Below are 57671 nucleotides of genomic sequence, written 5' to 3' on the forward strand. Positions count from 1 at the left end.
TCACTGTAGAGTTCGACCCTTATTATAAAGGTCCTAAGAAATAAGATTTTTCCGAGAAGCGAGGCAGGTTGCGTATGGCAGTTCAGCTTGTTTTCCTGCCTTGAATTAAAAGAAACGGTTTCTTTCATTGTTGTTTAAGTCGGGTGTTAAACGGCACGAAAGCTACCGATTGAGCATATAGGGGCGTGATTCACCACTTTCCTGACACCGAAGAAAAAGTAGGTTGGATATAAGGAACGTGGTGAATTGCGCCCTTACGTATAGGCAGTGGTTTTAGCTAAAAACAGCCGTTATTTTGTAAAGATAATTTTATTGAAAATCGGTAATTTCGGTTTGGCATTGCGAAAGCGGCTGTTTTGCGATGCAAAACCTACGCTTTTACCGTGCAAAACAGCCGCTTTTGGAACGCAAAACAATAGGTTTTGCAACACGTTGATAGCGAGGTGATTATGCAATAGTTTCGCTTGTGAAAAATATTTACATACATATTACCTTCTTTGCCTATATATAATGAGGTGTAATTTTACCTCAGAGTTGAAGCAACATACACCCAAAGTAGCTGGCAAACGGCACCGTAACGGTGCTTTCTGCATATTGGCAGCGAGATTATAACTCTTCTCGTACAGTTTCATATCTGCTCATTCCTAATAGCATAGAGTTCGTTTCAAACTCACGTTATTGTTAACTTTTCACCATTTTTATCTGCAATTAGATATAAATTAAGTATATTTGCAGTACAAACAAAGTAGAAAAGCATGGCTATTAACTACAATAATAGCAGGAAATTGAACGAGGCAATAAGATGGCTGTACGTCTTGCTGCTGACACTTATCACCTTAAATAGTTGCCAAAAACAAACCACCACATGGTCGTTATCGGAGAAAGAATATCATTATAATGAACGCCTGTCGGCACTATCTTCCGACAAGGAAGGCTATTGGGTGGGCAGCGAGACGGGTGTGGTGTGGTATGTAAATGGCGAGAAACGCCAACGCTTCGATACAGGATTAGACCGCATCTACGACCTTGAACGCGATTCCCAACACCCAAATATGCTCTGGATTGCCTCGCGAAATGCAGGATTGCAACTCTGGGAGATAGTTTCCGATACGCTGATTCATCGCTCCACCTACGATATTCCATGCAAAGGAAACCGCTATTCGCCTTACAATGTTGATATTGCGGATAGTATTGTCTTTGTTGCTACATCGCAAGGACTCTATGCCATGCCCACTGATACTGCGCAGGCACGGCTCACATTGCTCTTTCCGTCGGCACGGTCATGCACGGCAAACACGGGAGAACCGTTTCTCGTCAATAGTCTGTGCCATACGCAGCAATGGCTCTTTGCCGCTACACAGAACGGTATCGTGGCTCTCAATCTGCCTTCGCGCCGTATCAGTATGCGGCATCAAGGACAATATTTCCGCCAAGTGGCTGTCTATGACGGTAAGCTCTACAGTCTTAGCGACAGACAACTGACCGTCGAAGAGCCTGATGGCAAAGAGAGCAGAACCATCAACCTGCCTCAGCCTGTGCTGGCTTTCTACAAGGTAGGTGCCACATATTACTTCGTAAACACTTCGGGTATCCTCCTTTCGGAAGATTTACATCGCTTCGTAAACGTTCCGCTGTACCATAAAATACCGTCGAACTCGCATAAAATCGTTATTCCCGATGACGGAACAGACTTCTCTGTGCTGCTCACGGAGAATGCCGTATGGCACATTCCGCACCATTTAGGTGTTCTCAACGGCAATGTGTCGATTATTGCTGCCTGCTGCGATAACGGTACTTTCTTCTATGTGAACAGTCGGCACGAACTCTTTCGGCAACAGAATAGAGAGAAGGAGGCAAGGAAAATCTATGATTTTGAGAAGAACGACCTCCCCATTGAGATGTGCGCCATGGGGAATGACATCTTTTATTATAATGCAAACAACCAGCTCTGCAGGCTGACAATAGGAAAGAATTATCTCATTAACCAGCTCTTTGCTCGTTCAAAGGTGCTCTATCAGCCCAAGACAGGCATCACGACGATGGTCTTGCAAGCTGCACGGAAGCGTATTCTGTTGGGTGTGCAGGATAAGTTCCTGTCGATAAGCACACAGAATGGGCGCATCGACACGATAACCTGCATGAACGATAAGTATATCACTTCTTTCTTTCAACCACAGGGAAGCGACGAGTTCCTACTCTCCACGCTGAACCACGGTGTATTCGTTGGCAGCGGTAATAATATGAAACTGATTCCTGAAACGCAGAAAAAGGTCTTCATCAACAGCGTGGTGGCTGGCAGTGGAAGTATGCAAAGCCTTATCTTGCTTACCAATCACCAACTACAGATAATGGGTGGCGATTCTCTGCGGGTTGATGGCTGCAGCAGAATCTTTGCCGTTAATGACAGCATTATCTACACGTTACCCGAAACAGGTATCCATAAATACATTGTACGAGGCAAACGACTGACCGATGGCGGCACTTTCTTTGCTGACATACGGTTCAATTCTAAGGCTTCTTTTGTACAGAACGGTAGTTTCTATGTAGGGTCCGACCTCGGCGTGTTGCGCCTTCAGTCAGGCACGGAAGAGAAAGCATCGTGGATTGTTTTCAATGGCGATGTGCCCAATTTGCGCTTGTTGGGTCTTATCATCATCGGTATCATTTGTATCATTATAACTGCCTTGGCAGGATATATTCGCCAACGCCGTTTGCAACATCAACAGTTACAGGCAAGAAAAGATGACCTACACCATCGTTTGGAAACGCTCTCTGCAATGCACGCACGGCTGAACGATACGAAACGCAACGCCATAGACGCTATAAAACAAGAGATTGACGACATCAACACCACCTCGCAGGGTATCCATACTGCCAATAAACAGATTGCAAAGCTATCTGCACGCATCGCCAGACTGAATCGTGATACCGCACTGAAGATGGTTCATTATCTCAATGAACAGATAGAACGCATCAATCAACTTGATGTTTATGACTGCCCTGCAATGATTGAAGCCTCCGAACAGGCACGTAATTCCGAAGAGATAGAGGAGATTCAACAGCAATGTAGCAGAAACGAGGTATGGATTAACCACATAGAAGAACTCGAGGAACGACTGGAGAAGTTCCGCCGTTCCACAGAAGGAGCACTCATTCTTCCTGGTTTGAACGATGGAATGGAACATCAAGTCCAACGTATCATGGACGATTTGCGATGCCAACCCTTAGCGGAGATATACAAGAACTTTATATACGTGAAGAAGCAATACGAGAATATCTTCACCGAAAAAGGATTTGCGGTCATTCAACGCTTTGTTACTGCAAGCCGTTCACAGCTGCAAGGCATGCAACACATCACCAGTTATACCCACATGGCGAATGCTTTACTGACAGAGATAAGTGAGATAGAACGCAATATGGACAGCAGAGACCGCATACTGTTGCTACGTTCGTTGGAGATTATCGACGAACGCATGAAGCAAATGCAAATCTTACAGAAGTTGCAAACGCTGATGCAAATGTTTATGGAGGTGCACGAACGTGTGATAAAAGAGAATGAGGAACGACGCATAAAGAAGTTCGACCTCAAACTCTTCGCCGATATTAGCAGTGCAACGCGCGACATCACTGACCAGATAGCGGAACTTACCAACGACTTCTTCATATCTTTCAGCACTGCCGACAACGAGGTGAGCGACGGATTGTTCCGCTTCACAGCTGCCAACAGCCAACAAGTGCGTGTATTGACTCTCCTGCTTGCGATGCCAAAAGTAAAACGTACCCTGCTGCCGGGTATGTTAGGAATGTATGGAAACCTCAATCCTGTTGTCAGTCGGCTCTATCACAGCAAGATTGGAGACAATCGAGAGGCTCTTGAAACCTATTGCACACGTTGTCCTGCAAGTATTGTTCATTATATTTTAAAACTTTCTGAATAGTCATAGTGTTGGCTTTCAGTATGTTATGATAGTTGCATTTGGTTGTTTCAACGGAAATAATCAAATGCAACTTTTTATATCACTCTTTTCTCTTAACTTTGCAGCAGAGTTCTTAAAAGAATATTTTTTAAACTTTTAAATTAAAAACCAATGACAAAAAAGACTTTACTTGTCGGTTTACTGGCTATGTTCTCAGTAACGACTTTTGCACAGAATGCAGCAAAGAAAATCAAAGACGCACGTACCAATCCAGACCTTTACTATCTTCAAGATGGCCAACAGACAAGTTCATTAGAACTTCTTCCAACTCCTCCACAGCCAGGTAGTATTCAATTCCTCTATGATGAAGCACAGTATCAGTGGGGAAAGATGCAGCGCAACACACCACGTGGCGACCAGGCTGTTGCCGATGCGCGCGTTGGTGGAGACGGTGTGCCTAACGCTTTCTCTGAAGCTTTTGGTATCAAAATCAGCAAGGAAACAACACCAGAGATTTATAAGCTTGTGCTGAATATGCGCGAAGACGCTGGCGATTTAGCAACACGCAGTGCTAAAGACCATTATATGCGTGTACGTCCATTCGCTTTCTATAATGAGATGACCTGTAATCCAGAGCAGCAACAGGAACTGTCAACCAATGGTTCTTATCCTTCAGGACACACTGCTATTGGTTGGGCAACGGCATTGGTACTTTCCGAGATTAACATTGACCGTCAGAATGAAATCCTTGAGCGTGGCTACCAGATGGGACAAAGCCGTGTTATCTGTGGTTACCACTGGCAAAGCGACGTTGATGCAGCACGTGTAGTGAGTGCTGCTGTCGTGGCTCGCCTGCATGCAGACCCAGCTTTCCAAGCTCAGCTGGAGAAAGCTAAGAAGGAGTTTGCCAAGTTGCAGAAAGAAGGCAAGGTTGCCAAGAGCACTTTCAAGGCAGCAAACTAAGTCATAAGGAGTTACAGAAGGCTTTACTTCCGTAACTCCTATATCAAGGCATTTCAGCTTAATACCAAAACAAAAAGTAAACTAATATAAAAGATAGACCAATGAAAAGAATCATACTTTTCGCCACTTGCAGCTTAATGGTGTGCGCAGGTGCCTTCGCTCAACAGAAAGAAGAGCCGAAGTTAGTTGTTAAGCCATCAGGACGTATTCTCATGGACGCAGGTGCAATGCACTCAACCGACAAGACCGTTGATGCTCTGCTCAACGATGGTGCTGCTATTCCTGATGCTCGTATCGGCTTCAGTGCCACATACGATAAGTGGAAAGTAAAGGTTGATGTGGGCTTTGCACGCCAGAGCTTGTCGCTGAAAGACGTCAATCTCGACTACAAAATAAACAATGACGAATTGCTTCGCTTGGGCTACTTTGTTCATCAGTTCGGTTTACAGAGTGCAACATCTTCAAGCTTCAAGATTTCTATGGAAGAGCCTTTGGCTAACCAAGCTTTCTTCAACAATCGTCTGATAGGTGCGATGTATGTGCACACTGCCGACAAGTTCCACGCTACAGCATCTCTCTTTGCTGAGAACGATGCGATGAAGATGACCACCGACAAACTCGGCAATGAGGCGTGGGGAGCGATGACACGTTTGGTATGGCACCCACAGATAGAGCGTGGAAAGATTTTCCACTTTGGTGTCAGCGGTGCTTACGAGTCGCCACGTTATAACAAGAATGCGGCCAACAGCCACAGTTCATACACGCTGAGAGCTCCGTTCCCAACACGTATTGCAAATGTCAGTGCGCAAGAAGCAACCATCACCGATGCCAAATCGCTGTGGAAATTCTCTCCTGAACTGACTGCCGCTTTTGGTAATCTCGGCATAGAGTCGCAATACTACTATGTTGCCATCAAGCGTGATAACGCCCTGCCTAATTACAAGGCGTGGGGTGCTTATGGCAATGTCCGCTATTTGCTCAAAGGACAAGGTTACACCTATACCAAGAACGACGCAGGTATAGCTACACCAGACCCAGGTGCAATGGAGCTTGTTGCTGCTTACAACTACTCAACATTGACCGATAAGAACGCAAACATCTTTGGTGGTAAGGTAAATGACTGGTCGCTGACCTTCAACTACTACATCAACAAGTATATGATTTGGCGTGTACGTGCTTCTATCACTCGTGCAACAGAGAATATGGCATTCGCTGACAACACCGTATCAATGCTTGAGACACGTTTGCAGATTAAGTTCTAAACTACTTGACGAATCAGAGCAACAAAACCAATACATTGCTTGAACTCGATATAAGAAAGTAGTTTGAAAAGTTATAGAAGTGAGATGTTTATTTGTAACTATTCGATTTATCAATATGAAGTTACGAAAAAACATCTCACTTTTATGATGATTATAATCTAACAGCCTTAGCTAAAAACACCCATTGTTTTGTAAAGATAATTTCTTTGAAAAACGGTAATTTCGATTTGGCATTGCGAAAGCGGCTCTTTTGCGATGCAAAACCTACGCTTTTACCGTGCAAAACAGCCGCTTTTACAATGCAAAACAATAGGTTTTGCAACACGTTGATAATGAATGGGTTGAGCAATAGGAACTCTTATGAAATATATTTACACTGCAACAACTCTTTTTTCACCCTTTAAAGTAACGCCATTCCTATAAACTTTACCGAAAGAAATAAAAATTAAGAGTTGATTTTCATAACGAAAACCAACTCTTAATTTTTATCAGTGAAATATCAAATAGCCCAATCAAGTCCAACCTTTGGGTCGTATTAGCCATTTAAAAAGGTAAAAAACTCATTTCTCCTACCGACTATAATACGAGCTTCGCCTCTCTTTCTGCTCTACAACAGATTTTCTTGAATAGCTTTGCTACTATCCTTTCATATTAGAGAGAATACGTTTAAAGCCTGAATCATCACGAAGTCCGTCCCATCTTTTATCTTTCTCCACCATTTCGACAGAAACTTCACTTCTTGAAAGAGAACGCTCCAAACACTTCAATGCTTCTTTTTTCTTGTTTCTTACGGCATAAAGACAAGCCAAATTGTAGAACTTACCTCCATTCTTAATAGCCTGTTGATACTTTTCAAAGGCTTCGTTATATAGTTTTTCAGCTTCATTGCCAGATTTTAACTGAGCCAGCCCACTTAAAGCTATCCCCCAATTGTCATATGCATTATGGTAGTCTGGCTTAATCTGTGTTGCCTGATGATACTTCTCAAAGGCAGCGTTGTATAGTGCTTCAGCTTCGACACCAGACTTGGTCTGTGCAAGATTGAATAAAGCAGCTCCCCAATTGTTATATGCTTTATGGTCGTCAGGCTTAACCTGTGTCGCCTGATGATACTTCTCAACGGAATCCTTGTATAGTGCTTCAGCTTCGATACCAGACTTGGCCTTTGCAAGATTGAATAAAGCATTTCCCCAATTATAATATGCCTCATAGCCATCAGGTTTAAGCTGTGTCGCATAATGATACTTCTCAAAGGAATCCTTGTATAGTGCTTCAGCTTCGACACCAGACTTGATCTGTGCAAGATCGCTTAAAGCAACTCCCCAATTGTTATATGCTTCATGGTCATCAGGTTTAAGCTGTGCCGCATGACGATACTTCTCAAAGGCAGCGTTGTATAGTGCTTCAGCTTCGACACCAGACTTGATCTGTGCAAGATCGCTTAAAGCATTTCCCCAATTGTTATATGCTTCATAGTAATTAGGTTTAAGCTGTGTCGCATAATCATACTTCTCAAAGGAATCCTTGTATAGTGCTTCAGCTTCGACACCAGATTTTAACTGCGCCAGCCCACTTAAAGCTATCCCCCAATTATCATATGCATCATGGTAGTCTGGCTTAATCTGTGTTGTCTGATGATACTTCTCAAAGGCAGCGTTGTATAGTGCTTCAGCTTCGACACCAGACTTGGTCTGTGCAAGATTGAATAAAGCAGCTCCCCAATTGTTATATGCCTTATGGTCGTCAGGCTTAAGCTGTGTCGCATGATGATACTTCTCAAAGGAATCCTTGTATAGTGCTTCAGCTTCGATACCAGACTTGGCCTGTGCAAGATTGAATAAAGCATTTCCCCAATTATAATATGCCTCATAGCCATCAGGTTTAAGCTGTGTCGCATGATGATACTTCTCAAAGGAATCCTTGTATAGTGCTTCAGCTTCGACACCAGACTTGATCTGTGCAAGATCGCTTAAAGCAACTCCCCAATTGTTATATGCTTCATGGTCATCAGGTTTAAGCTGTGCCGCATGACGATACTTCTCAAAGGCAGCGTTGTATAGTGCTTCAGCTTCGACACCAGACTTGATCTGTGCAAGATCGCTTAAAGCATTTCCCCAATTGTTATATGCTTCATAGTAATCAGGTTTAAGCTGTGTCGCATAATCATACTTCTCAAAGGAATCTTTGTATAGTGCTTCAGCTTCGACACCAGACTTGGTCTGTGCAAGATGGGCTAAAGCATTTCCCCAATTGTTATATGCTTCAGGGAATTTAAGCTTTAATTCAGTTGCAGCCTTATATTCTTTTAAAGCATCTAAGTTTTCTCCAGCTAAATTATGCTTTAACCCTATGTTGAAGTGATTGTTTGCCTCTCTCTCTAAAAGGAGTAGTTGTCTTTCATTCTGATTCTGTACTTTCGAAAGTTTCTTTGTAAGAGAATCAATTTCTTTTTCAGACTCTTTAAGTTGTTCTGAAAGCATCTTCTCTTGAGGACTTTTCTCTGCTTCTGCAACCTGCTTAATCTCTAAAAGTTGGTCTATAACCTCTGGAATTTCTGTATAAGAAGCAACCTTAATAGAAGTTAGGAAATTAAGAGAATCCTCTAACGGCTTATCGGTTATGATATAGTGTTTTTGGTCGTAGATACCTTGAATCCTGTTGATTTCCTTAAAAATACCATTAATTTGAGGGTCGCCTAAACCTGTTCCAATAAAAAGGAAGGTTTTATTGGATATGAGAATTCTCAAAGTATGTAAAGCATGTTCTGCCTCTCGCCCTTTGTCATCATAAAGACCATCATAATCTGATGGAAATAAGACCATAGAGTCTATGCCATCTATGCAACCATGCAATTTGAACAAAAAGACGGAATCTTTCTTCACTCTGTTTAGCTCGTAATCTTTACCCTTATATGCTTTTATTTCTTGGAGTTCAGGAATGGCTTTTTCAAAAGCTTTATCATAATTGGTAGTAATAATCTTTGTTGATAGGCTGAACAACTTTTTATGAAAAGAAAAATCATTCCCCCCTCTCAATGTGAAATAGTGCTTAACAAACCCACCAATTTCTCTTTTACTTATTCCTTTTTTTTCTAATATCTTAAGAGTTTCTATCGGCTCTAATGCATCGCAAATTTGTTTCAGTTCATCTGTGATGTCTCCTTCCGTAATCAGATGAGAAGTTATAGATTTAACCATTTTACCCCATCCTTCAAGAGATTCGTTGTCCGTGTTTTTTAAGTCCCAAGATAAACCAGCACCAATGAATAGTACTAAATCATCTGCTTCGATTGCTTTTTTTAATTCAGAAGGTATATTTACCATAGTTTTATTATTTATTTTATACTGTGTAACTACTATTATAAAGGTAAATTCGTGTGGTATAAGGTCTGAAGAGCCATTCGGAAGTTAGGCTAACAGATTTTCATACAGATGCAAAGATAATAAAAAATATTAATATCGAGAAAGGGTTTCACGAATTAATGCGAGCTTGGTAGAAAAAAGTGATTTTGAAAGATTGTAGAGATTATAAGGTGTTCAGCTAAGGTTCCACCCTTCAGCAACACAGCCTGCGCTGAAAGCGCAGGCTGTGTTGTTATGTCTGTTTATGCAGGCAAGTTTGCCTAATATATATTGTATGGTGCTTATTGCTTGTTTACGTCCTTGATAATCGTTACCGACAGTGCGCCAGCAACAAGGGCAACGCCTGCCACAATCATCATATTGCTTTGCACAGAACCTACAAGATGCAAGATGACACCGCCAAGGGCAGCTGCGATAATCTGTGGTATGCAGATGGTTCCGTTGAACAAACCAAGGTAAGCACCCATGTGTCCGTAGCCTTCGAGCGCATTGGTAACGAAGGTGAAAGGCATGGCAAGGATTGCTGCCCAAGCACAACCGATGAGTAGGAACGGAACGAACATAACGTATTGGTCGTGAACGAAAGAAGCCATTACAAAACCTATACCACCCAAAACGAGCGAAAGACTATAAGCCAACTTGCGGTTTTTGAACATTGGCAGCACCATTGCCCAAACCACCGAGCCTATGGCTTGCACGGCAAAGAGTATGCCCACCCAGTTGCCAGCTTCCTGATAGCTTAAAGTTGCAGTAGCATTGCTGGCTGTCATATCTACGCCCCAGCAGTTGGCAGCTATCGTTCCGTTGGTATAAGTCCACATATACATAAAGGCAAACCAAGAGAAGAACTGTACCAATCCAACCTTCCAGAAAGTGGCAGGTGCATTTTTCAAGAGGTGTATCCAGTTGGATTTCGACTCGTTGTCGGTTTCTTTCAGGTTGTGATACTCCGCATATTCCTTCGGTGGCATCTCCTTTACCTTTGCTGTAGTGTAGAGTACACACAGAATAAGAATGGCTGCACCAATGTAGAACGAATAGATTACCGAGTCGGGAACCACGCCTTTCGGTGCTTCGTTGGCAATACCAATGGCAGTAAAGAGGAAGGGGAACACATAGCCCGCTAACGAACCTGCATTGCAAAGAAAACTCTGGATAGAGTAAGCCAAAGCCTTCTGCTTTTCGTTTACTTCGTCGCCCACGAGCATTTTGAAAGGTTGCATCGCCATATTGATGCTCGTATCGAGAAACATCAAAGAGATTAAGCCGAACACCATCGCCGTGGAAACAGCCATACCGAACGAGCCTGCATTCGGCAAAAGGCACATAACGAGGACGGCAACAGTAGCTCCGACGAACAGATAAGGTATGCGGCGACCGAAGCGTGTCCACGTCTTGTCAGACAATGTTCCTACAATCGGTTGCACAATAATGCCCATCAACGGTGGCAAAATCCAGAAATAGCTCAGGCTGTGTGGGTCGGCACCCAATGTTCCGAATATGCGTGAGATGTTTGCGCTTTGCAATGCGTAAGCTATTTGTACGCCAAAGAACCCAAAGCTAAGGTTCCATAGTTGCCAGAAACTTTTGTCGGGGCGGGTTTTTAATTCTTTATTCATAGTTGAAAGTATGTGAGTTGCGGTTTATTTGTTGTTGATTTATGTCTTGTCGTTATCGTGTTGTGCCTCGAACAATGAGCCTTGTGCGCACTACACGCTTCTCGATAGAGTCGATGGGGAGTACGCCCTCCACCTTATTTATAAGTATGCTTGCAGCTTCTTCGCCCACACGTACACCACGTTGCTCAACCGTGGTCAGCATCGGGTCGCACGCTACGGCACGCTCGCAGTTGGTGAAACCACAGATGGAGACATCTTCGGGAACACGTAGCCCCATTCGCTTGCACGAATAGAGAATACCAATGGCTGTGTCGTCGTTCACGGCGAAGAAACCATCGGGAGGGTTTGGAATGCTCATAAGGTCGGGCGTGATAGACTCTGCATCGCTGCGGTTGTCGCACATACGAATGAGTTGTTCGTCGGGCTGTATGCCGTGTTTCAGCAAAGTATCGCGATAACCGTTGTAACGGTTCTTTCCGATTTCCAAATTCAACGACAAGCCGTAGTAGGCTATGCGCCTGCACCCTGTATTAATAAGGTGGTTCACGGCAGAGAGCGCACCTATGTAGTCGTCAATGACCACACGGCTGGCATTCACGCCTGTACTCATACGGTCGTAGAAGACAAGCGGAACATTCTGGTCGATAAGGAACTGGAAGTGGTCGTACTTGGCTGTGTCTTTCGCTTGCGATACGATTACACCGCAAACTTTATTCTCATAGAACGACTTGCATATCTCTACTTCCCGCTCATAGCGTTCGTCGCTCTGGGCAACCATTAGCTGATAGCCACGTGCCGAAGCCTCTTCTTCGATTCCTGCCAATATGGAAGAAAAATAAAAATGCGTAAACTGTGGCACGATTACACCAATAACTTTCAGCGATTGCACTTTGCTTTTGCGCAATGCTTCGGCTATGATATTCGGAGTGAAGTTGTGCTCACGGGCATAACGCTTTATTTCGTCCCTCTTCTCAGCAGAAATGCGTGGACTATCCTTCAGTGCACGCGAAACAGTGGCAACGGAAACGCCAAGTTCCCGTGCAATATCTTTCATCGTAACACTTCCATTTTTGACCATAATTCCGTGAGTTTGATTTCTGTTTTTTGTTATTGCTATGGCAAAAATACACATTTTTACAAAAACGTTGATACAAGTCAAGAATTTATTATTGCATTATTAATGCAAACGTTTGCACATTTTAATTAACGTTTTTAATGGATAAAAAGTGCTAATACGGAATTATCAAACTATCTTTGCACTGACAAGCCTTATATTAAGGTGAGGCGAACATCACATAAATCTATAAAAGAGATAACAATTTACTCAATATTAATAACTTTAGCAATAAAAAGATGAAGCAGGTAAAAAGCAAATTCCCTGTCAGGATAATGACGCTTATATTAGGTCTGTTCCTGTCTATCAGTGCCTTTGCACAATCGACCATCAAAGGTCTTGTAAAAGATGCTTCTGGCGAACCAGTTATTAGCGCATCGGTTCTTGTTACAGGAACCTCTAACGGCGTGCAGACTGACTTTGACGGAAACTTTGAAATCAATGTGGCACCAGGCACTCAACTAACAATTTCCTACATCGGATACGTTAAGCAGCAAGTTGCTGCAAAGAATGGTATGGTAGTTGTGCTCCAGCCAGACGGTGCGCAACAAATGCAGGAAGTAGTGGTTATCGGTTACGGTGCAGTGAAGAAAGGCGACCTTACAGGGTCGGTTCTCGCAATGAAACCAGACACAAAGAACAAAGGTCTTGTAGTAAACGCGCAGGATATGATGCAAGGCAAGATGGCTGGTGTGAACGTAACAAGCGATGGCGGTACCCCTGGTGGTGGCGCACAGATTCGTATTCGTGGTGGTTCTTCATTGAACGCATCTAACGCTCCGCTTATCGTTATTGATGGTGTGGCATTGGATAACACAGGTGTGAAGGGTATGTCGAACCCACTTTCTATGGTAAACCCACAAGACATCGAAAGTTTCAACGTATTGAAAGACGCTTCTGCAACAGCTATCTACGGTTCTCGTGGTTCTAACGGTGTCATCATCATCACCACAAAGAAAGGTCGTGCTAACCAACCTGTCGCTGTTTCATACGCTGGTAGCGTAACTGCAAGTGTTAAGAAAAAGACCATTGACGTAATGAATGGCGACGAATATCGTAAATTTATTACCGATATGTTTGGGGCTGGCAGCAAGCAAGTGGCTGCACTTGGCAAGGCTAACACCGATTGGCAGAACGAAATCTATCGTACAGCGTGGGCACAAGACCACAACGTTACTGTAACTGGTTCAGTAGGCAACGGTACTAATTCATTGCCTTTCCGTGTTTCTGCTGGTTACACAAACAACCAAGGTATCTTGAAGACCTCAAGCTTTGAGCGTTACACAGCTGCTGTTAACTTAAATCCATCGCTCATGAACAACCACTTGAATATGAATTTCAATGTGAAGGGTATGTTCGCAAAGAACCGTTTTGCAGATGGTGCAGCTATCGGTGCAGCCGTTTCTTACGACCCAACTCAAAGCATTTACGACTACGATTCACCTGATGCAGCGAACTTTGGCAACTATCACGCTTGGCGTGGTGTCGGTCTTGCTGCAAGCGAAGACCCAACATGGCCAACTACTTTGAACACTTTGGCAACAAAGAACCCTATGGCTATATTGAATTTGAAGAACGACCGCTCTCGCAGCCGCGACGTAATAGCAAATGCAGAGTTCGACTATAAGGTTCACGGATTTGAAGACTTGCGCTTGCACGTTACTGCTGGTGCCGACATTGCACAAGGACAGCAGGATACAGACATCGCACCAACTTCTCCATTGGCTTCTTACTATGGTTACAATGGTTGGAGCAAACAGTTGAAGCGCAACCTCACTTTCAACGCATACGCACAGTACTATCACGACTTTAAGGACGCTGCAAAGAACCATTTCGACATTATGGCGGGTTACGAGTGGCAACATTTCTGGAGAAAAGACAAGAGTCGTGCAATACAATATTATCCTTCAACCAACTCAAAGGCTGGCCAAATCTACTACGATAGTGGTAAAGACTACAACAAAGACGGTATTTTGAAAGATTATGTATACTCTACTGAGAATTTCCTCGTATCATTCTTCGGTCGTGCTAACTGGAGTTTGATGGACCGTTACTACATTACAGCAACCTTCCGTGCCGATGGTGCATCACGTTTCCAAAACCATTGGGCTAATTTCCCTTCATTCGCATTTGCTTGGAAAGTAAAGGACGAAAACAAATTCCGCGACATTAAGTGGTTGAGCGACTTGAAACTCCGCTTAGGTTGGGGTATGACGGGTCAGCAGGAAGGTATTGGCGACTACAACTACTTCGATATTTATCAAACAGGTAGCGGTACAAATAACGAATATCCAGTAACAGACGACGGAACTGTTGTTCGCCCACAAGCTGTAAACAAGGCTTTAACTTGGGAAACAACTACAACTTACAACGTCGGTCTCGACTGGGGTATATTCAACCAACGCCTCACTGGTAGCATTGATTGGTACTATCGTAAGACCACAGACCTTTTGAACAACAGTGTTACAGTTTCTGCTGGTTCTAATTTCCGCAACCAAGTTCCTTCTAACATCGGTTCGTTAAAGAACACTGGTGTTGAAGCAGCTTTGCGTTGGAGAGCTATCGAATCAAAAGATTGGTATTGGACTATCGATTATAACTTCACATACAACAAGAACGAAATTACCGACCTTACAGGCGGTAAGGACCCTAACCTTGTTGTTGCAACGGGTGGTATCTCAGCAGGTACTGGCAGTAATGCACAAGCACACGCTGTAGGACACTCTGCCTCTTCATTCTACGTTTATCAGCAAGTTTATGACAAGAATGGCAAACCAATCGAAGGAGCAGTTGTAGACAGAAACGGTGATGGACAAATTACCCCTGCCGACAAGTACTTCTACAAGAGTCCGATGGCTCCTGTTACAATGGGACTTGCTTCTCGTTTAGAGTATAAGAACTGGGACTTCGGTTTCTCTCTCCGTGCAAATATCGGCAACTACGTGTTCAACGATTTGATGGCTGGACAAGCTAATGTTTCTCCTGCTGGTGTATGGGCATCATCTGAATTCTTGTCAAACCGTCCAATAGAATCAATTAAAGACAATTGGCAAACAGGTAATGCTGAAACTGTTCTTTCAGACCGTTGGGTACAGAATGCCTCATTCTTGAAACTCGATAACATTACATTGGGTTATAGCTTTGCCGACCTATTCAAGACTGGTGGCTGGCATGGTTTGAGCGGACGTGTTTATGGTACTGCTTCCAACCTGCTTACACTTACAAAATATGAAGGTATAGACCCTGAAGTGTTTGGCGGTATTGATAATAATCTCTATCCTCGCCCAATGTCATTCATTGTAGGTCTGAACTTAAATTTCTAATTCTATCCTAAAAGTCAATAACAATGAAACAATATATTAAGAAATTAGCTCCTGTAGCAGCATTGTTGCTTACATTGAGCATCACTTCTTGTGTAAAGGACTTGGACGTTACACCAATCGACCCAAACCTTCAAACAGAGATTAATCCCAACCATTTGTTCAACAAATGCTATGCAAACTTTGCATTGGCAGGCAACAGTGGTCCTAATGGCGATTGCGACATTGATGGTCTTGACGGAGGTACAACAGGTTTCATCAGACAGTTGTTCAATTCTAACGACCTCACAACTGACGAAGCCATCTGCAACTGGACACAAGACGAAGGTGTTACGGATTTCAACTCTAATAGCTATGGTAGCTCTAACCCTATGCTTAAAGGTTTTTACTATCGCCTCTACTTCGGTGTAACCATCTGCAACCAATACATCAACAACTTCGGCGATGTAGACAAGCAGAAGACAGCAGAGGTGCGCTTTATCCGTGCACTCGACTATTATTTATTGATGGACGCGTTTGGCAATATTCCTTTCACTGAAAAAGTATCGGCTGAATCTGCTAAGCAATACTCACGCAAGCAGATGTACGATTACATTGAAAAAGAACTATTGGCTATCGAGAACGACCTGATGGAACCAAAGGCAAAGAAGTCTACCGATGCTAACTATGGCCGCGTGGACAAGGCTGCCGTTTGGATGCTACTCTCTCGTCTTTACTTGAACGCTGAAGTTTATACTGGTACAGCAGAATGGCAGAAAGCTGCCGACTATGCTAAGAAGGTAATCAATTCACCTTATCAGCTATATACAGGCGCAACAGTAAACGGCTGGACTGCTTATCAGCAACTCTTTATGGGTGATAATGGCGAAAACGGTGCATCAGTTGAAGCTATCTTCCCTATCCTTCAGGACGGTAAGCGCACTGCTGCTTATGGTGGTACAGTATTCTTGATTAACGCTTGCTACGACAAGGCTGCAACAGTAAACAGCAACGGCGTAGCTGGTGGCAACCTTTACGACAATGCAAACTGGGCGGGTGTTCGTGCTCGTAAGGACCTTATCGACAAGTTCTTCCCTAACAACAATGCGCCTTCAGTTACTGGAGCTGTCATGCCTAAGGAAGCAGGCGACGACCGTGCATTGTTCGACGGTGTAGACAGAACGATTACACAAGAGACCTCGAAAGACCTTTCAACATTTACAAAGGGCTTTGCAGTAGTTAAATACAACAACTTCTACTCAACAGGTGCAACTGCAAAAGACCTCCGTTATGCCGACACAGATTTCTTCTTCTTCCGTGTTGCAGAGGCTTATCTCACCTATGCAGAAGCTACTGCCCGTTTGAATGGCGGTCAGACTACTACTGAAGGTACAGACCTTATCAACAAACTCCACGTTCGTGCTCACGCTAAACCCAGAACTTCAGGTGCTTACACACTTAACGACATTCTCAATGAGTGGTGTAAAGAGTTCTACTTCGAGGGACGTCGCCGTGTAGACTTGGTTCGTTTCAATAAGTTTGGTGGTAATGTAAACTACAACTGGGCTTGGAAAGGTGGCGAACTCAACGGACGCAACTTTGCTGCAACACGCAACATCTTTGCAATTCCAAACAGCGACATGATTGTGAATACGAACTTGAAACAGAACCCCGGTTATTAAGATTATTCAAGTTGAGGAGGCAACTCCTCAACTATCACAACCTAAAAGATAAGAATTATGACAAAGATATTAAAGTCAGCATTGCTGCTTCTTTGCACTGTTTGTTTTTTTACAGCGTGCAGCGATGACAACGATGAAAACCCAACAGTAAAGACGCCAACTACCTTCCACCTGAATACGCCCGCACTTGCGGCTAATGGTGTTTACGATTTGGCTAATTCTAAAACCATCGAGCTTACCTGCTCACAGCCAGACTATGGTTATCCTGCCGTAACAAAATATACGGTAGAGGTTGCAACCAGCGCAGACATGTCTGACGCAAGGACTATGGCAACAACCTTTACAACAGCCAAGATGGAAGTAGACGCTGCCGAACTGGCAAGTCTGCTTACCGACTTACACGTTGCAAAGGGTATGAAAGAAGAACAATTCCCTATCACAGCTCCTGTTTACATTCGTGCAAAGGCAGTCCAGACTACTGCCTACGGACAGGAAATCGAAGGTACGTCAATTACATCTAACGTTATTACTTTAAACAAGGTGTACTTGCTCTTCTCGCTTCCTCCTGTGAAGACACCAGAGAAGCTCTTCCTTGTTGGTAACTTCAACAAATGGTCGTGGGACAATGCGTTGGAGATGACACCTGTTAACGGCTCACCTAACATCTTCTGGCATCTTGTTTACATTGATGGACAGGGCAACAGTGCAGGTGTGAAGTTCAACAGCGACAAGGCATGGAACGGCAAAGAGGCAGGTTTCGAAAAGATTACGATTAACCCAGCAAGCGATAATGCTGCCGATATTATCAATGCCAATGGCAACATTGGCTCTTCTAAGGCTGGCTGGTACTTGATGATTGTAGAGTGCACCGTAGTGGGTCGCGACATCAAGTACAACGTAACTTTCAACAAGCCTAACGTTTACTTGCAAGGTGCATGTACCGCATCAGGTGGCTGGGACCTTATCCCGGACAACCTGTTCTCTGTTCCTGCAACAGCCGACGGCGAGTTTGTTTCTCCAGCCATAGGCAATGCCGTGTCTGGTGGTCCTTCAGGCGGCGACCCGGGTGTACGTATCTGCGTGAAGATACCTGACATGGACTGGTGGAGGTCCGAGTTCATCGTCTACGACAAGAAGATTGCTTACCGCGGAACAGGTGGCGACCAGACACCACGTGTTGCAGGTGCAGTAGGTCAGAAGGTGTACTTGAACTTCACTAACGAAACAGGTGAAATAAAGTAATAACAACTTATTATTATAGAAAAAGTTATGAAGAAATTATCATTATATATCACACTCGCACTTGTAAGCCTCGTTTTCGGGGCTTGCAGCGACGAGTACGAACCTTGGGGCAATCCTCAGGCATACCCCGAGGAAGGTGCCATCACCATTCCTGGTATCAAGGCAAACGCTGTTGCAACGCAAGACTTAGCCAATGTAGGCGAACAGGTTTCTCTGTTCACCCTCTCTACGGCTGAGCTTCCTGAAGGTTACACCTTGCAAAACGCTCGCATCAAGCTCTATCCGAAAGACATCAACACCGCAATGTCTACCACTATCAACACTACACTTGACGGTAAGGCTAACACAGCAGAGGTGCAGGAAATGGTGGAGAAGTACTACGGCAAGCGTTCGGAAGCATGCAACTTCGTTGCACTCGTATATATCAATGCCGTAAAGAACGGTCAGGCTGCACTCATCGAAGCCGGAGAAGTTGCTGTTACGATAATACCAAAAGCACCGGCCTTCACCGAATACCTCTATATGGCAGGCGACGCTAACTCTTGGAGCCACTCGGACATTCTCCACGGACCAGCGTTCGACGGTAAGTATCTTGGCTATATGTACCTCACACAAAGTGGATTTAAGTTCTGTACACAACCTAACTGGGACGGTACAAACTATGGTAAGGACTTCAGCACAGATGGTGGTGCTGCCAACATTATGATGACAGAAGCCAACGGTTTCTACAAAGTAGAGGTAGACTTGCAGGCTCTTTCTTACAAGCTCACACCTATTACAAGCATCGGTATCATAGGCGACGCTGCAGGTGGCTGGGACAAAGACATTGTAATGACTTACGATGCAGCATCTCACACATGGATTGCGAAGAGCGTAACACTCAAGGACGGTGAAATAAAGTTCCGTGCCAACGGTGCCTGGGACATCAGCTGGGGTGGAACAGACCTCAAGAAGCTCACATCGAACAACGGTACAAACATCAAGGTGAATGCAGGTACCTACACCATTAAGCTGAAACCGTCTTACGATGGCAACACACAAGCTGAACTTACCAAAGAGTAAGTCCACTTCAACGATACTTTAAAGTATATATTTCAAGGGGAGAATGCATCTGTGTTCTCTCCTTTTTTATTTGCACAAAGCCAAACTTGCAAACGTTTGCACCCACATTAATACTTATTATAAATCAAGTTAGTGCAGGGAAAGGAAATAAGTTGTATATTTGCGAAAGCATAAACAGTTAGGATAAAACAAAATCAAATCATCATTATGAAACGTACCTCAACTCTGCTTGCAGCTTTGTGTCTTACTATGACAATGTTTGCACAAGGCTGGAAAGCCAACTATGGCGGCGTAATGCTGCAAGGTTTCTACTGGGACTCTTATCAGGATACGAAATGGACAAACCTCGAATCGCAGGCAAAAGAACTTTCCGATTACTTCGACCTCGTGTGGTTGCCACAAAGTGCACAGGCACGCAACAACCCCTCAATGGGCTACGACGACTACTATTGGTTCAGCAATTACAACAGTTCGTTCGGCACAGAGGCTGAACTCCTGAGCCTCATCGGCACTTTCAAAGCCAACGGTATCAAGACCATAGCCGACGTTGTTATCAACCACCGTGCAACAACGGCTGGGTGGTTCGACTTCCCAGCCGAAACCTACAACAACGTAACGTACACTATGACATCGAAAGACGTTGCCAAGAACGACGACGGTGGCGAGGCTCTGAAGCAAGCCCAGAAAGAAGGCGTGCAGCTTAGCGACTTCATGGACTCGGGCGAAGACTGGCCTGGAATGCGCGACCTCGACCACAACAGTGCGAACGTACAAGCTACGGTGAAGGCTTACTTGCAGATGCTGAAGGACAAATTTGGCTATGCTGGCTTCCGTTACGATATGGTAAAGGGCTACGGTGGCAAGTTCACGGCACTCTACAACAATGCCTCACAACCCGAATTTTCGGTCGGCGAATATTGGGACGGCGATATAAATAAGGTGAAAGCGTGGATTGAAAGCACCAAGTCGGACAACGTTCCCACAAGTGCAGCTTTCGACTTCCCTATCCGTTACACCGTCCGCAATGCTGTAAACAATGGCAACTGGAGTGCTTTCAACGGCATAGGCTTGGCAAAAGACCCCAACTATGCACGCTATGCCGTTACTTTCGTTGAGAACCACGACACCGAAGACCGTGGCGGCAACAGCCATCAAGACCCCATAAAGAAAGATACATTGGCGGCAAATGCCTACATTCTCGCCATGCCGGGAACGCCAAGCATCTTCTTGAAACACTATCAGGCATACAAAAGCGACATCAAGAATATGATTAGCGTGCGCAAGCTGATGGGCATCAACAACGAGAGCAAGGCTGCCAAGTACAGCAGCAGCTCCGACTACTACGCCTTTACCACCACAGGTACAAACGGCGAAATGCTTACCGTGCTCGGTCCTGCAAAGAGTTTCTCCAACACAAACCGCTGGATAAAGCTCACAGGCGGATACCACTGGGCTTACTATGTGGAGAAGAGCAAAGCCAACTTCGTATGGGCAAGTCTTGCGAGTGGCACCTACGATGGCGAGCAAAGTGTAACGCTGACAGCCATCAGCGACGATGCGAATGCGCAAATCGTGTACACCACCGACGGAAGCGAACCCACAGCAGGCAGTGCAAAGGCTACCAACGGACAAGTGCTGACCATTCCTGTGGGCACAACCGTGCTGAAAGCAGGATTGCTCGTTGGCGGCGTTGTGAAGAACGTCATTGTCCGCAACTACAACATCATCGACTTCAAGCCTTACAATATCAAGGTATATGTAAATGCCGACGAGGCAGATGCAGCGTGGGCAAGTGCGAAGATGACAAGCACCAACCCTTCTATCAACTTCTGGATATGGGGCGGAACACACAAGACCGTGAAGGGTTCGTGGCCAGGCGACGCCGTAACAACAACCGAAACGGCAAACGGCAAGAAATGGTTTGTGAAGGAATTTGCCATTACAAACTCTAACGACATCGTGAATTTGGTATTCAGTGTAGGCACAGGTTCGCCACAGACGGTCGATATTGAAAACATAAAGGCAACCACCTTTATCAGCATATCGAGCGAGAAAGAAGGTGGAAAGAACAAAGTAAACGTTGTTTCTACGGGCATCGACAACGTCGTTGCAGAACAGAAGGGTAACAACGACCCTTACTACTACACACTTTCAGGACAGCGCATAGCGAAACCAACCCAATGTGGCATATATATCCACAATGGAAAGAAAGTACTGGTGAAGTAAAAGAAAAACAATACGAAAACAATGCGGCGGCTTTGCAGTAAGAATGCAGAGCCGCCGCATCGCTTTTATCGCATAGATTCAGAGAAAAAAAAGCCGTGCAATGGTTCCGTCGATTATCAGCAAAGGTCTGCCACATTATTTCGTTCTTCCAACTAAATAAAGCAGTTTTACCACTACACCACTGCTTCTGCACACCTTATTACATGCAGGCGAAAAAGGTAATAGTCGTGTAAATATTTTTCACAAACATAACTATTGCATAACACCTTTGTTATCAACGTGTTGCAAAACCTATTGTTTTGCGTTCCAAAAGCGGCTGTTTTGCACGGTAAAAGCGTAGGTTTTGCGTTGCAAAAGAGCCGCTTTCGCAATGCCAAATCGAAATTACCGTTTTTCTTCAGAATTATCTTTACAAAATGGAAGCTGTTTTTGGGATTTGCCTTTGGTAAGAAAAAGGAAATTGAGTTGCTCAATATTTTTCTGCTGAACCTAACGTTTGTGTTCTTTCTGAAGTTTGGAAAGTTACATTTCCGAACTTTTTATATTGGATATACATAAAATAGAAAATAGTTCAAAGTTGTGCTTTCGCTTTGGTGTTCTGAAATACTTTTATTACCTTTGTACGAAAGTTCGTAACGAGAAGTTTGGCTGTTGCAGTTCGATAGCAAGCCGTGATTGACCTATGAAGAAAAGCGCGCTGTTCCGTTTGGGTAGAAGCAATAAGAAAGTATGGGTAGTTGTTGTCTTGTTTTTGGCAACAACGGCTTCGCTGTGGGCACAAACAAACGGGCAAAATCCTGAAAGCCATTTCTATAACTGGGCTTTAGGCTTTGGGCGCAGTGCCGCAGATTCTTCGCGATGGCGAAGTGCGAATGTCGGTATTCTTGCTGCCACCGACACCCTGCACGGTTTTCAGATAGGCGGAATAAGTAGTATTGCGCACCATCAGATGAAGGGTGTGAGCATCGGCGGACTGTTTGCTGCAAGCGGTGGGCGTATCGACGGCTTTCAAGCGGCTTTCGGTATGAACACTTTGGGTGGCGAAATGCGTGGTCTGCAGTTGGCAGCCATCTCCAACGTGGCGCGACATATACACGGTGTTCAGTTGTCGGGATTTGCCAATATCGTAGGAACACCCTTCCGAGGTTTGCAGTTGAGCGGTTTCACGAATATTGCAATGGGCATAAAGGCTGGTGTTCAGATAAGCAGTTTGGCAAACATTGCGTCAAAAACAATGCGTGGCTTGCAGTTGGGCACCTATAACTATGCCGACACGCTGCGAGGTGTGCAGATAGGATTGTTGAACATTGCGTTGCGGCAACCGAAGGGCTTGCAGCTCGGCATTATCAATTACAGTCGTGATACGCTGACGCACAGGATAGGATTGGTGAACATCGGTCCGCAAACACAGATAGACATTCTGGCATACGGAGGCAACCACGCACTGCTGAATATGGGCTTGCGTTTCAGAAATCGCAACACCTATTCGCTGTTGGCGGTGGGTACACGTTATATGGGCTTCAACGAAGAACTTTCGGGAGCAGTTTCTTACCGTTTGGGACGCTGTGTGAACTTGTCGTCAAGGTGGCTGTTGAGTAGCGATATAGGCTTTGCACACATAGAAACCTTTGAGAAAGAAACTTCCGACAAGCCACACCGACTGTACTCGCTGCAAGGTCGTGTAAACTTAGACTATCGTATTAATAAGGAATTGGGCGCATTCGTGTCGGCTGGGTGGGGCACTACGCACTATTATTGGGAAAACAAGCATTATAAGAGCAAGGCGTTGTTGGAAGCTGGAATCGTAATGAGGTTTAAACCAGAGAGAATACTATCGTATGGTGGAACAACAGGAACTGCCGAACGTAGTATGGCAGAACGGTATAGAATGTTGATGGAAAACGACTCTACCTTGCACATTCATAATCTTCAGTTTGCCTATAACGACCCTAAAGAACAGCGAAAACGACCTTGGAAGGCAGCAGCTGAAGTAACTGCCGTAAATGCCTTGGTGCACTGCGTAGATAGGTTTGCTCTACGCTACGACTTTGCAAAAGTAAACTTCAAGAGCATACGCAAGAACTTTAAAAATGGATTTGTGTGGGACAACGACAAGTTTTCTACCAACTTGTTTGCACATCCTTACCACGGCAACTTGTACTATAATTCGGCACGTGGCAACGGTTTGTCGTTCTGGCAGTCGGCACCTTATGCCTTGGGTGGTTCGCTGATGTGGGAGTTTATGGGCGAAGTGGAACCGCCTGCCATTAACGACGTTCTTGCCACGACGATGGGCGGAATATGTTTTGGCGAAATATCGCACCGCATTTCACACTTGTTGCTGAACGATAGAAGCAGGGGTTTCCGCCGTTTTCTCAGAGAGTTTGGTGCTGCAGTCATCAATCCTATGGGCGGATTTAACCGAATTGCAACGGGCAAGGCGTGGCGCGTGAGGAACGAATATTACAAGTATCACGATTACGAAGCATTGCCGATAGACTTTTCTATCTCGCTCGGCGGCCGCTATCTGGCTGATAACGGAGCGATGTTCCGTGGCGACTACAATTCGTATCTGAATGTCTTCTTGGAATACGGCGACCCTCTGAACAGGGCAACCAGCAAGCCTTACGACTTCTTTTCTATGGAACTGTCGTTGGGATTGGTTGGTAATCAGCCGTTTGTGAATGGTATTCATATATTGGGACGCCTGTGGGGCGCACCTGTATTTACGGGTACGAACCTTAAAGCACAGGTTGGTTTCTTCCAGCATTTCAACTATTACGACTCCGACCCTGTGAAAGAAGGCAGCAAGCAGACCCCTTATCGCATTTCGGAAGCTGCCAGCTTTGGACCGGGCGTGGTGATTTCGTTTCTCAATATGGGTGGACTGACGAAGTTGGAGCAGCGCGTTTTCCTTTCGGGAATATTGTTGGGAGGCACGAAGAGCGATTATTATAATGTTATCGACCGCGACTATAATATGGGTGCGGGCTTCTCGGTGAAGACGAAAACCTTTATGGAGTTTCACAACTTGGGGCGTTTCGTCATGCACGCAGGCTTCTATCATATCTACACTCGGAAAGGATACGACAAGGAAAAGCTTGAAACCATCAACCCTTTGTATTTGAATGCACAGGGCGATAAGGGCAATGCCGACTTGCTTGTGCTGAATCCTATATGGGAATTCGACTTTAATAAGCGTATGAGTGCTGTGCTTTCGGGTTCTTATTATATAAGGAACACGCGTTACGCTTATTATAATAATGTGCACGCTGAAACGTTTGAAGTGAAAATGGGTGTCGCTTACCATTTCTAAAACCACCACCAGTGTTGTTGCTGATTAATTCTTTCCGAAACACTAAACTATGTTAATAATAATTAATACCAACGCTTTCACGCTGTTATGCGTTTCGTACCTAATAAAAAATGAGTAATTTTGCAGACCGATTATTTCGAGGGTGAACTTAGAGCCCTCAGCACGTTGTGTGTTAATAGTGTTGCTTTTGGCCGAGCTGCATGGTTAGTGAATCCGACGGGCAAGAATTAAAAACGTTTTTTAGTAGTAAAATTTTAAAATTAAAAATGAACACTTTAAGTTATAAGACTATTTCCGTAAACAAGGAAACAGCTAAGAAAGAGTGGGTAGTAGTAGATGCTACCGACCAGATTGTTGGTCGTTTCTGCTCTAAAGTCGCTAAGTTGCTTCGCGGAAAGTACAAGCCAACTTTTACTCCACACGTTGATTGTGGAGACAATGTAATCATTATCAACGCTGAGAAGATTAAATTTACAGGCAACAAGGAGACCGATAAGGTTTACACTCGCTATACTGGTTACCCAGGTGGACAGCGTTTCAACACACCTGCACAGCTTCGCACAAAGAAGAACGGTGTAGAGAAAATGGTGCGCCACGCAGTAAAGGGTATGTTGCCAAAGGGTATCCTCGGCCGTCATTTGCTTGACAACCTTTATGTAATTGAAGGTACAGAGTTGAACGGACTTGAGGCACAGAAGCCAAAGTCAATAGACATTAACCAGTATAAATAATAGAGGCGAAAAAGATGGAAGTAATAAACACAATTGGACGCCGCAAGAGCGCCGTTGCTCGTATTTATCTCTCAGAAGGTACAGGCAAGATTACAATCAACAAAAAAGATATTACTGAATATTTCCCATCAGCTATTTTGCAGTACGTTGTTAAACAACCATTGCAGTTGCTCGGTGTAGAAGGTCAGTACGATATTAAGGTAAACCTCGACGGTGGTGGCTTTACAGGCCAAAGCCAGGCACTCCGCCTCGCTATTGCACGCGCACTTGTTGAGATTAATCCTGAAGATAAGAAGAACTTGAAAGACCACGGATTCCTGACACGCGATAGCCGTGCGGTTGAGCGTAAGAAGCCAGGACAGCCAAAGGCACGTGCTCACTTCCAGTTCAGCAAGCGTTAATCACACTGCTATATATACTGTGGAACGTGGGCAAAAGGCTTGCTTTACGTTTTCAGCAGTATGGAAATGCGCTTGAGTTTAGTATCTAAATCGGTGAGATTCCAAATCGGGGACTACTCATTGGTTGATTCTAACGAGCCAGGCGAAGTTCATTCGCCAAGAAAGAATTAAAAAGAAAGTAAACAAACAAAAAGAAAAGAAGAACATGTCAAGAACAAATTTTGACCAATTATTGCAGGCAGGTTGTCATTTTGGACACCTCCATCGTAAGTGGAACCCAGCTATGAAACCATATATCTATATGGAACGCAATGGTATCCACATCATCGACCTTCACAAAACCGTTGCTAAGATTGACGAAGCTGCTGAGGCTCTCAAAGGCATCGCTAAGAGCGGAAAGAAGATTTTGTTCGTTGCTACTAAAAAACAGTCTAAGGACGTTGTTGCTGAAAAGGCTGCATCGGTTAATATGCCATACGTAAACGAGCGTTGGGCAGGTGGTATGCTTACCAACTTCCCTACTATCCGTAAGGCAATTAAGAAAATGACGAACATCGATAGATTGATGAACGATGGTACATTCTCTAATCTCTCAAAGCGCGAAATTCTTCAGATTTCACGTCAGCGTGCTAAGCTTGAGAAGAACCTTGGTTCTATTGCAGACCTTACCCGTTTGCCTTCAGCACTCTTCGTTATCGACGTAATGAAGGAGCACATCGCTGTTAAGGAAGCTAATCGCTTGGGTATCCCAGTGTTCGGTATCGTTGATACAAACTCTGACCCTAAGAATATCGATTACATCATTCCTGCTAACGACGATGCAAAGGACTCTGTAGAAGTTATCCTCGGTGCTTGCTGCGCGGCTATTGCAGAAGGTCTTGAAGAGCGTAAGGCTGAAAAGGCTGACGAAAAAGCTGCTGCAGAGCAGGCTGAAGAAGCTGCTGAAGCAAAACCAAAGCGTGCTGCACGCAAGGCTGCTGCTGAAGAAGCACCTGCTAATGAGGAAGAAACATCTGCCAACGAGGAAGAAACACCCGCTGCAGAATAATTTTTAGACACTATAAAATGGGCGTTGGTGAACGCTTATGGGTTTAACAGTAACCCATTAACGCTCCTCAACGCCCACATTTTTTTAACCATAAATTGAAAGGAAAAGAGAAAATGGCTGTATCAATTGAAGATATAAAGAAGCTACGCGCTATGACTGGCGCAGGTCTTGCTGACGTGAAGAATGCACTCAACGAGGCTGAAGGCGACTTCGATAAAGCAAAAGAAATACTTCGTGAGCGTGGTTTGGCTATTGCTGCCAAGCGTTCAGACCGTGAAACTTCAAATGGTTGTGTGCTTGTAAAAGCTGTTGATGGCTTTGCTGCAATGGTAGCTGTAAAGTGCGAAACCGACTTCGTTGCTAACGGTAAGGACTTCATCGCTATGGTACAAGAAATTCTTGACGCCGCAGTTGCTGCAAAAGCTAAGTCACTCGACGAGGTTAAGGCTTTGAAGTTGGCTAACGGCGAAGATGCTGCTACAACTGTTCAGCAGCGTTCTGGTATCACAGGCGAGAAGATGGAACTCGATGGTTACAACTTCATCGAAGGCGAAAACCTCTCTGTTTACGACCATATGGGAAAGCACACCCTTGCAACAATCGTTCAGCTCAGCAAGAACAACGAAGATGCTGCACACAAAGTAGCTATGCAGGTTGCTGCTATGAAGCCAGTAGCTTTGGACGAAGCTTCTGTTCCACAGGAAGTTAAGGAAGAAGAATACAAGGTTGCTATTCAGAAAACAAAGGAAGAGCAAATTGAAAAAGCTGTTGTAGCTGCTATCAAGAAGGCAGGTATCAACGCTAACTTGGTTGATAGCGACGACCACATCGAGTCTAATATCAACAAGGGCTGGCTCACACGTGAAGACGCTGACAAGGCTATCGAAATCAGAAAGACTGTAAGTGCTGAAAAGGCTGCTAACTTGAATGAGAACATGATTGAGAATATCGCTAAGGGTCGTCTCAGCAAGTTCTTCAAGGACAACTGCCTTGTAGACCAAGAATTCCAGTTTGCAGAAGGCGACAAGATTAATGTTGCTGACTGGTTGAAGAGCCAAGACAAAGACCTTGCAGTGGTTGCTTACAAGCGTTTCACACTCTCTGCTGAATAATTAATAAGATGTAGAAGTAATACTTCTATAAACATATAGAAAAGGAATCCAAGAGGTTTTTACTCTTGCGATTCCTTTTTTTGTATCTATACACTTGTTATTTATTTCTATTGAAGATGCTTCTTCGGAGTGGTAGAAATATAATAAAGCACATTGTATATTGAAACCTTTTTAAGCATAAGAATGCTTTACTTGCTACTTTCTTTTCTCTTTTATTTCTTGTTTTATAGTTGGAAAGGAAGTGGAAAAGCTGTAAATATTTTTCGCAAGCGTAACTATTACCTAATCCCTTTATTATCAATGCGTTGCAAAACCTATTGTTTTGCATTCCAAAAGCGGCTGTTTTGCACGGTAAAAGCGTAGGTTTTGCGTTGCAAAAGAGCCGCTTTCGCAATGCCAAATCGAAATTATCATTTTTCGTTGGAATAATCTTTACAAAACGAAGGGGCTTTTTGAGGAAATCAACCTTGAACGAATGGGAGAAAAATAGCATTGCTACGACTACTGTTGGACGGCTTCTTTGCAATCTTCCAAAGGAAAGTTTGTGATGGGAAAATATGTGTCGGAGGAAGCAAGGGAGTATGTATTTTTTATCCTATCGACGTTCGGTTACGAAAATTTTATGTAAGTTTGCAAAATGAATAGGTGCCTATCGGTGTGCCAATGCTTTACACTTAGTTTATTATATATAAGTTAAAAAATCGCAAACGAATTAGAAATGAAGATATTTGCAATAGGAATGAACTATTCCGAGCACAATAAATCGCTACACGGAACGTTGAATAAGACAGAACAACCTGTAGTATTCTTGAAGGCTGACTCGTCGTTATTGAAGGACAGCAAACCTTTCTTTATTCCCGATGACTTAGGACGAATAGAGTACGAAACCGAATTGGTGGTGCGTATCTGTCGGTTAGGGAAAACCATTCCTGAGCGATTTGCACACCGTTACTACGATGCTGTAACGGTTGGAATTGATTTTACAGCACGCGATTTGCAGAAGAAGCTGAAGGAACAAGGATTACCTTGGGAGCTTTCAAAGAGTTTCGATGGTGCTGCAGCATTGGGCAGCTGGGTGGATAAAGATAAGTTTTTGGACATTCAGCGTATTCATTTCCACCTCGACATCAATGGTAAGACCGTGCAGGAAGGCTGCACAAGCGATATGCTTTATAAGGTAGACGAGATAGTCAGTTACATCAGTAGGTACTTCACGCTGAAGACGGGCGACATAATCTATACAGGTTGTCCTGCTGGTTGTGCGCCTGTGGCTATAAACGACCACTTGGAAGGTTATGTTGAGGATAGGAAAGTCCTCGACTTTAATTGTAAATAACGACGTTGGAGAACCCATCTTCAACCTCAAACAACGACACGAATGAAACGTAAAATATTAGGTTTTTTGCTTTTGTTGCTTGCTGTTTCGGCGCACGCACAAAAACAACGTTTCTTCAATCTTACGGTTGAAGATGTTACGATAGACTCTTTGCTTCCGCATTTCACCTATGCCATTCCTATCGGCGAAAACTATGCGGACTCCATTTATCAGTTGGAAATACGCTATCCGGAGTTTCTTGATATGAACGCCACAGATGTTGCGCGTTACAATGCCTTGTCGGGTGCACCGCTTCTGACTTTACCCGAGATTCAACAACAAATGGTGGTGGAACGCAAGAAAGGTATTCTTGAGTTCTCGCTTGTGCCCATTGTGGAGCGCAATGGCAAGAAACAGTTCTTGGTTAGCTTTATGATTGCGCTTACTTCAAAGCCTCGTGATGCCCGCCAAGTTCGTGCCCGTCACGCCGCATCAGCCGAAAATACACAGCTTTATGCTGCCCATTCCGTGCTGTCATCGGGCAGATGGGCTAAAATCCGTGTGCCTGCTAATGGCATCTACAATCTTACTGCCGATGTCGTGCGCCGTGCTGGCTTCTCTGATTTGAGCAAAGTGCGTATCTATGGATATGGTGGTCATCTGCAAAACGAAAAAATATCGTCGGCTTATTTGAAGGAGTTTGACGATTTAAAGGAAGTTCCAAGCTGCCTTATTGGTGGCAAACGCCTCTTTTACGGTCGTGGACCAGTAAGTTGGGAAAGCAATACGGCATTGGTACGCACTCGTAATCACTATTCCGACTATGGTTATTACTTCATTACCGAAAGCACGGAAGCTCCCTTGACGATAGATGCTGCTGCCTTTCTCGCATCGGTTTATCCAATGGCTGACGACTATCATAGCCTGCACGAAATAGAGAATTACAGTTGGTTTCCAGGTGGACGGCGTTTCTTCGAGAATACTCCTATCCCCGTTGGGAAGTCGCATACCTACACTTTAGCCAATGTTGCGAAAGCCGCCAACGGTACGCTTGCTGTCGGAGTATCGGCTGGAAAGGGACGAACAACCGTGCAAATAGAAGTGAATGGCGAGAAGAAAGAAGAGCTGAGAATGTCTACTGGCGAGTTTGACTTTGGTGCAGAGGTGGAGAGAAAATACGCACTGACAGGGTTGCGCGATGTAGATTCCATTAAGATAACCACGCTTTCAGGAGGTCCTGCACGCTTGGATTATGTGTCAATGACCTACGACACGCCTCGTTCTGCCCCGAATTTGGCAGAAGGAACCTTCCCTGTTCCAGAATACGTGCATAACATTACCAACCAAGACTTGCACAGCCACACCCCCGTAGACCTTGTTATTATCATTCCAACCAGTCAGAAACTGCTGAAGCAAGCACAACGTTTGGCAACTTTCCACGAACAACACGACGGAATGAAAGTACGCATTGTGCCTGCCGACGAAATATTCAACGAGTTCTCGAGTGGTACTCCCGACGCCATGGCGTATCGCCGTTATATGAAAATGCTATACGACCGTGCTACCACCGAAGCCGAAATACCGAAGTCGCTCTTGCTCTTTGGCGACTGCGTGTGGGACAATCGTATGGTAACACCTGAATGTAGGAATTTCAATGTTAATGATTACCTGCTCGCTTATGAAAGCAACAACTCTTTCAGCTTGACCGATTGCTATATAAACGATGGCTGGTACACGCTTATGGACGAAGGTGAAGGTGTTAATCCTACCAATATCGACAAGGAAGACATCGGTGTTGGGCGATTCCCAGTTACCACGGTTGTCGATGCACAGACCGTAGTAGACAAGACTATCAACTACGCAAGTAACAAGAATGCTGGCGATTGGCAGAACGTTATTATGTTTATGGGCGACGACGGAAACAACAATCTCCATATGAAAGACGTCAATGAAACAGCTGACACCATCATGACGGCCTATCCAAACTATTTGGTAAAGAAAGTTATGTGGGACGCTTATACCCGCATTGGTACCTCTACGGGCTTTACATATCCCGAAGTAAGCTCTGTCATAAAGCAGCAACAGGCACAAGGTGCGCTCATTATGGATTATGCTGGGCATGGTTCTGAAATACAAATATCGCACGAAACCGTTTTACGCATTACCGATTTTCAAAACTTTACCAATGCCAATCTTCCGCTTTGGATAACTGCCAGTTGCGACATTATGCCTTTCGATGGAACTATAGCAACTATTGGAGAAGAGGCTATGTTGAACAAGAAGGGTGGCTCGGTGGCTTTCTGGGGAACTACCCGAACCGTGTATGCAAGTTATAACAAACGCATAAATACTGCCTTTATGAAGCATGTGCTGAGTTTTAAAGATGGTAAACCCATCTCACTCGGCGAAGCACAACGCTTGGCGAAGATAGATATGATAGATACAAAGGACGATACTACATACAACAAGCTACAATATTCCTTGTTGGGCGACCCTGCCTTGTCGCTTAACCTGCCGACCCTGGACGTTGTTATCGACTCTATTAATGGCATAGCACTGAATAATGAAAACCAAATAACGTTGAAAGGAGGTTCTATTGCGACAGTGAAAGGACATATAGAGAAGGCTTCTGAAAAGGTGAAGAACTTCAATGGACTGATGTCGGCAACCGTTCGCGACACCCGAGAACTGATAACTTGCAAGGGCCAAGAGGAGACTTCGGAAAAGCCTTTTACTTATTACGACCGCCAAAAAGTGCTGTACAATGGTTCCGACAGTGTTCGCAATGGAGAGTTTACTTTTACTTTTGCCGTTCCTCGCGACCTTAATTATGCCAACGGTACTGGTCTTATAAATGTCTATGCAGTAAGCAACGACCATACTTTATTGGCGAATGGCGCAGAAGACAGGTTCAATATTAATGGCTCAGAGCAGGTGAGCAACGACTCCATAGGGCCTTCCATCTATTGTTACCTCAACACGCCAGCGTTTGTAAACGGTGGAAAAGTGAACTGCACACCTTATTTTATAGCACAAATTACCGATGCCAATGGTATCAATGCGGCAGGCAATGGAGTTGGACACGATATGCAACTTATCATCGATGGCGATATGATGCGCACCTACAACCTTAACGATAACTTCCGATTTGATTTCGGTAGCTATACGAAAGGTTCCACTTACTTCAGCATTCCTGAACTGTCAGAGGGTCGCCATCAGTTGAAATTCCGTGTTTGGGACATTCTCAACAATCCTTCTACAGCCACTCTCGACTTCACGGTAGACAAGGGAATGGCTCCTGACATAGAAGATGTGAGCTGCACGAACAATCCTGCCAAGACCGAAACAACGTTCATTGTAACCCACAATTATGTTGGTTCCAATGTCGATGTAGAGTTGGAAGTGCTTGATATGTTGGGTCGTTTGTTGTGGCGACACAGCGAAAGTGGAGTATCAACGGGCAACGCTTACACCAAGAATTGGGACTTAACCATGAATTTGGGTGCACGCTTACAAACAGGTGTTTACCTCTATCGTGTTCGTTTAAGCTCTGGCGGTGCCGTAAAAGAGTCGAAAGCAAAGAAACTCATCATTATAAACAATAAATAAGCCCTTCTGTACGTTTGTGTTTCAATGAGGTTCTTAAGCAATTGGCTTCGGACTATTACGCAAACAAACAGAAAAGAATACAGAAAGAATGAATAATACTTATAGAATATTAAGCCTGTTCTTGCTTACACTGGTTGCTGCTGCAGCGATGGCGCAAGACAAGAAAGATATTTTCAATCCAGTAAACCACGCCGTTACGTCGCAGATGATAGCACCCGATGCCCGTGCAGCAGGTATGGGAGACGTGGGTGTTGCCACCGACCCTGACGTGAATTCGCAGTTCTGGAACCCAGCAAAATATCCGTTTACTATCTCTCGTGCCGGTGTATCCTTGAACTATACGCCTTGGTTACGTCAGCTGGTAAGCGATATGGACTTGGCTTATCTCTCGGGCTATTACCGCATTGGCGATTACAGTGCCGTGTCTGGTTCGCTTCGTTACTTCTCTTTAGGTGAAGTGCAAGCGGGTGGTAGCACCGACGGTTCGGCTGCCTTGACCATTAAGCCTTACGAACTTTCTGCCGACATAGCCTATTCGCTGATGTTGAGCGAAACGTTCTCGTTAGGTGCTGCCGTACGTTGGATATACTCTGACCTTACCTACACTTTCACAGAAGAAACAACACCGGGTTCTGCTTTCGGAGCCGACATCTCTGCCTACTATCAGAATTACATCAATATGGGCAGCCGCGAGTGTCAGTTGGGCTTAGGTTTGAACATCTCTAACATAGGTTCAAAAATTACGTTTGGTGGCGATAACCGTTCCGAATTTATCCCTACCAACTTGCGTTTGGGTGCATCGCTGATGATTCCTGTCGATGAATTCAACCGCTTCACCATCTCTGCCGATGCCAACAAACTGCTTGTTCCTACCTATCCAAAGCGTAAAACCGACGAGTCGGAAGTAGATTATCAAGAGCGTTTGCAGAAGGAATACTACGACATATCGTCTATTTCGGGTATCTTCAAGAGTTTAAGCGATGCCCCAGGCGGAGCAAAAGAAGAGCTTCAGGAGGTAAACTGGAGCCTTGGAGCGGAATACGTGTATAACGATAAGTTCGCTCTTCGTGCCGGTTACCACCACGAAAGCGAGAACAAAGGCAACCGCAAGTACTTCACGGTGGGTGCTGGCTTCAAGATGAGTGTATTCTCGCTCGATGCAGGCTATGTTATTGCAACGGCAAAGAGCAACCCGCTCGACCAGACTTTGCGTTTCTCTTTGACGTTCGATATGGACGGACTGAAGGATTTGTTTAATAGAAGATAGTCGCAGTAGCGAACAAACAGTTTCTCACAAATTCCTTGAAGATGATAAGAGTAGGAATGGGCTACGATGTCCATAAACTTGTAGAAGGGCGTTCTCTCTATTTGGGAGGTATAAAGATAGGCCACACGCTCGGTTTGCTTGGGCATAGCGATGCCGATGTGTTGCTGCATGCAGTTTGCGATGCCTTATTGGGTGCAGCCAATATGCGCGACATAGGCTACCATTTCCCCGATACGGCTGACGAAACTTTGGATATGGACTCTAAGGTGATACTTCGCAAAACCGTAGAACTGATAGCAACAAAGGGTTATCGTGTAGGAAATATAGATGCAACGGTATGTGCCGAGCGTCCGAAGATAAATCCACACATACCTGCAATGAAGGCTTGTATGGCTGAAATCATCGGTTGCGACGAAGACGATATATCCATCAAAGCCACGACCTCCGAACGAATGGGGTTTGTAGGTAGAGAAGAAGGTATGGCAGCTTACGCTGTCTGCTTGATAGAAAAAGGGTAAACTTCTGAACTTAAAAGAAGTTTACCCTTTTTCTATGTCTTCAAATTCGAGCCGTTTTCTATGTGTTGGTATGGCGTGTATCCTTCTTCCGTGAGTCGGTATTTGGGCGTTTGCTTTTCGTTTTCTTGCTGAAGACAAACACCGAAATTCGCCCTTGTTTTGTAAAGATAATTTCGTTAAAAAGTGGCAATTGCGTTTTGACGTTGCGAAAGCGGCTGTTTTGCGATGCAAAACAGCCGCTTTTACCGTGCAAAACCTACGCTTTTGGAATGCAAAACAATAGGTTTTGTAAAGCGTTGATATATAGGTTGTTATGTAATAGCTATGCTTGCGAAAAATATTTACACGGTTTTCGTCTTTTTTCCGTGTATAAAGCAAGTTGTCTTTGCTTGATTTTTGTATTGTTCCGCAACATACGATGCACGTTTGAAGCAGAACTTGCTGCATATACATTGTAAACAGAACAAATGTGTTCTAAAACTTCTTTTTGTTTACTATTTTTGCTGAATAATCATCAATTTGTTGTTTATTCAATCTTTTATCGTTACCTTTGCAATGCAATTTGGTTCGCAACAGCGATTAATAGGGAATTAGGTGAAAAACCTAAACAGTCCAGCTGCTGTAAGTTGTCATTGTAGACACAAACATATACCACTGAGCAAAGGGCTTGGGAAGGGGTTTGTGGTCAGACAATAAGTCAGAATACCTGCCATTGCAATACTTCTATAAGGCTTCTATGGGATAGGTTGAGAAGTAGAATAATTGAAGTTTAAATAAGATTAGACATTGCCAGTTTTTAGTATTTGCTTATGGCTTATACAAGAAAACTGTAGTTTTTGGCTATGTGCGAGAGTGCAATCTGCCAATAACTAAACAGGAAACTATAAACAAGAGGAATTAAATTTTTATATTAACAAATTATATTTATGAACACAAAACTACTATTGGTGTCGTTATCAATGGCGCTGTCGGCTATCTCTATGCCTGTAATGGCGCAGGGAACGCCTACGGAGGTCAATATTTCGGACACCAAACAAACGATTACTGTTGGCGACAATGGTATCAACTTCTATGATGAGGGTGGACCTACGGGGCCAACAACACCTCGAGAGGGCGAAGTTAAGCGAGTTAGCGAAATTACATTCGTGCCAGAAAACCCTGCTAAAAAGGTTATGGTTAATTTCACTAAAATGGACATCTTTCTCTCTTCTTTAGGAGAAAAGAACAGTCAATTCGTAAAGGTTTACAGCGGAAAAGAAGCAAAGAAGGATAACTTGCTGAAATCTTTTACAAGAAATCAAATTGGTATTGTTAAGTCTATTGCCGACGATGGTGCACTTACAATAGTATTCGAAAACGATTATGCGACGGCAAAACCAGGCTGGGAGGCTACTGTTTCTCAGTTTACACCGCAACAAATGACAGTAAGCGGCTTCGATGTGAAGCAGTTTAGCGAAGGAACAGTATGTGCCGACGATAAAGGACAGCAGATTCTCAGCTTTAATATTAAGGCTACAGAAACGCTGAATCCGCTTACAACTATAAGTTTTAAGTTTAAAACCAATGGCACACAGGCACAAATTGCTCATGCAACACTTTATTCTACAAGAATGTCAGATGCATTCTCGTCTGGCAAGAAGATAGGCGAAGTAGATGTAAATAGCGATGAATTTGAGATTGCCACAGAGGCTACAAAGCTCTTTGAAGGCGATAACTGGTTCTGGCTTACTTACGATATCAGCGAGATGGCTGAAGACGGGAAGAAAGTTGATGCGGCTCTTGTAAGTGCAACACTTAGCGATGGTGCACACGAAGTTGCAAACGGAAACCCAAGCGGCGACAGAACCATCAAGAATGTTGTAGAGTTTGTGCAAGGTAACAATACAAAGAAAGTAAATAATAAACTTACTTTCAAAACGAAGAATGCGAATAAATACTCTACTCGTTACGAGGCTTCAACAGAAGAACGTACAATGACTTTCTTGCCTACCCATGCAGGAAAGAAGATAATGATAAACTTCTCACGTTTCGACATTGTGTATTCTAAGCATGAGAACATAGGCGTTCGTGCTAAGTTTGCAGTTTATAGTGGTCGTGATAAAAGCGGACAGCTTCTTTGGAAACTTGACAATGCCGATGCTGCAAAGGTTGGTCCTAAGAAGATATTGCGTTCAACTGCCGACGATGGTGCATTGACAGTTGTCTTTAACCCTGAAACTTATGCATCGGCTTATACTGGTGATGGATTCGAGGCTGAAGTTGCAGAATACGAAAGTAAACCTCTTGCATTTAAGGAAGCTGTTGTAAAACAACTTTCTAAAGATGTTGCAGCAGCAGGTGCTACCGATTTGGACATTATCAGCTTCAACGTTAAGGCGGAAGGCGATAAGGGTGCGCTCAACTTAAAGGGCATTACACTCGACCTTAAGGCTTCTAAGAAAGCTATCAGCAAGATTACAGTGCTGGGCAAAGCCGAAACAGAAGAAGCTACAAGCACTGCCAAGGCAGTTGCTACCGTAACCGAATTTGGTGCGAACAATACACTCGACATTCAGTTTACCGAACCACTTGCGCTCGTAGAGGGCGACAACTGGTTGCGTGTACGCTACGATGTGAAAGACGATGCAGAGGCAGAAAGTAAGCTCGATGCTGCACTTACTGCACTCGACTTTGGCGATAAGAAGCAGAATATAGACAATGGCGACCCTGAAGGCGAACGCATTATAAAGCATATTGTTGTGCTTCAGAAGGGTGAGAATAAAACAAAGACAATCTCTGACGGCGGTTCTGTGATGTTCTACGACGACGGTGGTGCCGACGGAGATGAGTCTAAGAACTTCGACGGTACGATTACTTTTGCGCCTGCAAGCCAAGGTTATGGTATCAAACTTGTTGCCAAGGAATGGCATGTAGCTGGCAGAAGCAAGATGTATATCTATTATGGTGGCGAAAAGAAGGACAAGGCTGACATGGAATATGGCAGAACCCCTGAACTTAAGGAACTCATTACAAAGTCGCCAGACGGTAAAATCACTGTAAACTATAAGACTACAACTTATGCTGGCAAGGGTTTTGCAATCGAAGTAAGCAGCGTTAAACTATCTGAACTTGCCGTTGCTTCTGTTAAGACAGAAAGTGTTGTAGCCGAAAAGAGTATGAAGGGTGCTACCGACCTTGCTATGATGCGTGTCGATGTTGAGACTGCGGGCGACTACGGTACGATAGACGTTAAGAATTTCACCGTAACAGCGACCGAAGGAGCAATCGTTAAGAACGTAAAAGTTTATGCTACAGGTCAGGAGAAGGTATTTTCGCCAGTGAATCTCTTCGGTCAAACTACCACAAGTCCTTATGAAGTGAAGGGTAACTATACAATGAACGACCGTGGTACATACCACTTCTGGATTGCTTACGACCTTTCTACCACTGCAAACGAAGGCGACAAGGCTTCTGCCGCACTCGCTTCAATCACAACAAACATTAAGACTGAAACTCCTGCAGCTAACGTTACTGCTACTACAACCATCGAGAAAGGTATAAGCGGAACGTTGGAAGTTGGTGCAGATAAGGAGTATAAAACCATTCAGAAGGCTGTCGATGCATTGAAGACAGGCATCGACGGTCCTGTAACTATCAGCATTCAGCCAGGCGTTTATAAGGAGAATGTGCTTGTACCTGCTATTCCTGGTATGTCTGAAAACAACACATTGCTCATTACTTCATCTACTGGCAAGTCTTCTGACGTTAAGTTACACAACAATGACTTCAGTCTTGGCTACACTGGCGACAAGTTAGCAAGAGAGTATGGCGTATTCACTTTCGATGGTGCAACTTATACAACGCTTCGCGGTATTGAAGTAACAATCGATGGAAGTACGAAGTATCCATCAGTAGTACACGTTCGTAATATGAGCCGTAACGTAACTGTTGAAGACTGTTACATTCACGCCAAGATGAGTTCTAATATTTCTGATGGCATCACACTCGTAAATATGTATTCGCTTAGCGAGCCTAACAAGAACAACGACCACTTCACATTGAAGGGTTCAACCCTTGAAGGTGGACGACAAGGTATTAAGTTAGGTGGTACCTCTACGGTAGCATTGCCAAAAGAAAGAGGCGGTAAGATATTGAACAATATCTTCAAGAACAATGGCACACATGCTATTTATGTTACCAAAGAAGACGATGCGCAAATCATTGGCAACACCATTATCAATACAGAAGCCGACAAAAATGATTTCAGAGCGATTGATATAACTGCCAACGGACAGGTTAAGATAGAGCAGAACAAGATTAACTTGAAGACAAAGAATTATTCAGGTGCTATCAGTGTTCGTGTTATTGCAGCCGATGCAGCTGCTCCTGCAACGATTGTAAACAACTCTATCATCAACGATTCTGATAATGACAGCTCTTATGGCCTACAGATTGGTGGAACAGAAACTGCAAATGTAAACATTGCACACAACACCGTTGTCTTCCGTGGTAAGGCGAAAGGTAGCAAGCCTGTTCAGCTTTCAACTGATTTGAGCAACATTGTTGTTACTCAGAACATCATTCAGAACGAGGCAGGTGGCTACGTTTACTTCCTCACAGGCAAGAACTCACCCGATGCCATTAAGTTCTTGAAGAATAATCTCTATACAACGGGAGAATCGTTTGCCATAAAGACAGGAACCAAGTATGCGACCTTTAACGATTGGAAAGCCGTTTCTAACGAAGCAGACAGCTACAACGAGGAAGTTAAGTTCTTGGACGCAGAGGTGCTTGAGCCAAAAGAAGTTGGCCATTTGGTAAATACCGTATTGCTCGATTATGTTACAAAGGACATCAACAACAAGCAACGCAATGCCGACCACCCAACTATGGGTGCTTACGAATTCTCTGAAGAAGTAGTAATACCTAAGTCGGTAGAGGGCTATCCTGAAGTTGTGAACATTACCGACAACTCTGCTGATGTGAAAATAAAGGCTGACGAAAACGGTAAGGCTTATATCCTTGTGAAGAAAGAAGCTGACGCTGCTCCAACAGTAGAAGAAGTTGAGAAAGACGGTATCAGCATTTCTATCAGCAAAGACACTGAAGTTGTACAGACTATCAAGGACTTGACAAAGGACGAAACCTACATTGCATACATTGTTTACGAAGGTACACGTGGTGGCAAGAGCAAGGTTGAGGCTACCAAACCATTCAAGGTTGTGAAGCCAACACCAATACCAGAGCCTGTAGTTACTGCAGAAAACATTACGATAGAAGCAGGACAACCAGCTAATCTTACAGCAACCGTAACCAGTGGAACTGAACCTTACACCATAACGTGGTACAATGGCAAGCGTCAGAAAGTAGAAACCAACGTTGTTCCTACCGAGTGCGACCAGTTCACCGTAGAGGTTGTAGACAAGAATGGTAAGACTGCAAGTGCTGTTTGCGATGTTATTGTAAAGGGTGAGGCTGTAACTGCAACGCTCGAAAACCTTTTCTTGGATAATGAGAGCCATTGGAATGGTGCAAAAGGCAACGGTTACTTCCTCAGCGGTTCTTATAAATTCCATAACGGAGCACAGCCTCAGTATAACTTCTACTACGATTGTATGTATTCTAACGAGACTGCTACCACATACAGCGGTTTGCAAGACCAATGGCGCAACATCGTTGGCAAGGGCTACGACAACTCTGAAAACTATGGTATCTCTTATCCACAAAAGGGTACGATTGACGTAATGAACAAGGAAAACGGCGACAATATTCGTGGTTTCTACGTTACAAATACCGCTTGGGTATACGATGCTGTCAAGAAAGGCGATGGAATGTCAGACGTTGCTGGTGGTTTCCAAAAGGGCGACTACTTCAAGCTTATCATAAAGGGTAAGAAGGCTGACAATACAGAAAGTCAGGTAGAATACTACCTTGCCGACTATCGTGCAGAGAATGAAGCCGACCACTACGTTCTTGATACGTGGCAATGGGTAGACCTTAGCTCGTTGGGCGAAGTGAAATCAGTATCGTTCGGTATGGAAGGTACGAAGAAGAACAATTGGGGTCTTACTACACCAGCTTACTTTGCCTTCGATAACTTCAACGGCGTACGCAACGAAAAGGCAGGTGCAGCAGTAGCAGCACAAGGTCAAACCATCGACATCTCGTCTAACTTTACACCTGATGGCAGCAAGGCTACGATGAAATATGCTATCGTAGAACTCGTTCCAAGCACCGTTAAGGCAAAGGTTAGCATCGACGAAGCAACAGGTGAGCTCAGCATCAAGGGTGAAACCAGCGAGGAGTTCGAAATCGTTGTAAGTATGACACAGGCTGGTAAGACACAGTATGTGCGCATTCCTGTAACCTTCGCTACTGGCATTAACGTACTTGCCGAAGGTTCTAACGATGCTGTTATCAGTATTCAGAACGGCGACATCGTTGTGAACGGTGCAGCAAGCGACTACACCGTAGAGGTTTACTCTACATCGGGTATGTTGGTAGGCAAGGCGAACGGAACCGCTAACAGCGCAGTTCGCATACCAAGCACTGCCAAGGGCTTGTATATTGTCAAGGTTGTTATGGGCAACCAGAAGATTACAAAGAGCGTTCTTGTAAAGTAATACAAGAATATTAGAATAGAAGAAACCGTGTGTCAGCAATGGCACACGGTTTCTTTGTTTATACAGAAGCGTTGTCGTATCAGCATCGCAGTCTATTGGTAGCAGGATTGTCTGAAGGCAAAACTTTCTATCCGTCCTGCTCAATTTGTCCCTTTCAGAACCGTTTTATGGAGGAACGACAGCTATAAAAGGTGTAAATATTTTTCACAAGGATAACTATTGCGTAACATCTTCATTATCAACGCCTTGTGAAACCTATTGTTTTGCGTTCCAAAAGCGGCTGTTTTGCACGGTAAAAGCGTAGGTTTTGCATCGCAAAAGAGCCGCTTTCGCAATGCCAAATCGAAATTACCATTTTTCAAAGAAATAATCTTTACAAAATAGAGGCATTTTTTCGGTTTTCCTCTTCCATAAAAAGAAGCAGGTAATCTTTCTCCACACGAAGTTTCTACTACTCGTTATATCTTCTTTTTCAGTTGTTGGAAGCGTTGCTGGCAGCGTTTCTTGTAGTTGTAATGAAAAATGTGTTTCTCTATTTTTCGGAAGTTATACATAAACGAGAAACGCAGTTTGTCGATGAAAGATGGTGTTCTGTCAGCGTAAATGGAGCGTGGAATGCGCACGAAATAAAGGTCGGCAATGGTATCGAACGCCGAAAACTGACGGTGTTTGCGCTCGAACAGCCACACTTCGGAGTAGAAGCGGTTAGCCGAAATAACGTTGGGTTGGAAGTCGGGCAACTGTCGAATGTGTGCCGATGTTGCCCACCAGAAACTGCCCGAATACATTGTGTAGTTGCGAGGAGGCCAGCGATAGCAGCTGTAAGTGTCGAAACCGTTCGATAAAGCGTTTACAGCCACGTGCCATTTATCGAACACAAAGTATTCCAACATCTCGCGCCACGCCTCTATTTTCTGTTGGAAGGCACGGAAAAGGCGGTCGTCAGACACCAACGACTGATAGGAAATGCCTTTTGAATGGAAGTAATATACAAGGCAGTCTTTGCGTTGGCTGAGTTCCTTGATAAACTGCAGGGCAGGGTATTCGTACTTCTGTGGGTTGGTAGAGAAGGCTATGAGTTCTACTTTCTCGCTGTCAATCAGTTGTTTTAGTGCATCAACCTTAGCTTCGTCGGCTGCAATACAGCTGATAAAAAGCTTTTCGGTCGCTGCCAACAGTCCGCTGTTTTTCAGGTTCTCTATTTGCTTTCGTGCCAATTTCTCCCACCCAGTGTCCAACATAATGTGGTAAACGCCATAAATGGGGAGGTGCTTTTGCGGTGCAACGTCCCATTGTTGTAGGTCTTTTCGTTCGTAGACGTGAAAGAGCGACTGGCTGATTCGGTGGAGAATATTGGCAGACATAGACTATTGCTTCAACGATTCAATAAGGCGGTGGAACATTTCCTGTAAGTCGTATTGGGGCGTCCAGCCCAACTGTCGCACCTTATCGGTAGACAAACGCAGCTTTGTTGTAGGCGAATAGCCCATATTCTCTTTTAGTTCTACCACAACTTTCACACGTGGATTGAACGTTTCGGCAAGGAAAGTTGCCATATCCTTTATGGAAATATAAGTGGTTTCGTTTGCCACGTTGTAGGCTTCGCCGTCTTTACCACGCAGAAGAATGTACAGCATAGCAGCGATGGCGTCAGTCGTGTAGCAATAGCTTCGGCAGAGTTCGCCCTTTGTGTGCATCACAATATCCTCGCCCTTGATAATGCTGCGGGCAAATTGCGCAAACACACGGGTGTCGTCTTGTGCCACTCCTGCACCGAAAGTCTGTGCCAAGCGTGCCACTTTCGTGTGCGTTCCGTATTCCTTTGCGTAGTCGTGGCAGAGCGTTTCGGCAGCCCGCTTTGCCATTGGGTAGCTGCTGCGCACCGCCATTGGGTCGAGATAGCCCTGTGCTTCTTCGGTAAGCGGCGTGCTGTCGTCGGTAATTGTGCCGTAAACTTCCAACGACGATGCCAATAATACCGATTGAGTGCGGTTCGTGCGTGCATAGTCGAGTAGGTTTTTCGTGCCGTTAAATACCGTAACCATCGTTTCAACAGGATATTCCACAAAGTATTTTGAAGCTGTAGGACTGGCAAAATGTACGATGAAATCTATCTTTTCGGTAGGTTGGAATACCTCGTTTGCCGAAAAGTCGTAAGTATAAAACCCTAATGCTGCATCTTGCTTGCCAAACATTGCTTCGGCTTTTGCCGTGTTTCTGACCACTGCCAATACACGTAGACCAAGACCCTGCTGGCGATTCAATGCCAACAGACAGCGCACCATACACGCTCCGAGCAGTCCTGTCGCACCTGTTACGGCAACCGTCTTTCCCCGCAGTTCGTCTTTTAAGGCGAAGCGAAGGGCGAATTGCTCTACGTCTTGTTCGAGAATAGCATTCATTTCTATAAGCCAAAGATTTGTTGGTCTTCGTGAACCTTTACCATTGCACGGAATACGAAGAAGTCGGTGGGGGTGGTTATCTTTATGTTTTCCATTGGACCGATAATCGTTCCTAACTTGTAGCCGTAGTGGCTCATCATCGTACACGAGTCGATGAAGTCGTGTCGGTCTTCGCTTATCGCACGGCGGTGGGCTGAAAGAATGTCGGCGAGGTGGAAACTTTGCGGTGCGCGCGCTATCAGAGAGTTGGCACGTGTCGGAATTTCCAAGCTTCCGTCTTCTTGTTTTACGATAAACGTTTCGGTAGCAGGCGCACAGGTAATGCAAGAACCGCATTCCGCCACCTTGTTTATATTGTCTGTTATGGTTTCTTCGGTTATCAATGGGCGCACGCCGTCGTGAATAAGCACTGTCGCAGCCTCGTCCTTTGCATACGCTTCAGCTGCACACAGACCATTGTAAATGGAGTCTTGCCCTGTTGCTCCACCCGAAACAATCTTCACAACCTTGTTTATCTCAAACTTGCGGAGCATCTTTTCAAGGAACGGAATCCACTCTTCGATGCACGAAACTACAATGGCGTCAATCTGTGGGTGATTGTCGAAGAGTTCGAGCGTGTAGATGATAATGGGCTTTCCGTTTAGGTCGAGAAACTGTTTGGGGCGCGACTTGGTGTGCATACGTAGTCCCGAACCACCTGCAAAGATAACGGCTATGTTCATTTTTATGCTGTTTTTGGTTTTGTTTCTGTCTTTATCGTGTTTTCTACTCGTCGAAAAACACTACATCAACCTTGTGTCTGTCGCGCTTGTCGCGTGGCGGAAGGTTCATAAACTCGCCGTAAGCGATACGGCAAAGTTCCTCCGCATCGGCTGGTCCTTCAAACGTGTAGCCCTCGAAAACGATGTCTTTGTGGGGCACCATAATGCGCTTGGGGTTCTGTTCGTAGAACCACGCACCGTAAGAGTGCATATACAATTCTGGATTGCCGAAGATTTTACCGATGAAACGAAATGCTGGGAATATGCCATAGTGCAACACATTGTAGCACGTTTGCGCCATTCGGGGGTATCGCCCTGCCATTTTAAGGTTCACATTCACCGATAGTTTCGCTGCAAAACGTTGCAGCCAAGGTATCATATTGCCCTCGTAGGGGAATATATCGACGTGCAATCCTCGGTATTTCTGCGCTTCGTGGATACGTCGGTTCTCGCTTTCGGAGGTTTCGTGGCTGCGGTTTTCGGTTCTTAAATCGCGCAGACAAGCCCATTCCTTGTAGAATCCACGGTCGGTAGAGTTGTCTTGCAACACGTAATGGGGGTGGGGGTGCGCCTTGAGATAGTCGCAGAGGCGTTTGAAATCCTTCTGGCTTACCACCATATCTATATCGTCGTCCCACGGAATAAAGCCTCCGTGGCGCAACGCTCCGAGCACATTTCCACCGTCTAACCTTAGCGGAATGCCTATCTTCTTGGCTGTTTCCTGCAAGTAGATAGCCATATCGAGCATACGCATCTGTGCCCGTCGCAGTACCGAACCGTCAGGGTTGTAGTCCTGACGGAGGGTTTCTTGGGTTTCGCCGGTGTTGAATTGCTTTGTCATTCCAATGCTACATTACGCCCAACCACCGTAAAACGTCGTTCAGGTTGGCTACAACCATCAGCAAAATAAGTATGGTGATGCCCACATATTCGGCACGAATCATAAACTTTTCAGATGGTTTGCGACGTGTAATCATTTCGTATAGCAGGAACATAACGTGTCCGCCGTCGAGTGCAGGGATAGGAAGAATGTTCATAAAGGCAAGAATGATGCTCAGGAAAGCAGTCATATTCCAGAACATATACCAGTCCCAATAAGGTGGGAACATCTTTCCGATTGCGCCAAAGCCTCCCAAACTCTTTGCGCCATCGGCAGAAGCAAGGTACTTGAAGTTGCCTACATAGCCACGAAGAATGTTCACGCCATACTTCACACCTGCTGGGAAACTTGCGAAGAACGAATATTTCTCTTGCGTGGGCTTGTAATATGAGAGTATCGTGCTTTGTGTTACGCCCATCTTCAGTTCAGCATTGAGCTGCATACGTATGGTGTCTATCTTGCTTGTGCCACTGCGTTGCACGGTCAGCACTACGTTGCGGAGTGCCAAAGAGTCTTTATGGGTGTTCTTTACAGCTGCCACATCGCTCAGAACGCCCATCTGGTAGTTCATATCAGCCCAAGTCTCAACAGCCTTTCCATTGATGGATTTCAGCAAATCGCCTGCCTTTATGCCTGCTTTCATTGCAGGTGTGTTGGCTGCAACGCTGTCGATGCGCGCTGGAATGTAAGGTTCGGCAAAGAAAGGACGCTCCTTAATCATGGAAAGCATGTCCAAATCGCCTGGCATTTCAATGCGTGTTTTCTTGCCATTGCGCAACACTTCCACGTATTTGGATTGTGCAATCTGGCGGAAGAAGTCGCCATTTACGTTGGCAAACTCGCGGAAAGCCCCCTTGTCGGTGCCCAACATAACGTCCTTATCCTTGAAACCGAGAGCTTTTGCCTGTTCGTTGAACTGCATACCCATGCTCATATCCGACACCTTGAAGTAGGTTTCGCCCCACGTAAACATTATCATAGAGTAGATAAACAGTGCCAAGAGGAAGTTTACAAGTACACCGCCAATCATAATGAGTAAGCGTTGCCAAGCTGGTTTCACTCTAAACTCCCACGGTTGTGGTTCTTTCTTCATCTGTTCCGTGTCGAAACTCTCGTCAATCATGCCTGAAATCTTGCAGTAACCGCCGAGTGGGAGCCACCCCATGCCGTATGTTGTGTCGTCATTCTTGGGTTTCCACTTGAACAGCATACCGTTCCACTTGCCGATAGCCATATCAAAGAATACAAAAAACTTTTCTACGCGAACGCCAAATAGCTTTGCGAAGAACATATGCCCGCCTTCATGGAGAAGGACAAGCAGCGAGATTGCCATTATAAATTGGAGCAATCGTATAAGAACTGATTCCATTCGTTACTTTATAATCGTTATTTTTTTATTTCTATTTTCTTGTTTTCAATATCTTAATTGCTCATCAGTTCACTTGCAATCCTGCGCGCTTCGGCATCGGTTTGCAAATAAACGTCGAGCGATGGCGTAGCATCGAATGCCACTTTCTGCATCGTTTCGTCGATGATTTCGCCCATTTTAAGGAACGAGCATTGCCCTTTGCGGAATCCCTCGTTTACTATTTCGTTGGCTGCATTAAGGATACAGGGCATGTTACCGCCTTTTTCGATGGCTTCATACGCCATGGCGAGACAGCGGAACTTCTCCATATCAGGCTCAAAGAACTCCAACGGCTGGCTGAACAAGTCCAAACGGTCGCCTTTCAACGTAAGTCTGTCGGGGAAAGAGAAGGCGTATTGTATAGGCAAACGCATATCGGGAACTCCCAATTGAGCCTTTACGCCGCCATCGGCAAACTGCACAGCACTGTGAATGATGGACTGTGGGTGCACCAAAACCTGTATCTTGTCGGCAGGAACACCAAACAACCACTTGGCTTCTATTACCTCAAAGCCTTTGTTCATAAGCGAAGCGGAGTCTATTGTAATCTTTGCGCCCATGTCCCAAGTGGGGTGTTTCAGTGCATCGGCAGCCGTAACGGTCTTTAGTTTGTCGGCATTGAAAAGACGGAAAGGGCCTCCCGAGCAGGTCAGCAATATCTTTTCTATCTCATTATTATCCTCTCCCACCAAGCTTTGGAATATTGCGCTATGTTCGCTATCTACGGGAAGGATAGGCGTATGGTATTCGGTTGCCAGCCTGCAAATCAATTCTCCTGCCACGACAAGGGTCTCTTTGTTTGCCAAACAAATTCTTTTGCGTGCCTTAATGGCGTGTATGGTAGGCTCAAGACCTGAAAATCCCACCATAGCAGTAAGCACCATATTGATAGGTTCGGCTTCAACAATCTGCTTTAACGCCTCTTTGCCAGCATAAACCTTTATGCTTGGTTGGTCGGAGAGTTCCTTTTGCAATGCCTCGTAGTGGCTTTCGTTTGCGATTACCACTGCTGCAGGCTGGAATTTACGTGCCTGTGCAGCCAATTTCTGCCATTGGTTGTTGGCTGTCAAGGCGTAAACCTCGTATAAATCGGCGTGTTGCTCTATCACATCAAGGGCTTGTGTGCCGATGCTTCCCGTTGAACCAAGAATACATATTTGTTGTTTCATTTTTCTAAACTAAAGCTCTAAAAGTCCGTCAGGTATTTCTACTTCTATCATTCGCTGTGCCTTGTCTATTCCTTTTATAAGGTTTTCGTTGGCAGGTATAAGGCGTTCGCCACCTGTTTCGGTCTTTATTTCAAACAGCAGGTTGATGGTTGAATCATCTACTGACACGATTTCGCCCACCACTTTACCTGTTTTGCTGTCCATTAACTTAAATCCGATGATTTGTGCCCACGACAATTCGTCTTTGCTTTCTTCGGCAATAGCACGTGGGAAGTACACTTCCGTTCCTGTAAGTTCGCGCGCCCGCTCTTCAGTATCGATGTCGCAAAACTTCATCAGTGCCACTTCGTCAGAGCGAAATCTGTACTCTTCCATAAAGAAAGGCACTAAAATGCCCTCCATATCGAGCACCAGATAGTCGGCATCGCATTGGTCGAACACGTCGTCGGTGAAGCGAAACTGCATCTCGCCCTTTACTCCGTGCGGCTTTCCCAATACACCTATCTTATATACTTCCTCTCTTTTTATCATTGTAAGACTTCTTTAGCAAATGTCCACACGTTGTATCTTCGCACCGAGCGCATTGAGTCGTTCCTCAATGTTTTCGTAGCCACGGTCTATTTGCGATATATTGTCGATGCGACTGATGCCTTGTGCCGACATAGCAGCGATGAGCAGGGCAATGCCCGCACGAATATCGGGGCTTGACATTCTGCCTCCTCGCAATGCACGAAGGTTGTCGTTTCCAACCACTACTGCACGGTGTGGGTCGCAAAGAATGATTTGTGCGCCCATATCGATGAGCTTATCGACAAAGAACAATCGGCTTTCGAACATCTTCTGGTGGAAGAGCACGCTGCCTTTCGCTTGCGTTGCGACTACGAGCAACACCGAAATAAGGTCGGGTGTTACCCCTGGCCACGGCGCATCGGCAATGGTCATAATGGTCCCATCAATGAACGATTCGATGTCGTAGTGCTCTTGTCGTGGAATAAAAAGGTCGTCGCCTTTCTCTTCAATCTGCACGCCAAGTCGTCGGAACGTGTCGGGAATGATGCCAAGGTTCTTCACTGACACATCTTTAATTCTGATGCCGTCGCCTATCATGGCTGCCATACCGATGAACGAACCTACTTCTATCATATCGGGAAGTATGCGATGTTGCGTTCCTTTTAGCGTTTTCACACCCTCAATGGTGAGCAGATTGCTGCCAATGCCGCTGATTTTCGCGCCCATAGCGTTGAGCATATTGCACAATTGTTGCAAGTAAGGCTCGCAAGCAGCATTGTATATCGTGGTTGTACCTTCTGCCAAGACGGCTGCCATAACGATATTGGCTGTGCCCGTAACCGATGCTTCGTCTAAAAGCATGTAGGTTCCGACAAGCTTTTCGGCTTTCAGTTCGTACACGTTGCGCTCTTCTCTGTGCTCAAAGTGTGCTCCAAGGTTCTTGAAACCAAGGAAATGGGTGTCCAAACGGCGACGCCCAATCTTGTCGCCCCCAGGTTTAGCTATCGTTGCCTTGCCAAATCTGCCCAGCAAAGGCCCGTAAAGCAATACGCTACCGCGCAAAGACGAGCATTTTTCGACAAATGCTACACTCTCCAAATAGTCTAAATTCACCTCATCGGCGCAAAAAGAATACTTGTTTTCGCCCAGTTTCGTAACCTTTACGCCAATGTCTGTGAGCAGTTTTATAAGGTTGTTTACGTCCAAGATATTTGGAATGTTGTCGATAACAACTTCTTCGGTGGTCAGCAATGTTGCGCTAATCACCTGCAAAGCCTCGTTCTTAGCCCCTTGAGGCACGATGGTTCCCGATAGGCGGTGTCCGCCTTCAATGAGAAAACACTCCATAGCCTTATCTTCTCTTTTTATTGTTGCGTACAGGTTGCAACTCTTTTGGGTTTATCTTGTCGAATTTGAAGACGTCCAAGTCCAACTGCACTGCACCGTCGGTGAAGCGTGCGAGGTCGGAAGCCACTTTCTCATCGTCCGACGAACCGTGCCCCCATTGTATCAGACAGCGTTTCATCTGGTTGGCAACCAATTTTACAAGCTCTTCCTTTTCGTCGCCTTCCTCCATTGTTTTGAGCTGTTCGAACAATTCGAACATCATTTTTCCATAATGGCGTACAGGTATTTTCGACATCGGATAGCCCATAGGTTCTGGCTTCGTTGCTATTTTCAATGCCTGCGAAACATCGTACGGATAGTCAATGTCCAACTTGAAGTCTGCCATAATGGCTAAATGGTCCCACAGTTTCTGCTCGTGGTCGGCACTTTCCCTGCCTTGTGGGTTCATTCTGTCCATAATCGAAACAATGGTTTCGGCACATTGCTGTCGTTCTTCCTTCGTTGGAAGTTCCACGCAATGGCTCACCATATTCTGTATTTCACGCCCATATTCAGGCAACAATAGTTTCTCGCGCTGAGTGTTGTAATCCAGTCCGTCTATCTTCATTCAACTATTCTTTTTATTCTGTTTCGTTTCTTTTGTTTGTGTTCTGCCCCTTCTTACAGCAAGGGCTTGGCTTGCTTTGCCACAAAATCCTTTAGATACATCGGCACAAAGTATGCCACATCTTCGTATTGTTCCAATGCAATGCGCTTTTCAGCCAGCGGCAGCATATTCTTTGCCAATGGTTCGATGCCTTTTATCAGGTGTGCATTGGGGTGATTGATGGTTTCCATACACTTTTCAGCACCGTTGCCAAAGAAGTAGACAGGTGCTTTGTCGAGATATTCCTTGTAGGTATTCTCATCCACAACATCGGCTTGGATAGGGCGAATTTCGTGCAAGGCACGGTCGAACACCTGTGCATACACCTCCATACGGCGTGCGTCAATCATCGGAACGAGCAATGCATTGTCCTCAATCTCCTCGTGGTGCAGCAGCACAGGCACGCAAAGCAGTTCGAGTGTAGGTACTGCAATCAGCTTGATGTCGGTGCCATAGCAGATGCCCTTTGCCATTGATGTGCCTATGCGAAGCCCCGTGTAAGAACCAGGCCCACTGCTGACGGCGACAGCATCGACAGGAATGGCGTGGCTGTCGGCAAACGACAAGGCTTCGTCGACAAAACGCCCCAGCTGTTCGCCGTGGTTGGGACCGCTATGGTCTTCCTGTGTAAATATGCAAGCTCCGTCTTCGCTCAATGCCACTGAGCATACGTTGGTGCTGGTTTCTATGTTTAATATACACGACATATTCTTTTTCTTTAGCTTTCTAATTCTATACAACTTGCAAAGATAATACTAAATTTTGAATTATTCCTCCTTATAATATTGAAAATAAATTAAAGCAACCAAAGCGCAGCAGAAGTTTGCAGTGATAAAAACGCAAGTTCTGCAAATTCTTTACGTGTAAATAAATATTTTTCTACACGTAAGTAAGAATTTCCATACACGTAAGTAAATATTTCTTTACGTGTAAATAAATTCGCCGACAGATGTTTTTCTGCGACGATAATGGTTTTATTTCAAGTAGAACGACCATCTTTTAGTAAGTCTATACTAATGTTCGATTTTTAGGAAACGGCTGAAATTAAATAGCTGGATAGGGATAACTCCGTATGTGAGGTTACCTATGTTTGTTCTTCTGTAATGATATGAGGGTATGGGATAAGACTTTCAATGAATAATAAAATATGTGTTAAATATTTTGAAATAATAGTACAAAAGTTTGCATTCCTATAAAACATTTTTTATTTTTGCACGCACTGAAGGAAACTACAACGATTTTGTACAAGTCAAATGTATGTAAATTAAGGTTATTATTAGTGAGAAACCATAAAAAATATAGTATTATTTAAACATTTAAAAATTATGAAAAAATTATTACTCCTTGCTCTCGTAGCATTCTTTGGTCTTAATGCACAAGCACAAGACAAACCTGAGGTTATTACCGAAAAGCCAGCTGGTACTGAAACAGTTTACAAGCGTGTTAGTGGTAAAATGTTCTTTTTGCGGAAAGATGAAGATGGTAAGCAAAAGCTATCTGTCGCTGACCTTGCAAAATTAGCAGAAAAAGGTCAGCCTGCTGGCGATTTGACAGTTGTTACTGCTGCCGATGGTAAGACTGTTTATTTGAAATATGTGCTTTCTTATGCATCTTATATAAATAAAGATGCAGCAGGTGGCTGGGTGAAAGGTACTAAGGAAGGAAACAAAATCACCGTTCCTGCAGGTCAATATATTATGTATGGTAAATTCGAAGATGGCGAATATGGCATCAAGGTAGGCTATATGGAGTATAAAGGCAATAACTTTGAAGTATTGGAAGACGATATTACGTTCACTATCGATGGCAATACGGTTGTACTTAATGGCACTGTCATGAAGGGTCAATCTCAAGAAGACTTCCAGTTGAAGTTATTAGGCGGTTACTGGAGCGATGAGGAAGCCATCTTCTGCGGTGATGTTGAAACAGTATTCTCAGGCGACCCAACAGGTATCGAAACTGTTGAAAGAGGTGCCAAGAAGCAAGTTGTAGGCGAAACATACTTCGATCTCTCTGGCCGTCAACTTTCTAAGGCTGGCAAGGGTGTAGCTATCAAGAGCATCAAGTTCGCTGACGGCACAACAAAATCAGTAAAGGTTATTGATAACAAGTAATCTTTTATCAAGCTGAAATAAAGTTTTAAACAAATAAATATAGCGGGTAACTTCTCATACGGAGTTACCCGCTTTTTTGTTCTATGATGTATGATGTTTGAACGCTGATGAAAAATAGGATTTATGTGTTAAATAATATAAAATAACAGTACGAAAGTTTGCTCTTATGGGAAATAATGTATAATTTTGACCACGTAGAAAAAAGAAACATATAGACTTCGTGTAAGCCTACTTCTATTTTGACAGATTATTGTGGGGCTATCCCATTAAATATTGTATTACTTAAACATTTAAAATTATGAAAAAATTATTACTCCTTGCTCTCGTAGCATTCTTTGGTCTTAATGTACAGGCAGACGACCAACCTGAAGTTATTAAAGAAAAACCAGCTGGTACAGAAACAGTTTACAAGCGTGTTAGTGGTAAAATGTTAGCTGTTCAAAATGGAAAGTTATCTATCTTTGACCTTGCAAAATTAGCAGAGAATGATCAGCCTGCTGGCGATTTGACAGTTGTTACTGCTGCTGATGGTAAGACTGTTTACTTGAAGTATGTGCTTTCTTATGCATCATATATCAAGGACGACCAAGCAGGTGGCTGGGTGAAAGGTACTAAGAATGGAAACACAATTACAGTTCCTGCAGGCCAATACATTCTGTATGGTCAGTTCGAAGATGGTGAATATGGTATCAGAGTAGGTTATATGGAATTGAAGGACGGCAAATTTGAAGTATTGAACGATGATATTACATTCACTATCGACGGCAATACAGCTGTACTTAATGGTACAATTATGGAAGGTGAAACTCAAGAAGATTTTAAGTTGAAGATGTTAGGTGGTTACTGGAGCGATGACGAAAGCTTCTTCTGCGGCGATGTTGAAACTACATTCTCAACCGACCCAACAGGTATCGAAACTGTTGAAAGAGGTGCTAACAAGCAAGTTGTAGGCGAAACATACTTCGACCTCTCTGGTCGTCAACTTTCTAAGGCTGGCAAGGGTGTAGCTATCAAGAGCATTAAGTTCGCTGACGGCACAACAAAGTCTGTAAAGTACATCGGTAAGTAATTAGCGAGAACACAACAGCAAATTAAAAAAATAATTAGGGGCAGCTCCTTTATGTGGGGCTACCCCTATTTTTTTGTGTATAGTTCCTTGCTGTTTGTTAAGACTAAAACAGTGGCAATACACTTAATGGTCGATCGAAAAGTTGTTTCTTAGAACTCTAATACCATTGCTTGGCGTGCGCTTAGTGGCACATCGGCTGTGAGCGAAATGGTTTTGCCAGTGGTAATGTCGCGCGCAGTGGTATGGTTGCCAATGATTTCTGCATAGCGTTTTACTTCCATTTTATTGGCTGCGTTGCGCCCATTGATAACGGTCATTACGTTTTTGCCTTTGTATTGGCGAGCAACGACATAGGTGCCGTGCCATGGAAGGAATTGAGTTTGCTTGCCGTGGGTGATAACTTTGTTGCCTTGACGCCAGTGGAGTAGGCGTGAAGTCCAGTCGAACATCGCATTCTCTTCGGCAGTGCGCCCTTCACGTGTGAACTTGTTGGCAGTATCGCCTGCGAAACCGCCAGGGAAGTCTTTGCGAACATTGCCGTCGGTACTTTCTTTTGTGCCGTTCATCAGGATTTCAGTACCATAATAAAGTTGTGGAATGCGGTTCAATGTGAGCAATAGGGCATAGGCTTGCTTCAGTGCCAAGGTGTCTTTGCCATTGCCAAGAAAGCGGTCGGTGTCGTGATTCTCTATGAAAGCCATCACGCTTGCAGGGTTTGTATAGAGGTAATCGTAGCACAAGCCGTTGTAAATGCGGTTGAAGCCCTTCCACCAATCATCGGTTTCTTCGTTCTTTGCCATTGAAAGACGCTCGAAGAAGGCAAAGTCCATAACGGTTTTCAAGTAGCTGTTCTCTTCCGAGAGTTTGCTGTCCTTCTGCCATGCTGCCGTATAGGCAGGTTCTGTTACCCACGTTTCGCCTACGGTGTTGAAGTTTGGATATTCCATATCAATGCGTTTCATCCATGTTGCCATTGCTTTTCGGTCGGCATAAGGGTAGGTGTCCATACGAATACCGTCTATTCCGACAGTTTCTATCCACCATATTGAGTTTTGAACGAGGTACTGCATCACGTGCGGATTGCGATGGTTGAGGTCGGGCATCGAACTTACAAACCAACCATCTACCGTTTCTGCCATATCTACCTTGCTGGCATAAGGGTCGAGTACAGGTGTTAGCTTGTACGAAGTCTGCAATCCGTAGTTGGGGTTGTTGAACCAATCTTTCGATGGAACGTCTTTATTCCATATATGATAGTCGCCGCAATGGTTGAAAATCATATCCATTACCACCTTCATTCCACGCTTGTGGCACGCATCTGTAAGTGCTTTGTAGTCGTCGTTTGTGCCAAAACGGGGGTCTACGCGGTAGTAGTCGGTTGTAGCATAGCCGTGATAGGTGCTGTGTTTGCCGCCATCGGCAGGGCGGTCGTTCTCTAAAACGGGCGTAAACCAAAGAGCCGTAACACCTAAATCGGTGAAATAGTCGAGGTGTTGCATAAGTCCGGCAATGTCGCCGCCGTGTCTGAGGCTTGGCTCGTTGCGGTTACAGAGCTGGTCTTGCATACCTTTTATAATGTCGTTTTTCGGGTTACCGTTGGCAAAGCGGTCGGGCATAAGCATATAAAGCACGTCGGAAATGTCGAAGCCCTTGCGTTCTTCGCCACTCATAGCGCGGTTGAGCAAGGCATATTTCACCGTTGTCTTCTGTTTTCCGAGCTTGAAGTCAATGTTCATAGTACCTGCTTGTGCATCTTTCAGGTTAAGGTAGATGAGCAGATAATTCGGAGAATCGAGTCGGACGAGCGAATCAATGCGTGCATTGGGGTAATTAATCGTTACTTCTGCATTGCGGATATTGTCGCCGTAAGCCATTAGTTGGAGCGAAGCATCTTTCATTCCTACATACCATGTTGTGGGTTCGAGCTTCTTTATCTCTATCTTTGCGTTGATGCTGATAGTTAGAAGACAGAGCGAGAACAATAAAGTTAATCGTTTCATTTCTATTGTTTAATCGTGTAAAATAAGTGCGGTCTGTGCGTCAATCATAACCTCTCCACCTTCCATTTCGCCAATTCCAGCTTCGTTTATGACACCGTTGTTGGCTACGATGGTGTATTTCCCTTTCGGAATATTTATGCTTTGAAGGTTTGTACTGCCGTTCAGTACCACGTAAATGTTGTTCCACCTGTCGCCACCTGCATGGTTTTTCAGTCGGAAAGCTACGAGGCAATCCTGTGTTGGCAGGAATTCGAGATGCTTGCGCACAAGTTCGGCACTGCCAAGGCGGAACGCTGGGTGGGCTTTGCGCATCTGAATGAGTCCTTTATAGTAAGCAAAGACTTGCGGATACTTCTTTAAGTTGTTCCAATCAAGGTGATTTATTTCGTCAGACGAGTTGAATGAGTTGTGCACACCTTTCTTATCGCGTAGCATTTCTTCGCCAGAGAGCATGAAAGGAATACCCTGTGAGGTGAAGACTGCTGTCTGTGCGAGTTGGTTTAAGCGGATTACCTCTTCCATATCGTAAGCTGCTTCAGGGATAGAAGCCTTCAATCGGTCTACCAAACACATATCGTCGTGGCAGCTAACATACGAAATCATTTGCGTTGGCTCGTTAGCCCAAGCCTCTTTGGTGTAGTTTACCTTTGTGTAATCTACTTGTGGGTGGGCTATCATGCCCGCAATGCCAGCTTTAATGCTTTCTTCAAAGCCTGCTATTCCGCCGAGGAAAGCCGCTTGCTTGTCATCAGAGAATGGACCACGGAGGGCATCTCGCAACTCGTCAGAGAAGGCTGCAATGCCTGGCATCTGCTTTATGTGGGCTTTGAGCGCAAGTTTTTCGGTAGGGTAGGCGCAGGTTCCAGCAGTCCAGCCCTCACCATAAATAAAGATATTGGGGTCGATTGCCGTAAGTTCCTTGCGAATAAGGTTCATCGTTTCTATGTCATGAATGCCCATAAGGTCTACTCGGAAGCCGTCAATATGGTATTCGGTAGCCCAGTATTTCATACTTTCGAGTATAAATTGGCGCACCAAAGGCTTTTCAGAAGCGGTTTCGTTGCCACAGCCAGAGCCGTTGCTTGGCTTGCCATCGGCAGTGTAACGATAGTATGCCATAGGGAAAGTGCGGTCGAAATTGCCACCTTCAATGTCGAAAGTATGGTTGTAAACCACATCGAGAATGACACGAATGCCTGCTTTGTGCAAGGCTTGTACCATTTGTTTGAACTCCAGAATGCGACGAGTAGGCTGCTCTGCGTCGAACGAATAGCTGCCTTCTGGCACGTTATAGTTCAATGGGTCGTAGCCCCAATTGTATTGTGGGGTGGCCGTATTGCTCTCATCTATTGATGCAAAGTCGTAAGATGGCAGGATATGAACAGCGTTTACACCTAATTCTTTCAAGTGTTTGATAGCCTTTTGTTCAGTCAATGCAAGGAATTTACCTTTGTTTACGAGTCCCGAAGAGGCATCTATTGAGAAATCACGGTGGTGCATTTCGTAGATAATCAAGTCAGCTGGGCTCTTCAAAGTTAAGCGACGGTCGTTGTTCCAGCCACTTGGGTTGGTCGTTTGCATATCAACGATGGCACCACGCTTGCCGTTTATGCCAACAGCTTTTGCAAAAACGCCCGGTGTTTCGCCTCGTCCGATGTCGAAAGTGTAGAACTTTCCCTTTAAATCACCGCTGATTGT

General features: G+C 44.6%; 38 protein-coding genes and 1 riboswitch (2 of these 39 running past the window's edge). Of the genes, 22 read left to right on the top strand and 16 right to left on the bottom strand.

Annotation, left to right across the window (positions count from 1 at the left end):
- The 4 genes from BWX39_RS02665 to BWX39_RS02680 all read left to right on the top strand — a co-directional run.
- On the top strand, positions 1-44 hold the 3' portion of the coding sequence (locus BWX39_RS02665; RefSeq protein ID WP_028906316.1) for a redoxin domain-containing protein. The gene continues 883 nt to the left of window position 1, outside the view; 44 of the gene's 927 nt are visible here — the last part of the coding sequence; its start codon lies beyond the left edge, outside the window; it ends in the stop codon at positions 42-44.
- A 711-nt stretch (positions 45-755) separates the two neighbouring features.
- A complete protein-coding gene (locus tag BWX39_RS02670) occupies positions 756-3938 on the top strand; it encodes a coiled-coil domain-containing protein (RefSeq protein WP_028906317.1) in 3183 nt (1060 codons plus the stop codon).
- A gap of 150 nt (positions 3939-4088) precedes the next feature.
- On the top strand, positions 4089-4880 hold the full coding sequence (locus BWX39_RS02675) for an acid phosphatase (RefSeq protein ID WP_028906318.1): 792 nt from the start codon (positions 4089-4091) through the stop codon (positions 4878-4880).
- Positions 4881-4981: 101 nt separating this feature from the next.
- Positions 4982-6142 carry an OprO/OprP family phosphate-selective porin gene (locus BWX39_RS02680; protein WP_028906319.1) on the top strand — a complete coding sequence of 387 codons (1161 nt, stop codon included), beginning with the start codon at positions 4982-4984 and terminating at the stop codon, positions 6140-6142.
- Between the two features lie 151 nt (positions 6143-6293).
- On the opposite strand, the gene BWX39_RS12750 is transcribed toward BWX39_RS02680, so the two are convergent.
- From BWX39_RS12750 to BWX39_RS02705, 4 genes are all read right to left on the bottom strand, one after another.
- Positions 6294-6491 carry a hypothetical protein gene (locus BWX39_RS12750; protein ID WP_036860868.1) on the bottom strand — a complete coding sequence of 66 codons (198 nt, stop codon included), beginning with the start codon at positions 6489-6491 and terminating at the stop codon, positions 6294-6296.
- Between the two features lie 289 nt (positions 6492-6780).
- Complete coding sequence (locus BWX39_RS02695) at positions 6781-9465, bottom strand: SIR2 family protein (protein ID WP_081378429.1); 2685 nt, start codon at positions 9463-9465, stop codon at positions 6781-6783.
- A gap of 320 nt (positions 9466-9785) precedes the next feature.
- Complete coding sequence (locus BWX39_RS02700; protein WP_028906320.1) at positions 9786-11123, bottom strand: SLC45 family MFS transporter; 1338 nt, start codon at positions 11121-11123, stop codon at positions 9786-9788.
- Between the two features lie 52 nt (positions 11124-11175).
- Positions 11176-12201 carry a LacI family DNA-binding transcriptional regulator gene (locus BWX39_RS02705; protein WP_028906321.1) on the bottom strand — a complete coding sequence of 342 codons (1026 nt, stop codon included), beginning with the start codon at positions 12199-12201 and terminating at the stop codon, positions 11176-11178.
- Positions 12202-12476: 275 nt separating this feature from the next.
- Between BWX39_RS02705 and BWX39_RS02710 the strand changes: the two genes are divergently transcribed.
- From BWX39_RS02710 to BWX39_RS12095, 16 genes are all read left to right on the top strand, one after another.
- Positions 12477-15560 (top strand): SusC/RagA family TonB-linked outer membrane protein, encoded by a 3084-nt coding sequence (locus BWX39_RS02710; protein ID WP_028906322.1) that lies wholly within the window; start codon positions 12477-12479, stop codon positions 15558-15560.
- A gap of 23 nt (positions 15561-15583) precedes the next feature.
- On the top strand, positions 15584-17218 hold the full coding sequence (locus tag BWX39_RS02715; RefSeq protein ID WP_028906323.1) for a RagB/SusD family nutrient uptake outer membrane protein: 1635 nt from the start codon (positions 15584-15586) through the stop codon (positions 17216-17218).
- Positions 17219-17275: 57 nt separating this feature from the next.
- Complete coding sequence (locus BWX39_RS02720; RefSeq protein ID WP_028906324.1) at positions 17276-18460, top strand: SusF/SusE family outer membrane protein; 1185 nt, start codon at positions 17276-17278, stop codon at positions 18458-18460.
- Between the two features lie 27 nt (positions 18461-18487).
- Positions 18488-19522, top strand: a complete 1035-nt coding sequence (locus BWX39_RS02725; protein WP_028906325.1) for a SusF/SusE family outer membrane protein — start codon at positions 18488-18490, stop codon at positions 19520-19522.
- Positions 19523-19729: 207 nt separating this feature from the next.
- The gene (locus BWX39_RS02730) at positions 19730-21748 is read left to right on the top strand and encodes an alpha-amylase family glycosyl hydrolase (protein ID WP_028906326.1); all 2019 of its coding nucleotides are present in this window, start codon (positions 19730-19732) and stop codon (positions 21746-21748) included.
- A gap of 682 nt (positions 21749-22430) precedes the next feature.
- Entirely contained in the window at positions 22431-25064 is a 2634-nt protein-coding gene (locus BWX39_RS02740; RefSeq protein WP_028906327.1) for a DUF3943 domain-containing protein, read from the top strand.
- 266 nt (positions 25065-25330) lie between these two features.
- Positions 25331-25795 (top strand): 50S ribosomal protein L13, encoded by a 465-nt coding sequence (gene rplM, locus BWX39_RS02745; RefSeq protein ID WP_014708904.1) that lies wholly within the window; start codon positions 25331-25333, stop codon positions 25793-25795.
- Between the two features lie 14 nt (positions 25796-25809).
- On the top strand, positions 25810-26196 hold the full coding sequence (gene rpsI / locus BWX39_RS02750) for a 30S ribosomal protein S9 (protein ID WP_014708903.1): 387 nt from the start codon (positions 25810-25812) through the stop codon (positions 26194-26196).
- Between the two features lie 205 nt (positions 26197-26401).
- A complete protein-coding gene (gene rpsB / locus BWX39_RS02755) occupies positions 26402-27244 on the top strand; it encodes a 30S ribosomal protein S2 (protein WP_028906328.1) in 843 nt (280 codons plus the stop codon).
- A 113-nt stretch (positions 27245-27357) separates the two neighbouring features.
- Complete coding sequence (gene tsf, locus BWX39_RS02760) at positions 27358-28356, top strand: translation elongation factor Ts (protein ID WP_028906329.1); 999 nt, start codon at positions 27358-27360, stop codon at positions 28354-28356.
- A gap of 718 nt (positions 28357-29074) precedes the next feature.
- Entirely contained in the window at positions 29075-29692 is a 618-nt protein-coding gene (locus BWX39_RS02770; RefSeq protein WP_028906330.1) for a fumarylacetoacetate hydrolase family protein, read from the top strand.
- A gap of 42 nt (positions 29693-29734) precedes the next feature.
- Positions 29735-33280 carry a type IX secretion system sortase PorU gene (gene porU, locus BWX39_RS02775; RefSeq protein ID WP_028906331.1) on the top strand — a complete coding sequence of 1182 codons (3546 nt, stop codon included), beginning with the start codon at positions 29735-29737 and terminating at the stop codon, positions 33278-33280.
- An 88-nt stretch (positions 33281-33368) separates the two neighbouring features.
- Entirely contained in the window at positions 33369-34547 is a 1179-nt protein-coding gene (gene porV, locus BWX39_RS02780) for a type IX secretion system outer membrane channel protein PorV (RefSeq protein WP_028906332.1), read from the top strand.
- A gap of 41 nt (positions 34548-34588) precedes the next feature.
- A complete protein-coding gene (gene ispF / locus BWX39_RS02785) occupies positions 34589-35065 on the top strand; it encodes a 2-C-methyl-D-erythritol 2,4-cyclodiphosphate synthase (RefSeq protein WP_028906333.1) in 477 nt (158 codons plus the stop codon).
- Between the two features lie 544 nt (positions 35066-35609).
- Positions 35610-35793, top strand: a riboswitch (cobalamin riboswitch).
- A 198-nt stretch (positions 35794-35991) separates the two neighbouring features.
- Positions 35992-41667, top strand: coding sequence for a DUF4465 domain-containing protein (locus BWX39_RS02795; RefSeq protein WP_028906334.1), 5676 nt, complete (start codon positions 35992-35994; stop codon positions 41665-41667).
- 38 nt (positions 41668-41705) lie between these two features.
- Complete coding sequence (locus BWX39_RS12095; protein ID WP_154650397.1) at positions 41706-41855, top strand: hypothetical protein; 150 nt, start codon at positions 41706-41708, stop codon at positions 41853-41855.
- 270 nt (positions 41856-42125) lie between these two features.
- Here the strand turns inward: BWX39_RS12095 and BWX39_RS02805 are convergent, their stop codons facing one another.
- From BWX39_RS02805 to tsaB, 10 genes are read right to left on the bottom strand one after another with little or no spacing between them, the layout of a single operon-like run.
- Positions 42126-43031, bottom strand: a complete 906-nt coding sequence (locus tag BWX39_RS02805) for a hypothetical protein (protein WP_028906335.1) — start codon at positions 43029-43031, stop codon at positions 42126-42128.
- A gap of 3 nt (positions 43032-43034) precedes the next feature.
- On the bottom strand, positions 43035-44069 hold the full coding sequence (locus BWX39_RS02810; RefSeq protein WP_028906336.1) for an NAD-dependent epimerase/dehydratase family protein: 1035 nt from the start codon (positions 44067-44069) through the stop codon (positions 43035-43037).
- 2 nt (positions 44070-44071) lie between these two features.
- Positions 44072-44791: an IspD/TarI family cytidylyltransferase gene (locus BWX39_RS02815; RefSeq protein ID WP_028906337.1), complete on the bottom strand. Its 720-nt coding sequence runs from the start codon at positions 44789-44791 to the stop codon at positions 44072-44074.
- 43 nt (positions 44792-44834) lie between these two features.
- The gene (locus BWX39_RS02820; protein WP_028906338.1) at positions 44835-45671 is read right to left on the bottom strand and encodes a LicD family protein; all 837 of its coding nucleotides are present in this window, start codon (positions 45669-45671) and stop codon (positions 44835-44837) included.
- Between the two features lie 7 nt (positions 45672-45678).
- Positions 45679-47079 carry an RIP metalloprotease RseP gene (rseP, locus tag BWX39_RS02825; protein WP_028906339.1) on the bottom strand — a complete coding sequence of 467 codons (1401 nt, stop codon included), beginning with the start codon at positions 47077-47079 and terminating at the stop codon, positions 45679-45681.
- A gap of 53 nt (positions 47080-47132) precedes the next feature.
- The gene (locus BWX39_RS02830; protein WP_014708887.1) at positions 47133-48287 is read right to left on the bottom strand and encodes a 1-deoxy-D-xylulose-5-phosphate reductoisomerase; all 1155 of its coding nucleotides are present in this window, start codon (positions 48285-48287) and stop codon (positions 47133-47135) included.
- Positions 48288-48296: 9 nt separating this feature from the next.
- The gene (gene rimM / locus BWX39_RS02835) at positions 48297-48818 is read right to left on the bottom strand and encodes a ribosome maturation factor RimM (protein WP_028906340.1); all 522 of its coding nucleotides are present in this window, start codon (positions 48816-48818) and stop codon (positions 48297-48299) included.
- 12 nt (positions 48819-48830) lie between these two features.
- The gene (gene murA / locus BWX39_RS02840; protein WP_028906341.1) at positions 48831-50144 is read right to left on the bottom strand and encodes a UDP-N-acetylglucosamine 1-carboxyvinyltransferase; all 1314 of its coding nucleotides are present in this window, start codon (positions 50142-50144) and stop codon (positions 48831-48833) included.
- Positions 50145-50148: 4 nt separating this feature from the next.
- The gene (locus tag BWX39_RS02845; protein ID WP_028906342.1) at positions 50149-50751 is read right to left on the bottom strand and encodes a DUF4290 domain-containing protein; all 603 of its coding nucleotides are present in this window, start codon (positions 50749-50751) and stop codon (positions 50149-50151) included.
- Positions 50752-50804: 53 nt separating this feature from the next.
- Positions 50805-51497 carry a tRNA (adenosine(37)-N6)-threonylcarbamoyltransferase complex dimerization subunit type 1 TsaB gene (gene tsaB, locus BWX39_RS02850; protein WP_028906343.1) on the bottom strand — a complete coding sequence of 231 codons (693 nt, stop codon included), beginning with the start codon at positions 51495-51497 and terminating at the stop codon, positions 50805-50807.
- A gap of 618 nt (positions 51498-52115) precedes the next feature.
- Between tsaB and BWX39_RS02855 the strand changes: the two genes are divergently transcribed.
- Positions 52116-52904 carry a hypothetical protein gene (locus BWX39_RS02855; RefSeq protein ID WP_028906344.1) on the top strand — a complete coding sequence of 263 codons (789 nt, stop codon included), beginning with the start codon at positions 52116-52118 and terminating at the stop codon, positions 52902-52904.
- A 298-nt stretch (positions 52905-53202) separates the two neighbouring features.
- Positions 53203-53973 (top strand): hypothetical protein, encoded by a 771-nt coding sequence (locus BWX39_RS02860; RefSeq protein WP_028906345.1) that lies wholly within the window; start codon positions 53203-53205, stop codon positions 53971-53973.
- 149 nt (positions 53974-54122) lie between these two features.
- Here BWX39_RS02860 and BWX39_RS02865 read toward each other — a convergent pair whose 3' ends face one another.
- Entirely contained in the window at positions 54123-55973 is a 1851-nt protein-coding gene (locus tag BWX39_RS02865; RefSeq protein WP_028906346.1) for a glycoside hydrolase family 13 protein, read from the bottom strand.
- 9 nt (positions 55974-55982) lie between these two features.
- On the bottom strand, positions 55983-57671 hold the 3' portion of the coding sequence (gene pulA, locus BWX39_RS02870) for a type I pullulanase (RefSeq protein ID WP_028906347.1). The gene runs 225 nt beyond the window's last position; only the last 1689 of its 1914 coding nucleotides appear in the window; the start codon falls outside the window, past its right edge; its stop codon occupies positions 55983-55985.

It is taken from the genome of Prevotella intermedia ATCC 25611 = DSM 20706, assembly GCF_001953955.1.
GTDB lineage: Bacteria > Bacteroidota > Bacteroidia > Bacteroidales > Bacteroidaceae > Prevotella > Prevotella intermedia.

Coding starts and splice junctions, on each gene's coding strand:
- rseP (WP_028906339.1), bottom strand. CDS start 47,079: ATGGAATCAGTTCTTATACGATTGCTCCAATTTATAATGGCAATCTCG.
- ispF (WP_028906333.1), top strand. CDS start 34,589: ATGATAAGAGTAGGAATGGGCTACGATGTCCATAAACTTGTAGAAGGG.
- BWX39_RS02695 (WP_081378429.1), bottom strand. CDS start 9,465: ATGGTAAATATACCTTCTGAATTAAAAAAAGCAATCGAAGCAGATGAT.
- BWX39_RS02680 (WP_028906319.1), top strand. CDS start 4,982: ATGAAAAGAATCATACTTTTCGCCACTTGCAGCTTAATGGTGTGCGCA.
- BWX39_RS02830 (WP_014708887.1), bottom strand. CDS start 48,287: ATGAAACAACAAATATGTATTCTTGGTTCAACGGGAAGCATCGGCACA.
- porU (WP_028906331.1), top strand. CDS start 29,735: ATGAAACGTAAAATATTAGGTTTTTTGCTTTTGTTGCTTGCTGTTTCG.
- rplM (WP_014708904.1), top strand. CDS start 25,331: ATGAACACTTTAAGTTATAAGACTATTTCCGTAAACAAGGAAACAGCT.
- BWX39_RS02730 (WP_028906326.1), top strand. CDS start 19,730: ATGAAACGTACCTCAACTCTGCTTGCAGCTTTGTGTCTTACTATGACA.
- BWX39_RS02705 (WP_028906321.1), bottom strand. CDS start 12,201: ATGGTCAAAAATGGAAGTGTTACGATGAAAGATATTGCACGGGAACTT.
- BWX39_RS02805 (WP_028906335.1), bottom strand. CDS start 43,031: ATGTCTGCCAATATTCTCCACCGAATCAGCCAGTCGCTCTTTCACGTC.
- BWX39_RS02855 (WP_028906344.1), top strand. CDS start 52,116: ATGAAAAAATTATTACTCCTTGCTCTCGTAGCATTCTTTGGTCTTAAT.
- BWX39_RS02740 (WP_028906327.1), top strand. CDS start 22,431: ATGAAGAAAAGCGCGCTGTTCCGTTTGGGTAGAAGCAATAAGAAAGTA.
- rimM (WP_028906340.1), bottom strand. CDS start 48,818: ATGATAAAAAGAGAGGAAGTATATAAGATAGGTGTATTGGGAAAGCCG.
- rpsB (WP_028906328.1), top strand. CDS start 26,402: ATGTCAAGAACAAATTTTGACCAATTATTGCAGGCAGGTTGTCATTTT.
- tsf (WP_028906329.1), top strand. CDS start 27,358: ATGGCTGTATCAATTGAAGATATAAAGAAGCTACGCGCTATGACTGGC.
- BWX39_RS02795 (WP_028906334.1), top strand. CDS start 35,992: ATGAACACAAAACTACTATTGGTGTCGTTATCAATGGCGCTGTCGGCT.
- tsaB (WP_028906343.1), bottom strand. CDS start 51,497: ATGTCGTGTATATTAAACATAGAAACCAGCACCAACGTATGCTCAGTG.
- BWX39_RS02710 (WP_028906322.1), top strand. CDS start 12,477: ATGAAGCAGGTAAAAAGCAAATTCCCTGTCAGGATAATGACGCTTATA.
- BWX39_RS02675 (WP_028906318.1), top strand. CDS start 4,089: ATGACAAAAAAGACTTTACTTGTCGGTTTACTGGCTATGTTCTCAGTA.
- BWX39_RS02725 (WP_028906325.1), top strand. CDS start 18,488: ATGAAGAAATTATCATTATATATCACACTCGCACTTGTAAGCCTCGTT.
- BWX39_RS02770 (WP_028906330.1), top strand. CDS start 29,075: ATGAAGATATTTGCAATAGGAATGAACTATTCCGAGCACAATAAATCG.
- porV (WP_028906332.1), top strand. CDS start 33,369: ATGAATAATACTTATAGAATATTAAGCCTGTTCTTGCTTACACTGGTT.
- BWX39_RS02700 (WP_028906320.1), bottom strand. CDS start 11,123: ATGAATAAAGAATTAAAAACCCGCCCCGACAAAAGTTTCTGGCAACTA.
- BWX39_RS02670 (WP_028906317.1), top strand. CDS start 756: ATGGCTATTAACTACAATAATAGCAGGAAATTGAACGAGGCAATAAGA.
- BWX39_RS02865 (WP_028906346.1), bottom strand. CDS start 55,973: ATGAAACGATTAACTTTATTGTTCTCGCTCTGTCTTCTAACTATCAGC.
- BWX39_RS02815 (WP_028906337.1), bottom strand. CDS start 44,791: ATGAACATAGCCGTTATCTTTGCAGGTGGTTCGGGACTACGTATGCAC.
- BWX39_RS12095 (WP_154650397.1), top strand. CDS start 41,706: ATGGCACACGGTTTCTTTGTTTATACAGAAGCGTTGTCGTATCAGCAT.
- murA (WP_028906341.1), bottom strand. CDS start 50,144: ATGGAGTGTTTTCTCATTGAAGGCGGACACCGCCTATCGGGAACCATC.
- BWX39_RS02810 (WP_028906336.1), bottom strand. CDS start 44,069: ATGAATGCTATTCTCGAACAAGACGTAGAGCAATTCGCCCTTCGCTTC.
- BWX39_RS02820 (WP_028906338.1), bottom strand. CDS start 45,671: ATGACAAAGCAATTCAACACCGGCGAAACCCAAGAAACCCTCCGTCAG.
- BWX39_RS02715 (WP_028906323.1), top strand. CDS start 15,584: ATGAAACAATATATTAAGAAATTAGCTCCTGTAGCAGCATTGTTGCTT.
- BWX39_RS02720 (WP_028906324.1), top strand. CDS start 17,276: ATGACAAAGATATTAAAGTCAGCATTGCTGCTTCTTTGCACTGTTTGT.
- rpsI (WP_014708903.1), top strand. CDS start 25,810: ATGGAAGTAATAAACACAATTGGACGCCGCAAGAGCGCCGTTGCTCGT.
- BWX39_RS02845 (WP_028906342.1), bottom strand. CDS start 50,751: ATGAAGATAGACGGACTGGATTACAACACTCAGCGCGAGAAACTATTG.
- BWX39_RS02860 (WP_028906345.1), top strand. CDS start 53,203: ATGAAAAAATTATTACTCCTTGCTCTCGTAGCATTCTTTGGTCTTAAT.